Source organism: Undibacterium paludis, assembly GCF_022568815.1.
In the GTDB taxonomy this organism is placed as follows: domain Bacteria; phylum Pseudomonadota; class Gammaproteobacteria; order Burkholderiales; family Burkholderiaceae_D; genus Undibacterium.
Window position 1 is genome coordinate 57,672 of the sequence record NZ_JAKZHX010000020.1, and the last position, 57,671, is coordinate 115,342.

Genomic DNA, 57,671 nt, shown 5'->3' on the forward strand with positions numbered 1-57,671 from the left:
GTGACATCAAAGTCACTTCTGCCGCCTTTGGCAGGTTGAGCTGTTTCGCAAAAAACGGTATTTTAACAGATGAAAGCAGTACTTAACATCATTGAAAACAGCCGCCAGTAGCAGGCAGTCATCGCAGAATGCCTTGCCCGCGCATTCTGGCCAGACAAGCCAGAGCATGTATAAGCTTGTACGATATTAAATTGACATTACAAACAAAGACAATAACTGCCATCCTGATGCAGGCACCTCCACCAGCCCCGGATACAGAACTGCTCGACAGACAGTAAAATCAGCCTGCGACCCTATTCCCCATCCATGAGGCAGGCTGAGATACTCTCGTCTGTCTGGCGGCTTACTTTCCAGCAGGTGAGAATACATTGCATTTTGTTATAGTTGCTGCATCAAAGTTCATGGCCAAAGAATTCACTCCATGCCCATCTTTCATGCCGGAATTTGTCACTATCCTTGCCTCTGCATTGTTTTTACAAAATGCTCTTGACAGGCCAGGCAATCTTTTCCAATCTCTTTTTAATAGAGTCTCTTCATACATCTGAACTAAATTATCACTCCATCCCTCATCATGCAATGTCAGCAAAAGTATTGCGCCACCATATTTTGCATTTTCATAAACGTTTAAGACTTTTCCCCCGTGCGAAATCAATGCATCCATGTCGCTTTTCATCATCACCAACTGCCTCTGTGTTTCACCAGAACCTGGATTTCTTGACATCGCGGTAAAAAACAGCGCGCCCCACACGCAAATCAATAATGCAATCACATATACCTTATAACGCGCCCATATGCCCTGCTTTGTCAGCATCATCGATTCTACCTATTCTTGATATCTACCAATATTCGATAGTCTACCAGTTGGACGAGAAATGCCCACTCCCCCACTCACACCTGGTTTCGCTCTTTTGCTGAACCCTGGTGTTCCAAATCCCAACTCAATCGCAGTAGGTCCTCCAAACGCGTGATTAATTCCTCCGTAAATTCCAAATAGACTGCCTCCCATTTGAAAACTTGATCCATCAAGAAACTGGTTTGTCACATCCACTCTCTTTTTAAGATCATCTGCTGAGGTATTTCCCAGAATATATCCCCACACAAGAGATCCGCCTGGCGTCACGGGCACATTTCCTGCGGCACCAGTATAAGTGTGACCACTATCCAGATTGACCGTACCACTCCCTCCCAGACCAAATCCGCCTCCGCTAGCAGTGACATAATTTGGCCGTGGAATACCTGGCTGTTCAAATCCTGCGGAATAATCTCCCGTATTCCAGCCTGGATAAAATGGATTGGCAGGAACTTTACTATTTCTGTCTGCAAATAGAGCATCTGCCTTCTGGTTAAACAAACGCAATTTCTCTGCATTTCCGGCATACCAGATTGAGTTGGCTTCTTTCTGGTACGCGTCGCTTGCGGCTATATCTCCCCGAGAACGCGCCCATTCAGCAGCCTTGGCCAATTGATCGGCTCTGGAAAAAAATTGTTCTGGTGGCCAGGGCCCAATTGGCGCATCCGTACTACTTGATTGCTGAAAGTTCGACATCTTTTTTAACACCGCGCTACGCCCCGATTGCATCCCGCCGTTAAGGCCGAAAGAACTTTGCTGAGCTCGTAATCTTTTTTCGTCAATTTCATCCCTTGTCTCCTTAAGATTGTAAGAATTCAAATCATCATTGAGGTAATCTGATTTTTCTGCTCGCAAGAAATTGGATTTTGCCAAATCGTGATCGTCATCTATTGCGCCACGACCTGGTATGTCAATGAACGTCGCTGCATTATCGTTGTTAGTGACTGCAGATCCGTACCCAAAGTCCCGCTGTGCGACTGCATACCCTGGCAACATGCCGGATTCCAGCTTGAGCTTACGCATGTCATCCAGGTAATCATTATCGCCATAGAGCTTCAAATCGTCCTGGTATGGGTCATACAATCCCCGTCCATCATCATTAAAATTCCTGTATAGATTCATGTTTTCCTCTTGAGTTTGATTGCTGCAAATGCTTGTGCTTGCAACAAATCGTTAAAATGGTTTTTCTGTGCGCCAGCGAAGCGGGCGCGAGTCGTCCTGCCTGACGACATGTTTTTTTTAAGTTTGGAATTCAAATAGAGGCGACTACGCTGACTGTTGAAAATCGTCAGCCTGCAAACCAGACATCATATCGACATCCGGCACAGTCGCACTACTGCAAAACAGCGGGATCTGACTCGCTTGGAAATCATGACGATGGCAGTAATTCCAGCACTGACTGTTCTGGCGTCTTCCGCCGCGAGCATGCCGCATTACATTGACCAATTGCACTCCGACATTGGGCGCAGAGGGCAGCCAGCCATTCGCTCCCTGATCTGGGTGTTTGAAAAATAAAAGCCGACTCAGTTTCAAATCGGCTTTTTAAAGATGCGCTGGTGAACTGTGCCCATTATTTCAACACAAACGCCGCCCATTACTCTGACACGAGATTGCTTATCAGTTCCCACCCAATATCAGGCGAAATTTGATACCGGTTCCGGCGATCTGCCTATGGATTCCAGGTCGTTCTTCCAATGCTCGCTTGCTATGGTATAAATGTTCCGGAAAAATTGTCGTGGATTATGTATTTCCCATGTATCGGGCAGACTAATATATTCATTGTACTCATACACCACCAAGGCTGCAAAATCATAACTGTTATCATGCAAAGCTTCAGCCAGTACGCGAATCAACTCTGCTTTATGCTCTGGCTTGAAAAAATCATCTTTTACGGAAAAATAGAAATCCCTCATGAGGGTATTTAACTGGGCGAAGTCATTTGGATCATATTTAGCCAACTCAACACCAAGCGATTCCTCCCTGTCATAAATGTCAAAAACAGCGAGGAATGATGTTGGATCAGGCTGAAAATCAGCACTACACATTGGACCTTTAAGCGCCATAGTAAATCTCCCCTTAGTACGGATAGGCTGTATACGGCACTCCACGAGCGTCGTCAAAGCGAACTATCCAATTATCCAGTTGGGGATTATAAAACGGGAACTGCTTTGATATTTTATTAGGTGCAAAACCTCTCCCACCGCCGTTAAAGAATTCTCGTGTTACTTCTGCAGGCCCATTAATCGCGCTGTATTTTGAGAGGCCACGCGCTTCTCTTGTAACAGCCTCATTTAAAGCATCCCGCATTGATAACCAGTCTTGAAATTGTGAACTTTTCTCCCCCTTGGGTTTGGACTTGAGAACACCAGTCCTCGGATGAGCACCATCGATTGCCTTTTGTTCAAGGTTGGGGCGCAATGGAATATCCGGCGCGTGCTTGTCTACAAAATGGGCATTCAATCCAGGATATTTCGTGTTTAAAGCATCTTGATAATTTTGTACCCAGTTACCCGCGCTTGCGTCAGCCAGGCTATTAATCAGGCCGGGCCTGTTTTCAGGTTTGATACCTTGCCACTTATATTGAAGCTGTTGAAGACGGTTGTCAAATTGTGGGACAAAACCAAAGTCAGTTTCAACATTATTGGCTATCCGGGCTGCATTGACTGCTTTGGCTTCTTCTGCTGCGAGCATGCTGGCGCGCCGCATCGCATTCACCGACTGCACTCCAACATCAAGCGTCTTGCCTACTCCCCAACCCAGGGCACTGCCAGCAATCGCTGATCCCAGTTGTTTACCTTCTACTTCACCTGCAGGCCTGAAATCCCCCTGTCTTGCATTGAGAAAAGCACGCCGCTGTTCATCCTGCATGCGCTTGCCGCCCTCAACGAATACAGAATAAGGATCACTGAAAACGGCGCCTATCATCGATGGTATTTTCGGTATGCTTGCAAACGTATCTGAAATTCCCTCTTTGGCTGCTTTCAATTTTGCCGCATAGAAGTCAGAAAGATCGCCGAAATTGAGATGCGGACTATAAACCTGCCCGGGTTTTTGACTTGGAAAATTCGAATAATAGCGGGGGAGCATGCGTATATCAGCCTGATTGAGCAGACCTCGATTTCCGCCCTCTTTGCCAATCATGGCAATGCTGTTGTCAACTGGCGTGTCGTATCGAGGTGATGTCTCCGCATCGCGGGATGCCAATGAATTCGGCACATCTGCTGTGCCTGTTCTGCGCACCAATGACGCACTACTTTTAGAGGCGACAGGGCGCAGATAAACACGCGACACGCCCTGGACAAATTTATCGCCAGAAGCTGGTGTACTGGGATCGTCAAGGTCAGCGAGATCAGCTTGGTACGCTGCCTTTTCTGAACGCAGGAAATTGGACTTTACCAAATCGCGATCATCATCTATTGCACCACGATCTGGCATGTCAATGAATGTCGCTGCATTGCCATTGTCAACAACTGGTGATCCGTATCCAAAGTCCTGCTGTGCGACTGCGTACCCTGGCAACATACCGGATTCCAGCTTAAGCTTACGCATGTCATCCAGGAAGTCATTATCACCATAGAGATTCAAATCGTCCGGATATGGGTCGTACAAACCCATTCCATCGTCACTAAAATTTCTGTATAGATTCATGTTTTCCTCTTGAGTTTGAGTACTGCATGTGCCTGTACATGCAGTAATTGATTGAAATGGCTTTTCTGTGCACCGGCAAAGCGGGCACAAGTCGCCCTGCCTGGCGACATTCTTTTGTTGAAGCTCGGGGATTTAGATAGGTGCGACTACACAGACTGTTGAAAGTTTTCCGTCTGTATACCGGATGCAGTGTCTACATCCGGCACGGTCGCATTACTGCAAACTGCAATGAGTCACTTGCCTGAACCAATCGGGCCTTAAAACAAACCCTTGATTTCTGAGATGCAAGATGTCAGCAACAAGGCAAAGTTGCTGGTCCTCTAAAGTCCTGACGAAATTGGCGGGAAATATTGCGAAAAAACCAAAGAAGAGTTGGATATCCATTGCGTCAGCAATAGCAAATAGACAGTCATATATTTTCGATGAAACTGAGGTCCAGTTCGTCATCGAATACGTCAGGCGTATACTTGCGATACCTGCCGGGAAAATGGCAATCGATGGCTACTCCCACCCTTGCGGATCTTGATGGCAGTGTGCCTGACCATTCCCTGGAGAAAATGAGATTGAGTAATCTTTGGCGTTGAATTCTATCGTATGTTGGACTTTTTTTATTTACTGCCATCCTTTCCATCTTTTTCAGCACAATGGCCAGGTATACAGTACGGAAGGAGGGGTTGACTCGTTTCTACGCCGCTATAAAGAGAGAACGTGAAGTCGTTTTTGGCTGGCAAATCTACTCCCAGCACTTTTTCAGCAATCCTTGAATTCTCTATATCCGTCCTGGGTCTTAACAGGAATCTGAAACTCAAAGGGTCAATAATGCCATACTCACGTACACACCCCGACCCGCCACAATCGCGAGAAAAGAGCAGTTGTTCCTTACCATGGCGATTCTTGACGCAGGAGGTTGAAAAGTGATTGCGATCGACAGTATATAGTTCTTTCATCTTTCCATGCGCCTCGCCGTAAAGCACGAAAACATACAAAGCATCTTGCTTTTCAACTGTCATTTTCACTTCAAATTGTGTTCCACCACACTGAAAAAGCACAATCTCTGCAAATGAACTGTTCAATGCCAAAAAATAAGAGATAAAAAGAAAAAGTACCCTATAAGTATTCAACATCAAGATGTGTCTTTCCAAGTAAGTTAATTCAGACAGATTTCAGTTTGCTACGAGTGTGCTCTGTTACTTTTGCCCTGCACCTGGTGAAACCTAAGAAAGTCAGCTAGTAGGCAACTGTGGAATCGAGAGTGAAGGGCACCCGGCGCATCAGAGCAAAGCGCAGATACTCCCATTATCGCCGTGATTCTTACCACGATGCGCGGGTGTGCTTCACTTCTGCCTTCGCTGTTACAGTCCACCAGATGATGTTCATTGATTTCATCGAGCTCAGGATTTTTCCAGCAAAATACTTCATAAGAATTGACAATATAAAAATAGCAAAATCTCCAGCCAATGCTATCAGGGGTGCGTTTTTTTGCAACGCATCCTCCCATTTCTAAAGATCACTCGCCTCTTAAAATTTTCAGAAACATTTTCGCACGCGGCATAACCTCATTTCGAGAAATATTCAGTGCTTCAGATTCACTGCCATTGCGCTCCTTTCTATTTGGGCCATCATGATACTTATACACATAATCTAGTCCTCTCAGATTTTTCTTTGCCAGACGAATGTAATCTGCCGTAAGCCGAACCAATTTATTGGCCCGCTCATCCACATCCCACATTTCATTGCCGCCAAGCCCATTTTGTTTTCTGGTCGCGTTGGTAAATTGCCCCAGGACAGTCGCACTTGAGGTCCCCGCAGCAGCGTCTGGATTGAAACCTGACTCTTTATGAGCAATAGCCAAAACCAATGCGGTTTGTTCATCATTCAGGCCTGCCTGGACTTTTCAATCAATGCATTGATAGCAGCCCTTTGCACCGCAGGATCAGCATCACCGGAGATTCGGGAGCGCCCTGCCAGCCTGTTATTTGAGTAATCAATCGGTGTATTGATATGTGAGTCCCGGATGATTTTCCTGTTCCGGTAGGCAGCTCCTTTAGGAGCATACAATTTGTCGTAATCAATTGCGTATTCCGAATATTTTTTTATTGGTGCAATACCCTCATCATTATCCACGTCAGTCGCCGCGCCGGCGGTCTTCAACTGTTACCGTAAAAATTCCACGAATCTTGCTGTACTGTCGTTTGGATGGTCTTCCTCCATTTCAAGTATATTTCTTGTATGAAACGGCAATGGACGATAGGCCATGACACTTGGCAGGCTTGACGCACTATAGTCACCAACAGATTTCTTTGGAATTGATGTGCCCAAATCAAGTACTGATCTTGCGCATGCCTGATCACCTTCAAAATTATGTCCATCTGAAATACCTTGAATCATTTGACCATCCCGGTCTTCAGGGGCTACAAAAAATGCCGCATTTCTTTTATAACCAGCTCTTTGCAGTTCCGCCGAGTCATAGGGAGAACATGAACTTCTCGTACTAGATTCTTTGTTGACTCCTACGTCATATTGAGATGGAATATTTAAATCAGGCATTTCCCGGCCATCCACAAAATCAACGCCCAATACCGGATGACTAAACCCCAGGTATTGATTCAACAATCGGCCGGGCTGACCCGGTTTCTGAGACACATAGAAGTCATCAAAACTCAAGCCAGGTTTAAAAAAGCTGCTGAGGTTACGCACTTGCTTCTGTAATAATGGCGAGTCCTCCGTGCCATAAAAATTGGCGTCTTGCATCAACTCACCTACAAGGGGATTACTTTGTCAATATAAAGCACTGCCGTCGTCATCCAATTGTAGGGCTTTATACTGTTTAGCAAATTCAGAATCATCTTCGCCAAGGTTGTAAAGCATATTTTCCTCTTGATATTGGTTGTGGCATTCTTCTGCATACCACAGGTGGTTTAAGTGATAGCTACCAACAGAACAGACGCAAAACGCCCTGCCTGCTGGCATCTGTTTTTAAAAGGGATTAGGGGATTTGTGTTGTGAGGAACTGAGGCAGAAACAAGCTGAAGGTGTGCTTGCAAAACTCAATGACTGCCATCACATGGCAGGTTTGATCAGGCTGGCCGCTTTGCCGCTGCAACCAGGTCATTGAACAGGCCGCTGACATAGTGCCAGGCCTGTTCGATTTGGGCTTCTACGTCAGGTTAGTGACAATGAAGTAACGTATGATCAGGGCCTTGTTACGACTTGCTGTTACGCGAGCGAGATTTTCTATATCAAGCATCAGTTCCATCATTTGGTATTTGTGTTACTGTTTTTAAGATAATTTAAATGTTGTATGGTCCAGCGTTGTCTTTTATCCGAGAAACTGGCACGCCATCTTGAATGCGCTCGTCCCCAACGCATTTCATCAAGATCCTCTTCATATTCAAACCACAAGCTAGTCCCGTCATGTCCCATCGCGACAACAGTATGTGGATCTGGCGGCCATTGCGGATCAGCCGCAGTGAAAAGCAGAAATTGAGATCTCAAACTGAGCTTTGATGGCAAAGCCATCCAGGTGTCACTCTCAGGGATGTAGCGATCGGCAACGACTTTATCATACATCTCATCAATAGGCCCATCCCAGTCAATATGCAAATACCGTAAGCGATACCGCAGACCATTTTCTGATGTGCATGAGAAATTTCTCGAAAATCGTTGACTGAAACTCAGTTTTTCATCCATTTATACACTTTCCCCCCTAATTCCTTGCCACTCTCACTACCAAAATAGCCCCCAATAGCACCACCAAGAATCCCAGCGCCAATCACCCAGCCTGGTGGTGTTGCTGCCAATGCACCTATACCCAATACCCCCAGACCGGCACCCAGTGTTGAACCACCGGCCCCACCCAGAATGCCACCGGTTTCTTGAGCGGCAACCTGTCCTTTAAGCTGTTCTGGTGCATCATGCACATTTCTACCCGCCGTATATAAACCTAAGCCAGTCCCGGCAACTCCACCCACTTTGCCAAATATTTGCAGGTATTTGATTGACCCTCGACTAGAACCAGATTTATCAGCCACGGTTCTGGCAAGATCAAAAGGTTCAGGATGCTCAGGGCGATACTTGCTAAAATACTGCTCTGGAGTCAACGATTTATCAATCATATCAGACATCCTGGCCCCGCCCCAGGACAGCTTTTCCCTAGTTGCCAAACGGATTTTCGCACGATTCTCTGAAGCACTGTACGCAGCCGCGTTGGCAGCCTCTATGTCATTGGCAAGTGCCGCCGCGTTAACCAAACCGACTGCTTTTTTCGAATTATCGGTAATCGCCTTCTTGTATTGATCACGCTGCAATGCATCCCAAATCCCCAACATGCCCTGTCCCGCCGTTTGAGGAGAGCGAGAAACAGATACATCTTGCACATCAGGACTGGCACCACTACCCACCTTTACCAAATCACTTGGGAGATAAACTGGAAAATACGCTTCGTTTTCCGCTCCATTTATCGGCACACCATACTGCCGTGCGACATTGCAGGACTGTCCAGAGTTGCGCAAACGTTCTGCAAGCTTTGCTTTCACATAATTGGGGTCGCCATCTTTTTCCGTCTGCGTACTTTTCCATAAGTATCCATTAGTCAGTGGATCGCTATGTGCAGCCTCATCAATGCGTTTCTGAGTGAAGTAAGCATCCCTGGACAAGAATTCATTCAACTGTCGCCGACTCATATTTACCTGATGCAAACTGTCAATATCCGGACTGTTGATCACTTTGCTCACTGCCAAATCATGCGGACTACCCATGCCATTCAGATTGGCATACTGAATCAACTCACCAGCACTCGGCGTGTAGCCATAGTTTTTCTTGAACAGCGCTGTCATGGTGTCACCCGTACGACTCAGGTCTCGTTTGTCAAAGTCCCCAGTTTCATATCCTGCTTTTTCTGATCGCAAGAAATTGGACTTGGCCAGTTCAGCATCGCCATCTATTGCTCCCCGCCCTGACAGGGCGACAGGGGCCACTGCGTCGCCGTTGTCAGGACCAGGTAAGTGGTAGCCAAAATCACGCTGTGCCTCTGTATAACCAGGTAGGATTCCGAGAGCAGGCAGGGGATTACCTTGCCTAAATAAAGCATTGTCATAGTTACCCAATTGCAGGTCTCTATACTGTCTGGCAAATTCAGAATCATCTTCGTCACGGTTGTAAAGCATTTTGTCCTCTTGATACGGGTTGTGGCATGCTCTTGCATGCCACAGCTGGTTTAGGTGATATGCATCAACAGCGCAGGCGAACACCATCCTGCCTGTCGGCATTTTTTAAATAAATTAGGGATTTTTTGTTGTGAGAAACTGGGGTGTGCGAATCAACTGAAGAGCTGATCGTGAACCTCAGTCACTGCCATCACATGGCAGGTTTGACCAGGCTGGCCGCTTGGTCGCAGCAACAAGCTCATTGTGCAGCATGACGGTCCTTTAGATTTTGTATTGACGGGTGATCGTGATACCGTTGATGGAGTTGACGTAACCACGCACCGTGTCAGCCACGGAATGCGGTATCGAGTCCGGCGAGGGGGTTGTCGCTGCCTGTCATTGCGGGCTGAGACTGGTGCTGCACCTGGCTTGTTGCCACAGATGCTGGTATTGCTGGCAAGCTGTCGCTGAAGCTATGATCTTCGATTGGAGCGTGCTGACTGGTTTTTACTGGCAGTAAGCCCGCTCGTTTAGAAGTAATGGCGAGCCACATGAGCCCCACAATCGTATTTTTTTATTTACTCTGGAAAGAAAAAAAAGCCGATCCAGTTCTGAATCGGCTTTCAGGAAATCACTGATTTATAGTGCGAATGTAGACAAGTCCTTACTATTGCACCTACGCAGCATGATACAAATTTGACAGGTAACTCGTCCCTGCTACATACAAGTCAAATCTCGCCTTTGTGACGAGACCAAACCCCGTTTACAGTTTTGCGGGGCAATCCGGCTCGACTTCATATCCCAGAGAGAGATACAAATGCCCAAGCTTCTTTTTCCCTTCCTGCCTGATCAAGTGCATTCCTTCAGCACTATAGCAAGTCGAGACTGTTGAAATTGTTTGTTCATCAGTAACCTGATAGTTTTTCCCTTTCATCTGGACATTAATATTTTTCCCGATAACGGCAATACCGATAAATGGGTCAGGATAATTCACAGGGTTAATGAATTTCATGCGATAGACATGCACCTTTCGTTCAGACAGATTATCACTGGAAAAATCGTCGGGATCTGCTTGAACTTCCTTTTCAATGATGGCTTTGGCGCAACAGGACTGCTTCCCTCCTTTTCCGACAACTTCAACCTGGACTTCATCTGCTTTTGATAAAGAAGATGGGGTAAACAACAGCGGCGGTTTTCCAGGAAACACTTTTGCAATTCCGTCTGAAGTGGCGGCCACACACATAGAATAAGAAGACAGCATTCCCAATGCGAGTACAAACGTTTTTTTCATATCCATTATCTGACCAGTGTGGTTTATCTGAAATTAATTTATGAACCCCAAATCATCCCATGCAGATTAAGGATTACTTTCTTTTACTGTAAGGGAAGATTTACGCTAATTGCAAAGCGCGACATATGTGATCTAATCATTGATGACCAAATCGAACGGGGGCGCCCCCCCAGCAGATCGAAATCAAGCTCTATGATTTGCTCTCACTCGTGTTACCTGGCTTGCATATGAATTGAATATTTTTCTCTTGCGCGATACTCACAAGAAAATTCTGCAAATTATTGCCTGCCGTTTCGCATGTAGGTTTGTGCGTACTTTGCAACCAGCAATCAAGCTGTCCTTTTTTTGTCGAAAAACAGTGCAGTTGTTCTTGCGAAGAATCATCCGTCAAGAGTGTCACTACCGTATTCTTCTCATATTTCAAAGACTTGGAAGTTGATTTTTCCTTCAATGCAGCATCAAAATCAATGCTGGTCTTTTCATCCAGGGTCAGACTATATTGAAGTGCTGTCTTTTCTTCTTTGACGACCTGGTTACTGCTTACAAAAAACAAGAAAATAATCCCCGCCAGGACAACGGGTGTTCCTATGAACCAAAACAGTGGCCAAATCCATTTATTTTTTCTTGTACTCATATGCTTGCTTTGCCCTCTCAAAAGCTTTTTCGTCATTATCTTTAAAAATGTACCAGAGATTATTTGGCTTACCTACTCTGGTATTTAATTCGGCCATATCCTTGGATGACAAAGTTACTCCAGGCATAATTGGCATTTCAACATTTTGCCCAACACCCCACGTTAACATTTTGATTTTATTGCCTATTTGAACCGGTGCACGCGTTACAATTCCGTCTCGCATCGCATGTCCAGGTAAGGTGATATTGACAAGCGCATAGTTTTCGGGGTCAAGTGCCTGAACAATATTATTGCCGCCAGTCAATCTCTGTGCCTTCCCTGTTTCGGCCTTCCCTTGTTGTCCTGGCGCGCCGTTGTACAGAAGTCCTTCATTGTATATATTTGGAATATTGCACCATTTCTCACTGACATCACAACTAGCGGGAGAAAGTTCTGCATAGTTATGATAGGTGCTACGTGGTTTTGAGCGATCACCAAATGCCTGAGCATACTGAACAGGAAAGCTATCTCTTGGAAATGCATTGTACGGGATTGTTACTGGAGCGTTTTTTCCTTCACGGCTAAAATAAAGTAATTCTTTTTGGTCATCCTCAGCTCGATTTGCGAAAAAGCGATCCATATCCAATGATTTTACTGCAGCACTTGTAGATCTTCCTAGATTTACCAGGCGCAATTGCTCATCCTTCATTGCATATCTGACGTCCTGATTTTTTTTGAATTCAGTATTTCTTGACCAGAAATCATTTAACTGCGATTGGCTGACTTCAGATTGATGCAAGCGCTCCAGGCTTGGAGTGCCTATGACATGATTCACACTCAACTCGTGTGGGCTATCCATGCCATTCAGATTGGCATACTGAATCAACTCACCAGCACTCGGCGTGTAGCCATAGTTTTTCTTGAACAGCGCTGTCATGGTGTCACCCGTACGACTCAGGTCTCGTTTGTCAAAGTCCCCAGTTTCATATCCTGCTTTTTCTGATCGCAAGAAATTGGACTTGGCCAGTTCAGCATCGCCATCTATTGCTCCCCGCCCTGACAGGGCGACAGGGGCCACTGCGTCGCCGTTGTCAGGACCAGGTAAGTGGTAGCCAAAATCACGCTGTGCCTCTGTATAACCAGGTAGGATTCCGAGAGCAGGCAGGGGATTACCTTGCCTAAATAAAGCATTGTCATAGTTACCCAATTGCAGGTCTCTATACTGTCTGGCAAATTCAGAATCATCTTCGTCACGGTTGTAAAGCATTTTGTCCTCTTGATACGGGTTGTGGCATGCTCTTGCATGCCACAGCTGATTTAGGTGATATGCATCAACAGCGCAGGCGAACACCATCCTGCCTGTCGGCATTTTTTAAATAAATTAGGGATTTTTTGTTGTGAGAAACTGGGGTGTGCGAATCAACTGAAGAGCTGATCGTGAACCTCAGTCACTGCCACCACATGGCAGGTTTGATCAGGCTGGCCGCTTTGTCGCAGCAACCAAGTCATTGAACAGGCCGCTAACGTAGGGCCAGGCCTGTTCGATCTGGGCTTCCATGCCCAGACTGGTGGCGATGAAGTTGCGTACGATCATGGCCTTGTCATTACCTGATGTGGTGGGAATGAGGTTTTCTATATCGAGTATCAGTTTCTTGATCTGTTCTTTGTGCTCGGCCAGAAAGGCGATGATCTGTAACAGGGTGGTGGCAATTTGCAGCATGATGGTCCTTTAGATTTTGCATTGATGAGTGACGGTGATACCGTTGATGGAGTTGGCGTAGTTACGCACCGTGTCAACCACGGAATGTGGTATCGAGTCCGGCGAGGGGGTTGTCGCTGTCTGCCATTGCGGGCTGAGGCTGGTGCTGCACTTGGCTTGTTGCCACAGGTGCCGGTATTGCTGGCAGGCCGTCGCTGAAGCTATGATCTTCGATTGGAGCGCGCTGACTGCTTGCTGCCGGCAATAGACCGGCTCGTTTAGAAGTAATAACGGGGAGCACGACGCCAACCAGGGTAACAACACCAACAGCCAGACCATTGAGCTGCTCTGGCGTGATAGCGACATGGACGCCAAAGGCATCGCCGAACTGGGCCAGCGCGCCCATTGCTGCGGCCAGGGCGGCAACCGAGATGCCGCCGTTTTTCCAGGCTTCCACATTACTGACCTCGCTTCCTTTGCGAAACAGGTTGATGACTGCATTGACTTTTTCAAACATGATCGCTCTCCCATAAAATATTGTTTGCCAGGCGATTCATCCAACCGGCGCCAAATGTGGGCCAGTTGGATAACTTGGTATAGAACTTGATACGATGGACCAGCATGCGTCTGGCCAGTTTGTCCGCATTATTTTTGCCAACTGCGGCCAGGGTGACAGGGCCGATGATCCCGTCTTCGGCAACATCGAGAGCGCGTTGCAGCAGTCTTGCAGCCGTACCTGCACCACAATTGACAGCACAGTCAAAGAATTCAAAAGCGACGGCCAGCGGCAATTGGTCCAGTTGATTGGCGTCCCAAAAGTCGCGCCTGTAGAGTGCCTTGGCCTGCTCAACCGTGAGCGCTGCAATATCGAGTTTAGGGTAGCTGCGCTGGCTGATGCCAAACCTGGTCAGCTTGCCGGCATCAAGCGGATGATTGCTGGTGCCGCCTTCACTCTTTAGTACGGGGGCGATACAGATATCGAAGTTATTCATGTTTGCTTTCTTTCAGTCGTTGTTCAGCTTCCTGCTTTTGTATCTCGGCAGTTTGCAGACTCACCCAGCGCTGCCGCAGCAGGATCAGGGAAATGAGCAGACCGATGAGCATGGATGCAATTGACAGGTAGCCCTGGATTTCAGCGATGGCACTCAGGGGTGCAATGGCGGTGGTGACTGCCGGCACAACGAGTGCGGTTTTGGGGTTGTTGGTGATGGCCTCTGCCAGATGGCTGGCAGCGGCTTCGGTGTGATCGGGTATGTTCATGAAAAATCTCTTTGAAAAATTAACCCACAATTACGTTGATAGTTTCTTCATCTGGTGAATGTGGTGAGTAAAGTGAATCCGCCAGCAATGACTAAATCGCTTGGTCGAGGAAGGTGGGCTCTCGAAAGATTCAGGCAAGGCAGATGACAGGCGTTTTACCGTACCTGCGCTCGTACTACGAGTGGCATTAACCATGCAATGAAAAAACCCGCCTGAGCGGGTTGTTGTCGTACCTGACTTATATTTTATGCGTGCCTGAAATAGCGAAATTTAACTAACTTCTTTCTGGTACTAAGCTGCGCATAAGATATTGCGCATTTGATGCCGAAGAAAGAATCACAAAGACGACTTCACCTGCTGTACCCATCTGAGATTTCGCCGTCTGCCCCAGATCCTGCTACAAAATCATAGGGTCGAGTCCGCCAATCGAAGAAGTACTTTCTGCCGTCGAAACTGGGCTTTTCAGGATCAGCCTGCAAAGCGCGTCGCGAAGGATCTGTATTATTTTGTGCGGAGAGTAAGGCCACTTGCTGATTGCCCAATTGGAATGGGTAATCACGTGTTACCGCACCAGGCATCCTGCCATTATCGAATGCCAATCTGTTACGTAGTACGCTCTGTTGTAGTTGCCGATCTTTTGCTGCCTGCAAGGTATTTTGGTAGCTTTGCATCGCTCCACCCAATGCCTGACCAAGCGATACCGGTGTGCGGGACGGTCCTCCTGCCTGCAGCAGCGCCATCGCGGCAGCCATTTGCGCTTGTGATTGCGGGTCATCTTGATCTGAAAATATGTTTAGCAAACCCATTTTTTACTCTCTAAAAAGAAGCATACAAGTCATTAGGGGTTAATCCTTGACTATTCATGAAAGAAGTATTGTTAGATAGAAACTGACCGTTAGCGGCATTAAAATTATTATTGCTAAACTGCTTATACAACTGCATACCAGCCATCGCCCCACCAAGCAAATTCGATCCAGTATTCTGATACATGGGCGCACTTGACACTGTGCTGCCATTCAATCCCATATATGGCGCAAGCAGGCTATTGACTTTAGCAGCCCGGTTAATATCGTAATCATTCTGGTTATTGGCAAATGCGTATTGCTGATTTGCCAGATTCGCCAGCAATCCAACACCCGTTGCCTTGTTTTGGCTATTCAACTGCGCCATGTTGAACAGGGCGTTGGCGTTGTACTGATTGGCAGCCTGCTGGTTGTTCAGATTGGCCAGGTTCATTTGCTGGTTGCCCTGATACTGCATGCCATTGGCATTATTGATTGCGCTGGCATTGAACTGGTTGTTCTGCAGCATTTGTGCAAGGTAGTTATTACCCGCACCAGCATTGAACTGTCCCGCCTGATTCATCATCTGCGCATTGGAAAGTCCAACCTGGTTCTGGGCGGCGGCATTCGATCCCGCAACGCCATATTGCTGACCAGACAGGCCGGACATGGCGTTGAGCTGGTTTTGTCTGTCCTGGCCGTATGCCTGGGCCTGGGCCTGTACGGCAGCATCTGTCTGATTTTGAGCAACCTGCGACAATGCCCGGCTCATGTTGCGTGTCAGCGCATCTGCAGCTTTGCCTTCTGCAATGCCCTGGCGAGATCCGCCATACTGGCCATGCGCAATCGCATCACCACGCAAAGAAGGCAGGATGTCTTCCTTGAACTGACGCATGGTATCGCTTTGCAAATCCTGAAATTGTGCCGAGCTCTGGTTCAGGCCTTTTTGAATCGCGCCAGCCAGATAAGGGTTGTTGCCAAGCTGTCCGTAAATAACATCGTGATATGCCGGGTTCAAATTCAAGTCGTTCTGGCCTGGTGCATTGATCAGGTTGACATTGGCAGCCTGGGCATTATAAGTCTGCGGTCCTTGCACACCGCCAGGGAAAGCAGATTGCGCCACACCAAGAGGCGTCGTGTAATTACTGCGTGCTGCCTGCATTTGGGGAGCAATACCGTCACTCGTCGCTAATGCCCAGGCAGTGTTTCGCTGTTGCCCCATGTCATAGGGCAAGTCATTGTTCAGGTAATTGTTGTTATACTCGTTAAAGTGCTTCAGTCCTGATATCTGAGGCTGATCAAGCAGGCCTTGATACCGGGCAAGAAGCCCCTGCTTTGGCTGTTCATAATCAGAATCCGCATAAATGGGATTACCGCTTTCATCTGTGCCGCTTGGCTTCGCGCCTGGCTTCAGAGTCTTTTCGCCTGAGCCAAATAAAATGGCAGCGATACGTGGATCAAGTTGCTGCTGTTGAGTGCTGGTTTGCTGTTGTTCCCCGGAACTACCATTAAGTAAATGATTGCCGACGACGCTGACCACTGCGCCTGCTACTGCTGACCATGGCATAAAACCTCCTGACTTGCTTTGTGCGACCGTATGCATACAATGAGTGCAATTCGATCACGTTGTGAATGATTTTCAACCCAATGTGGACGACTGTTGTTGAACCAGTAGACATCGCCGGGTTGAGGTTCGATAATGCCATCCTCAAAACAGAATAAGGCTCCCTGGTCGTTCTGGACCGGGATGTAGTATTTCTCGTAATATTTTGCGTGCCAGCCCATATCAACGTGGGGGGCAATTTTTCCACCCGGAGGTATCTTGGTTATTAAGACCCCCCCCAATCTCTCGCCCTCAACATGGGACATCAACCAGGAAACAATGGGACGGACTTGTGGTAATGCGGTCGCTTCCGGGTACCAGACTGAATCATGTTCATCGTTGAATTTCTCCGGATCTCTCTTCAAGTTTTCATATGCATTGTAACGAACCCATATGTCTGTCATTTGCTGATGGGGCGAAGCATAGGCATCTGACCTGGAGGTTCTATTTCCAAATAATTCAGGTTGACGAATCAGCGCCATTTGCAATGGCTGCACATTGATGTCCTGCGCTATCTTCAAAAAATTTCGGCTCATGATGCAATTGCTACCTTATCTATTTTTTCAACATCCGTTTCTTCTGTTTCATGTACGCAAAACCAGGTCACATCGTCTACGGCAAGTATGGTGTGTTCTTCTCCGGCCCTGATCATGACAAACGCTGGCGCCGAATATTCTGTCTCGATACCACCTACCTTTACTTTTGCCGTACCACGGTACAACATGCTTACGTGGTCATAGGCATGTTTATGGGTAAGTGCATAGTGTTGTGCCGGCAAGTGCATTTCCTTGGCATACAAACCGGTGGAAAAATGATGTTTGATACCAAGATCAATATTGATACTCATGACATGGCCCTCATAAATTTTTCCATGACTGCGTTCTTGGCTTCGGGTGTTTTTCCAGGTGCATTCTGAATTGTTTGCACTATTTGTTGAACAAATGCCTGCTTTTTCTCTGGCGATGCTTTTTTCATTTTTTTGATGGCTTGCATTACTTGCGCCGGGATGCCATCATTCGTGTCAATTCCCTTCCTGTGAGTTAGCAATCCCATACCTGCTTTTGTTTCTAAAGTTCCAAATAAATTATTCATTTTTTATCCCAAAAAAACCCAGGCCGAAGTTGCGCCTTTGTAGTAATACACACCAACACCGGAACCCGGATTCCAGTTAATGCCATCGGCATAGCGTATGTCACCGTCCCTCGGCTTGACTGGCGCTACCGCCGTCTTATCCAGGTGCCCTAGTGAGATCGCCGCCATGCTGCTGGCAATTTTCTGTAGTTCAGAGGAAAAAAAACGCTGCATGTCTGCAGCGTCTGTCGGTACTAGCCCTGGTGCATAGGCAATCGTATTAAGATTGTTTGCTCTCACCATGCCCCCGTTGTTTCAATATCCAGATCAACCGAATCAAGTCGCCACTGGAAAGCGGAACCTGATGCATAGCGGTGCGCGATGTAGCGACCGCTGGCAAACAGGTCAACAGCCACGGTTGATCCTATGGTGTAGGTTCCTGACACCCAGGCAGGTTCATCGTAGGGAGTGTTGGCATAACCGACACTGACAGTCACGGTTTCCCCCTTGTTGCCAAAAATACGTGGTCGCACCCCCTTGACCAGCTTGATACTTTCCGGTGTATCAAACGACAGGCCACGCCGCTCCAGAAACGCATTGGGTACCGCGCCGTTAAATGAAGCAGAAGCGTCAAGCATGTAGAGTTTCTGGTCATTCGATGCCATGACGACACGCGCCGTGTCCGGCGTATAGTCAGGGCCGCTCCAGAATGTCAGGTCAGAATCCCATGAATCGGAATCCTGGGCCCAGGTGCCACCAAGGTCATTGGAGACCGCACCATAACTGGCGTGATTGACGTTGGGCAAGTCACGAAAAGAGACCGTCTTGTCCACGAAATTGTAGACCATGGCCTTGTCACAGACATTTGCCCCTATCGACGGGTAAGCCAGGTAAATCTCGTTGAGGAACGGGTTCTTGAATACGAACACATTGCCACGGCTGTTAACGTCTATATTCTGGAAAAAATGCCGGCGCGTCTGTTTGTCCAGCACGGATGTTGCCGTCTGTCCATCGTGCACGATTACATCTGAACCTGTGGCAACGAAGTGCCAACCGTCAAATTCAACGGCGCAATTACGGTTGAGCATGCCGGACATGCCAAGTATCTTGGAAAACCGGAACACGGATTGTCCGCCGACATAATCCATACGATGCGTGGAGTTTTCTGTATAGATGATGAAGGAATCACGCAGGGACAATCCATCGACGATGGGGCTATTGGCTTCGGCAAGATCCGTTTCGCCTGCATCCCTGGTCGCATCAGTCGCATCCCAGCTGGCCGGGAAGGCTCCAGGGTCGGCAGGATGTGACCATTTCACCAGGAAAGGTTTGTTGACTGCGCCTACAGTCAGATTCATGGCGACCAGAAAGTTCTTGTACGCCCGCAAGGACTTGCAATAGGTATTGGCCGGCCAGTTGGGCAAGTCAACAAATTTATTGGCAGGGTTAAGGTCCCAGCACATGGGCACCTTTACGTTATCACCAACATTTAACACTGGCAAACCCGACAGCAAGGCATGTGTCCATTGATTGACGATACCATTCCTGGGCGTAGCATGCGTCAGATCTGTGTGCGTGACAATTCCGCCTGCATAAGTCACCGCATGTGATTTGGCGGCGCTCATATATACCCAATAACGATTGCCTGATATGGTCACTGGCAGCACATACTGGGGCACCGTGGGTGGTGAGTTATACACTTCACCATGTCCATAAAACTGATAAGCATATCCGTCAAGAAAACGGATATTGCGAGCATCGGTCCAGGCATTGACTGGCAATTCATGCTGTGACAAATCCTTGTTGACACCGAATTGCCCGACATTTTGTATTTTAACGAGAGCCATATGCGCTTAATAATCCATAACGGTTTTGAGTATTATTGGCTGGTTGCTGCTGTCCAAATCCCTGCCCCTGATTCAGCAGTCCCCTGGGCTGTTGGAAACTGTTCTCAAAACCGCCGCCATACGGCGCGACTTGATTTGCCGCCCCCCATGACATGAATGGAGTCTGGTATTGTCGTCCCCATACCGGTGCAGCACTGCCATCAGCTTGCGCTGTTGGCTGAAATCGATTCCAGTTAGGCTGTCCATTCGGGAAATTCTGATTTCCATTCTGGTTGCTACTCGCCGTTGACTGAGCATTGTTAGTTCCCCAATACTGACCTGCCTTGGGCTGACTTGGGCTTGCCCAATTTGTATTGACAGCCTGGTTGTAAGCTGCTGTTTGCTGAAACGGCTGTAAATACGGATTTTGCGGTTGTGGTTGCTGGGGTTGAGGTGCTGCCTGTTGCCATGGAAAGAACTGCTGCATCTGCTGTCGCTGCCCAGTGGACAATCCCTGCAATTGTTGCTGCAAATATGCCTGCTGGGCAGAATTGAGGCTGCCATAGCTTTCTATCCGTTTTTGCATATCCTGATAGGGGTCGCCTGAATACATGCCCGAAGATTGCAGGGGCGTATAGCCCATTTCATTGGCAAATGTCTGCATTTGCGGTGACGCACCGTATTTGCTGGCCTGTGCCTCAAAAGTGCCAGAGCCTTTCTTCCAGGCGTCAGGCCCTTGCTGGAAGTAATTGAGTACATCCAGATCTGCCTGGTTACCCTTTCCGCCAAATACATTCCTGTTTGCCGTATCCAGTACACTGTCCTGGGTATAACCATAACCATTCTGTCCTGCCAGTTTCAGCCATTGTGCATCCTGGTCGTTGACTTTTCCCTGGATGCCGGCATCCTGACTGGCCTTGAGATAGTCATAACGAACCTCTGCCTTTTGCGCATCACTGAAATTGGCGCCGGCACCGGCGCCATTCATGAGGCCGCTGATGAAGGCTGCAGAACTGTTCAGGTTGAGAAAGGGATTGGCATCTCCCATGACATAGCGACCATACTTGTTTTTAAGCTGTGACAGGTAGTCACCATTGCCGCCAGACTCAAAATTCGATGACCTTGCCAGGGAGTTCGTATTATAAACGGGCTCATTTTTTGCACCAGACGCCCCGGATGCAGAATTTGGATTGGATCGGGCCTGTCCAGTACCGGCATCTACAGGTAATTGCCCGGCGATATCACCAGCGCCAACCGCTTTGCCATTAGCAAGATTCTGTGCTGCTGCGATCTGGAATGCATTGTGCGCAGTATCATAACCTTTATTTCTGATTTCATTGTTCCAATAGTCAATGCCAGCCTGATCACCTACGCGACCAAATGGTGTATACCAGTCCGCAGATTGATTGCCAGCGCCCTGACCGGAAATGCTGTCCGCGCCGACGCCCTTGCCACTCACCATATTCTGCACAGCCGCGGTGAGAAAAGCACGGTGCGCTACTTCCTCCCCCTTGCTCGCAATTTCCTTGTCCCAATAATCCATCCCGGCCTGGTCACCAACTCTGCCAAAGGGGGTGTACCAGTCGTATGAATTATTTTTCTTTAACTGATTGCCAGACTTGACCGGATCACCGGCAATCCCAACAGTATTCGTGCTTGTTGCCATGTCAAACCTCAATTTTTCGGTTTAGTAAATACCTGACCATCCCAGTGATCACCGATGGCGACGGTGTCGTCACAAGGTACGTACCCAGCGACCTGTCCCAAAACCACGTTCACCACGATGCCATTTTTAATTTCTGCGCTTTTCATGATTACCACCAATAAATTATTACAAGGCCGTCACCGCCTTTGCCTGTAATGGCACCGGCAGTGCCATCGACACCACCGCCGCCGCCGCCGGGGAAACCGCCGTCGGCAGCATTCGTACCGGGACTAGACGATCCTCTGCCTCCCCACCCCCCTCCACCTTGCAACGCATGCAGCATACCGTTCTGAGTTGGTATACTATTTGAACCGCCTTGGGCATATTGTCCAGAAATTCCACCACTCATCTGATAACTCCCACCGCCACCACACCCAAAAATGCTACCGCCACCGGAACTTGGAATGCCACCACCGCCACCACCCCACATAGCATTGCCAGCAGCGCCACTCCCTTGTGAATATCCATTTGCCCCACCAAAGTCACTAGAAGCATTGGACGACAGGGCGCCAGATAAACTGTGTGCACCATTATTAGGAAATCCACCCCAACCAGAAATGTAACCACTCCCACTGCCAGCAATTCCTCCTCCGCCAGCACCACTCCCTCCGGTACCACCACCGCCGCCACCATAAGCCTCGACAAGCAATCCCAACATGGCAGAACCGAAAGATGACTTCCCACCTGGATTACCAGGTGTAAGAGTGCCAGCAGATATAACAGCAACTCCACCAGCACCAACAACAATTGGTACACTCGTTCCTGTCTTAAGAGTAAGCGATGTGAAAAACTGGCGATGGCGTGCCCCACCACCTCCTCCGCAAGAGGCAGAATTAGAGCCAGCCGTGTATCCCCCTCCTCCACTCCCCCCCGCCCCAAACACATCCACAATAAAAAACTGCGCATCCTTAGGACAAACCCAATTACCAGAAGTCTTAAACACCTGAAATTGCACTTTCCCCGAAGGAGCGCCAGGAAATCCCGTAAACCCGGCCATAATCAATAGTCCCCCGAATGAACACGGACACGCCAGCCCGCAGCCACAGCTGTGCCTATCGCTGCATACAAAATATAACCAGAAGGTATCGCCCGATTAACCGGCACCACCACCTTCGTCTGCGCCGCATTCTCGGTCAATGTAATCGCCGGCAAACTGACTTCTTCCCACAGGATATTGTTTGATGCAGTCGTCGCGGTCGCTCCGTTATTCAAAAAGATGCGTAACACCGAGGCCACATTCGTTCCTACGGGTAGCGCCTCTACACTCTCGATAAAAGCGCCATTGACACCGGCAGGAGCCGATATCTGTGTCACTGTACCCGTGCCATCCTTGGCTGTATTGGCAGCGGTGATGACTGGCGGCATTGGTGAAGGGAATCTTGGTGTCAATGGAAAGATGGGTTTTTGATTTGCTGCCATGCAGCCTCCTTAAAAATTATTGTATAAATACAGGTCACTGCCTACCGAGCCAGCATCTCCCCAGAATGCAGTAGCGCCGTCACTCAAAATAGTCTGACCTGTCGTCGCAGGGCTCTGACCAGGCAGTACTGCAGCAAAGACCAGCCCGTCCGCATACAATTTGCTGACAGCATGACTGGCGGAAACTGGCGTGGCGACATTGAGCACGGCGCCAGTAAAATCATGCGCTCCGGCATAGTTGTCACCCGCCTTGTTTGCCTTGGCATTCATGCCTGGTCCGGTCAGTGCTCCACTCACATCAACAGAGCCTGACACGGTCTGGTTACCATTCAGATTCAGGTTACCCGTCATGGTCTGGTTGCCAGTGCGAAGCAACATCGCAGAGCCGGCAATGATGACAAAATTACTACCGTCATACATCAGCAACAAAGGCTGATTGGATGCGATGTCTCCCGCTGTCGGGTCCGCCCCCAGCAGGGTCTTGACCGGCTTTGCACCGAGGCCAGACACGTTCACAGTCAGTGCACCAGTATTGGTATTGACCGGCTTGTACAACAATAACAAGCCAGTTGTATAAGAAAGTAAGGTTGTGACAGGATTGAGGACATGTGCCGCCGCCGTGCCTGTTTCTGTCGCCGTGATAATGACCGCACCAGTAAAGCCGGAAAAACATTCCTTCAGCACTGTTTTCAACATACGGATATGATCATCTCCCTGCGATTTTGGATCTGACGCCGTCGGATTGCTCACCGTCAGGTCATTGATATAGTTTGCTGCTTCCAGTCCCATTATTTCGCCCTCACTTGCATGGTTGAACCTGAATACCAGTCGATGGAATTGATGGCATCCACGCTTTGCAGATACAGCTTTTCAAAAGTCGGAATGCGCGCATCGTTCATGATGAAAGGCTGTGCTGCACACAATGCCGCGTACAGATACACATTCGGAAAAGCCGCCAGCAGCCAGTTCGTTGTATTGATTGAAGACAAAGCCGGTATACGCTGCTGGTAAGTCAGTTCCAGCGCATAACTTGCGTCCGGCACCGGGGCCAGCTGTAATTGCGGGCCAATGACAGAAAATTTCACCGGCCTGCCACTAATGCTCCCCGTCCTGTCTGCCAGCAGTTGATCTGGTGATTCATAGCGCAGTGCAATAACAGGGTCCGCAGACAGGATCAGCCTGCGCATTTCCAGCATATCGACAGGCAGGCTGACATAAGCACTGCCCGCCGTCGTCACCAGACTGGTGCGTACATCCATGGGCCTGGCCGCAATATCAGACGACATCCTGGCTTCAGCCAAAGCAATAAAATCAGCAATGAATGGTGCCAGGTCCGTCCTGTGCAACCAGTTGGCGACAGCTGTCTGCAAGCTTGCATAATCGGTAATGGCGCTCATACCCTGCCTCCCCATACACGAAACGCCGACAGCGCCGGATCAACCAGCATGGCCTTCACATGCACTTCTTCGCTCATGAATTCCTGGAAACTGATGTTTTTATCATTGAGATATTTTTCAACAAGCACCATGGGAAAAGATGCGGCATGGCGCATCTCGCTTGTTCCATGCAAACCCTCCTTGTGCAAAGCCTGGGCATGCTCGGCAATCGCCGTGCAATCCTGCACGCGCTCAAACCTGATATCACCACCATCCACATGAACTCTGGTTGCGATACTCATTACATATTCTCCAGCGGGGACACCTGCACGACGCCCGCCGTTGCAACCTGTATCGCAGCAATCCTGTCATTCCCGTTCACGCTCAGGATCACTGCATCACCAGGCTGGACCTGCAAGTCAGTACCCACGGCAGTCGCCGATGATTTACCGAGGCGTACACAGGCAGGCGCAGTTGCCGCCACACGGATATAGCGCGGCAATTCGCCGCTGGACATACTGGGAATAGTTGCCGACGCCGACGTGCCCGACGTGGCAATGGCCACGCCCGTCGTCTGACTGGAGACGGTGATATAACCACCATTCATAAAACCTCCTGCGCTTCACAGCGTTGTAATCAAAAAAATGGCGGGGGCTTGCACCCGCCTGCTTTTTAACTCTGAACGAGTACGATGCTATGCAGACTTACAGCACATCATAAATCGCACCATGGGCCTTGGGCGCGCGGCATTCCAGCGTATACTCCACGACCAGCTCACGCTGCACGGCGTCACCCGTGGTTGCCAGCTCTATCGTCGTAAAGGGACGCAGATAGGCCAGTGCCAGCTTGTCAGCTTGCAGGACAAACACATCGCGTGAAGCCTGGAAGCGATTCGGCACCACTTTCAGCGAACCAAAATCGGACACATACACGTCAATTGCCGCATACAGTTTGGCATCTTCCGACTTGTCGAAACGTGTCGCATTGCCCGAGAAAGTTGAAAACGTCTGTTTCTGTGCCGGGCCTACCATGATGGTGTCAGGTTCGCCGCCAGCGCTATAGCATTTCTGCAAAACGTTCTTCAACTGCGCTTCCGTAAAAGCACGCGGTGTACCCAGAGTCCGGCCGGTATTGCCGGAATAAGATGCCAGCGTACCGGCATTATTGTCGACATTGTCCACCACCCAGCCAGGCAAACCACGGGATTGCCTTGGCGAAGTAGCCGTCACATCCAGCTGACACAATGCTGACTCCATATCGCGTTTCAGTTCCAGTGAAGCCATCGACAACTGATACGCCAGCTCATCCTTGCGGCCAGCCGGGTTCATCGCCTGCTGCGTGCCCGATACGATCACGGTTTTCGATGCAATCTGGGTGCGGTTACTCAGACGTGCTGTCGGTGTCACCGTTTTTGCAGATGCATTGTCACCCTCGGCCTGGGCATTGGTAGTCACTGCCGTCGCCAGATCCTGGGTCTGCCACTCATGCAGGGTATTGCTGGCTTTTGCCTTGGCCGCCATATTCATCAAAGGCGTCGTGGTTGGCGAAATACGGTAAATGATATCGCTTAGGTCTTCCTTATTACCAACCGCTGTCGCGGTCACATAGGTATTGCTTGGTGCTGCCATATTTGTTACTCCCTGGTCTTGCGACCTTAAATGAATTTTGCAAAAAGAGATGCAGCATCTTCGACCCTGCCGCTTCTGGCAAGGCGTTGCATGGCCGCGTTGCGACCGTCGCCTCCAGGTGATTCGCCCACACCTGGCCGCACAATTTTTTGCGGTATGCTGGCGACACGCTTGGCTGCTGCATTGGCTTTGGACATCATGGCGTCATACAGCATGGCTTTGCGGCCAAGCAAGACTGCCTTGTGGTCAGCAATGCTGTCCACCGTCTGATAATCAAAGCCCTGTTCCAATAAATATTGGCGAATGGCGCTGCTTTCGGCCTCAGCCTTTCTGTTGTCTTTCCAGTCCGGCAGCTTGGCAAGAAGTGCTTCTTGCTGCGTTTGGAGCACAGACTCCAGATAGTGCGCCTGTTCTGCCTGGGCAAGGTGCGCCAGGTACTGTTGTTGCTGAATGTTATCCTGATAGGCTGCTTGTCTTTTTTGATAAAGGTGCTGCTGTTTCAGGTATTCAGCAGGGTCATTTTCCAGAAGACGTTCCCAATCTATGTTTTTTTGCTGGACCAGTGCACCTTCGATTTGTACCGCCATCTTCTGCAGTTTCCCTGCATAATCCTGGCGCTCCTGCGATGCACGCTGGATTTCAGCTTCGGCAGCCTTGCGCTGCTCTGCCACCTCCATCGTCTTCCTGGTGTAGTCGGACTGTCGCAGTCCATTCTTGTAGGCATCAGCCAGTTCTGCTTTTGACAGATTGACTGTCTTGCCATCTACTTCTATGGTGACAGTCTCATCACCGCTTTCCTCCTGGCCATCCTCTAGTAATTTTTCAGGTTCAGCGTCACGCTTCCCCCTCATGTCCTCCAAAACTTCCCTCTCCAAATCCTGGGCGCTCTTTTCATGTGCTTGCGGCTCCAGAAAAGCGCCCAAGGCTTGTGCCGCGCCATCTACATTCAAGGTATTACCTGTGGGTTCAGTGACCTGATTATCCATTTAAAAACTCCAATCAATGAATGGGACTTTCACCCATTCCCAGCGCCTCACGGCGTTAAGATTCATCCAACAAAAAAACCACCTGAAAACAAGTGGTCACCAAGTGCGTTGGACCAGCACTAGATTTTTATAAACGTCCCGCTATTGAGCTGATATCCGACCTCGCCATTCACTACCCTGACCCAGCCCTTCGCTGTTTTTATCATGTCAACCGTTGCGGCAGGATGAAAAGCCATCGCCACAGAATCACGCCAGCCCTTGAAGGCTTGCACTGCCTTTACCAGCTCTTCAAACGATGCATCAGGCTTTGTCTGTGCTCCAGGTCCAGTTGCGCCAGCTTGCCAGTTTCCAGTGTCGTGTCCAGCTGGTTTTTGAACTTCTTCAACATGGCCAGATACATCCAGAGTTTTTCCCTGCCCTCGGCGTCGCGTGCCGGTGAGTTTTTCCATTTTTCCGTTATCTCGCTTTCTATGGCAGAAAATGCCTGTTGATATGCTTCATTTTCCAATACTTCCCTGGCCCTGCTGCCTTCAGAGATGCGCTGTTCAATGGTAGTCATCATGCGCTCCCTGTCGCGGCTTCGCCTGGATAAGCAGGCACCATCTCAGTGAGCAAAGCCCCTGATGGCACCGGTTGCTGGCGAGCAATCTTCGCCACCAGCAGTTTTGTTTCAGCTTCCAGTTGTGCTTTCCAGCGGTCAAACTCCATGCGTTGTTGCGCCAGTTGCGCATCAAGCTGCGCCTTGTGCTGACGTTCCTGCATATCATTCTGTGCCTGTGCCTGCTGCTTTTGTGTTTCCAGTTGCAGTTCACGCTCACGCAACATGGCTTCCTGCTGCAATTCGCGTTCACGCATCTGCATGTCCATCATATGTTTTTCCTTGCTTGCCTCTATCTGCATCTGCGTCTTCTGCTGTTCTGCCTGCATCTGCATTTGCATGGGGTCCGGCGCTTGTGGCGGTGGCGCAGCTTTCGACGGGTCACTGAAGAACTTGTCCGCACTCTTGAAGCCCAGCAAACGCGCCAGCTCCGAACTCGCCTGATAAATTCCCTGAGGATTGGTCAAACCCAGGGGATAGACTTTTTCCTGCTGCGCCAGCAAAGCCATCAGATGATTGACCTTCTGGTCCTTGTTACCCAGGCCTATGCCGACATTGATACTGACATCAAACTGGTTATGCCATTCACGCGGATCAATATCTGTCCAGCCATTTGACAGTTTCACCTGGGCTTTTTTGTCCTGATGCTGGCATATCAGCTTCAGCACCAGCTTGAACAAGGCAGTAAAACCCTCGGCAAAATTGCGTGAGATCAGGTCCAGGCGCATGTCCGCCTTGTTGGTGATGATATTCATGCCCTGTGCCGTCTGGTTCAGTCCGTCACCGTCATTACCCTGGCTATAGCGTGTCCAGCCCGTCCTGTTTTCCAGGTCCTGCTGTATATAATCCAGCAAACCCATGGCCTCACCGCTATTACCCTGCGCCTGGTCCAGCCGTCCCACGGCACCGGGTTGTTTGATGCGCACCACACCACCAGGGCGAGAAGTCAGCAGATCATCAAGATTGACCTGGCCTTCCACCGCAAAATAGCGACCATTCACATTCAGGTACAGGTTATCAAGCTGGCTGCGCAAAATGCTGGTCTTGGTCTTCTGGCTCTCCATCGCCAGATCAGCAATCGACAAACCAAAGAAAGTATGCGGCAAAGGCACAGGGGTGATATCAACAAAGGGGATAAAATCCACCTCTTCATTATCAAGCAATTCATTACCCGCCACCGTCACCTTGCGCAATTCGCTGATGCCGTCGCCGTCGAAGTCACAGCGTACATAGGCTTCCGTAATCCATATCTTGCGCTGGCTTTCATCTGCATTCGTGATCTCGTCTGACAGATAAGCGTTTTCATCATTCCAGCTCAGCCGTTGTATGCGCTCCAGATTCAGCGCCTGGCCCTGATCTTCTCCACTGATATTGTCGACATTCTTGTACCCCATGGATTTCAATTCAGACACCGTGCGCTGCACACGGTGGCCGACAAACCTGGCTGTCTGTATATCCCTGGCATTGCGGGCGATCAAAAACTCTTCCGGCGGTACATTATCGATCTGTATCTTGCCGCCAGTCTTTACCCGCTTGCAAGTAATGTCATACAGCATCTGCGGCGGCTGCGCCTGTATCTGCTGCAATTGTCCCTGCAACTGCTGCACCGCCTGTGTCGCCTGCTGATCCCCTTGTTGTGCTGCAGGGGATGCCTGCTGCAATTGCAGATTCAACTGTTCTACAGCTTGCTGACGCTGTTTGGCATCTTCTTCGTCAGGGTAAGCCTGCTGGGCAATCACCTCAATTTCAGGATCGTCCAGAATCTGCGCCAGTTCAACCTGGCTCAGCCCCTTGTATTCTTCCTTCATCTCTTCAAAACGCGTATCCCACCAGACCTTGACAATGCCATTTTTCTGCAGCAAGGCATCCTTCATCCAGACATAGGCAATCTTGTGACCATTGTTCTTTTTAAAGAACAGGTAATTGACATATTCCGTCGCCGCGCTGGCTTTGGTTTCATCATCGGGATTCTGCGCCTCAAATTCAACAATGGAATCACCGCCGCAAAATGTCAGCATCAACTGCGGCAGCATCGACTCTATCGTGTCGCGCACATCCGTAGAGACAACCGATGAACGCCCCTCCACCTCGGGTGGCGCCAGGTCACCGACAGCCATGCCCAGGTAATAGTATTCTGCTTTCTGACGCGCCTGCGACAAACGCGAAGATGAATAACCAAGGCTCTGCCGCATCTCGGTCAGCACCAGGGCTTTCAATTCTTCTTCTGATAATCCTTTAGCCATTCCATCCTCTATGCATAAGTAAATTTCGGGTAATTCAATTTCCCACCCCACTCTTCGTTCGACATCTGCTCTGCATTGATGCAGATATAACGCAAATTGTCTGCACCATGGCTGAACTCATCGTGCAAAGGTGCGCCCGCTTCATTGGTACTTTGATTGATGCTGCGGCGATAGCGCTTGGCGCATTCAATCAGCCTGGCAGTCCTGTCCTTATCAAACCACAGACGGTTAAACGTCATGCGTGTCAGACGTATGCCGTCTTCCACACTCATGCCCGGCGTAATCGCCACATCCCAGCCAAGTGCAGTCATGATTTCTTCGGCACTCTTGCCCGTTTTAAAATCCTTGTTGCGGCCATCATGCGGCAAGAACAACTTTCCCCAGTTCATATTCTTTTGCTTCAACAGGGCAGAATAATGGTCCAGCGTCTTGTGGCTGTCTTCCATATATTCAATGACGCGTAATTCCGAACTCTGTCTTTGCACCAGGCTGATCGCCATCGCATCATTCCAGCCCAAATCCACCACCACATGCACCTTCAGCAAAGGATCATAAGGAACATGGCAGATACGGCTGTCCGCCGTCGCCACTTCGTGATAATAGATAGCACCGCTGACTGCCGGTTTGCACTGACCATCCCAGATATTCTTGTAGGCTTCCGGCTCGCGTTGCAGGCAGGTTTGCCTCTCCCTTTCCAGCACTTCAGGGAACCAGGGGTTATCACGCCAGTTCATCAAAACAGATACACAGTCATGCGGCGGCCGCATCACAAAACGCTGATGGGTGGGGTCCGTTTCCAGCTCAGGGTTATACGTTACCCAGATTTCTGAACCCGCCGTGCGTATCGTCGGTATCAAGATACTCCATGACCTGTCCGACACACTCTGCCCCTCTTCCACCCACACCTTGGTGCAGCCTTCAAAAGACTTGATACTGTCGGCAGTCTGGTCCGACAAACCACTGAAGTAAAAACGCGTACCATTCCTGCCGCGTATCTCGGATTCATAAATTTGATAGAATTCACTCAAGCCCAGGGCAGCAATCTGGTCACGCAAAAGCTGATGCACGGATTGCTTGATCGATTTCTGCAACTCGCGAGCACACAAAATTCTTTCCACATTCTGCACACCAAGCAGCAACAATGCGCGGGCAAACCCCCATGACTTACCGCTGCCACGGCCACCACGCGCCACCTTGTAACGCGCTGGCTGGAATAAAAATTCCAGCTTCTCCGGAAACTCACACTCAATCTGCATTCGGTTTGACCAGTTTGATGGCGATATCACTGATCAAGTGTTCGCCGTTATCTCCCGCACCATTGACCTGTAAAGGGAGGATTTTCAGATACAACACCGTCCAGAATGCCTTTTCATTGGTCGGGTCCTCGCGCGCCCATTGCGCCAGACGTGATGCACCACCAAGCTCTTCGCCGGCTCTGGCAATCGCATCCCTGACTGTCAGCGCCGATTGACTGAGGGTTTGACCGGACACCTTCTTCGGGCGGCCCCGTGGTTTGGCGGCAGATTTGCTTGCGGGTTTGACCGCCGTGACTGTCGCCTGATTATCACGATCACTCATTTGACTTCAGGATGCCTTGCAGCTTGTCCTGCTCCATGAAATAAAACCATCATCCAAAACATACAGATGCGCCTGGTCTGGCGATGCATCATCGTTGATGCATGTCGTAGCTGAATGACCAGGATAAAAAGATTTACCTGTCTGCTGCATCGCGATCTTGGTCGCCAACTCGGACGTTATAGGTGAATCGCTTGCGACCACAAACAGGTAAAAACGGTAGCGTCAGCAAGTTGCCGGGCGCAGTATCTTGAATTCCTGCATCTTCACGATGCTCCATCCTTTGAAGCATGCAGAAAGCAAAAAGCCCCGCCATTTTGCAATGGCGGGGCAACATGTATTATCTGAAATTCGTACAGGCGTGGCAGCCCGTAAGTAAAAGTATACGCTGCCCACACAGACAGCACAAATTTTTATTACTCGTAACAACGCATGCCTGCTAGTGCAAAATAAAAAGGTTTACCTGTCTGCTGCATCGCGATCTTGGTCGTCAACTCGGACGTTATAGGTGAATCGCTTGCGACCACAAACAGGTAAAAGCAGTAGCGCCGGCAAGCTGCCAGACGTCATATCTTGAGTTCTTGCATCTTCATGATGTTCCATTCAATGAAGCATGCATAAAACAAAAAGCCCCGCCATTCTGTCATGGCGAGGCTTTATCTATTCTTTATCTATTCCTTGAAATTCGTCTTGGAATTCGTACAGACGTAGCAGTCCGTGAGTAGAACTATACGCTGATCGAATACGCCAGACAAATTTTTATTACGCTCAAAAATCACCCTGAAAAGCCGGGTTAAAAAAACCAAAAGCCCTGCTTTTTGCAAAGCAGGGCCCGTGGTTTATCTGATTTTTAACAGGGCGCAACTCTCCCTGAACAACACTATACACTGATTATTTAATCAGTACAATTTTTTATTGAAAATAATTTCCACAGTCGAAATGAGGAGCATATTTTTGCTGTTTGCATATCATTCCATTGCCACTCGCCTGCTGATCAGCCAAAACAGTAACTGCAATCCCTCATCAGTAGTACAGAGCTGGCTTGCAAAGCGATCTGCAACCTCCGCCCGGAACATTAGCCCCCTGGCCATACCGGCAAAATAAATATATTCATCCTTGCAAATGAAAATGATTCTCATTTATAATAAACTTCATTAATCAAGTAGTTCAATACATCACATGAATTGCGCTTGAGCAAACGGATTTACCATCCACACCAGCCAGTCGCCGCTAGCCCGTGTCCAATTTTTATTAGGAAACACTATGCTATGCAAGACGCAAATCGCGCTGGCGCTGGGTATGGCGTGGGGCATGGGCTCCAGTGCCGCGCAAGCACAACTGGCACAACAGCCACAACAAGCGCCGGTACCCGCCAACGCAGCGACGCAACTGAAAGAAATCACAGTCACATCCACCCGTACAGAACGTTCTGTCGACGCGGTCCCCAACACCGTCACCGTGATCCCTGCCGCAAGAATCGAGCAAGAAGGCGGGCGTGACATCAAGGACCTGTTCCGCAATGAACTCGATGTCAGCGTGCGTGCTGCCCCTGCCCGCTTCACGGCAGCAGGTGCTGCAACCGGGCGCGCCGGCAATGAAGGCGTCAATATCCGCGGCCTGGAAGGTAACCAGGTATTGATGATGGTGGATGGCACACGCCTGCCCGCCAGTTTCTCTTTCGGCGCATTTGCTACCGGCCGTGGTGATTTTTTAGAGCTTGACGGCATCACGGCCGTTGAAGTCTTGCGCGGCCCGACATCGACGCAATTTGGCAGTGATGGTCTGGCCGGTGCGGTCAGCTTCCGCACGCTTGATCCTTCCGACATACTGAAAAAAGGCCAGGCATTTGGCGGCTTTGCCCGCGCCGGTTATGGCAGCATAGACCGTTCCTGGCGCAATACCCTGGCAATTGCCGGTGACAGTGGCGACTGGCAAGGCCTGCTGCTGGCCAGTTATCGCCGTGGTCATGAAACAGAAAACAAAGCTGACAATAACGCCCTCAATGTCAGCCGCACCAAACCCAATCCGGTCGACTACAACAGCCAGTATGTGTTGGGCAAGGCCTTCTTCAAACTCAGCAGTACACAGCAACTGGGCGCCAGCCTTGAAGCACAGAAGCGCAGACAGGATACTGAAGTCTATTCGGCACGCGCCCTGCCGCCGCTGACATCGACCAGCACCATTGACCTCGACACCAGGGACAATATAGAACGCAATAAACTGACACTGGAACATCGCTATAAAAACCTGAATGCAGACTTACTGCAAAAGGCCGAAACCCGCCTGTACTGGCAAGACGCCAAGGTCAGCCAGTATTCTGCCGAAGACAGGAATACTGCCGCCGACCGCACCCGTGACAACCGCTACCAGACCAAGGTGCTGGGCCTGTCCAGCCTGATGGAAAGTAACTTCAGCGGCGCCGTTGAACAGCGTCTCAGCTATGGCTTTGACTGGAGCCGCTCAGACACATCAGGCGTACGCGATGGCACGGTTGCCCCGTTTGGCGAAAGCTTCCCGGCCAAACCCTTCCCTGATACCACCTATACCGTCACCGGCGCTTTCCTCCAGGATGAAATTGAAAACGGTACACTGACCATCATCCCGGGTTTGCGCTTTGATCACTACAAGCTCTCACCGTCATCAGCCGGGTACAGTGGTGGTGCAGTGACTGCCTTGTCCGACCAGGCAGTCACACCGCGCCTGGGCCTGGTATGGCAACTCAACCCGCTGTTCGCGCCATATGCGCAGATCGCCAAGGGCTTCCGCGCACCAACCCCCGACCAGGTCAACAACGGTTTCACCAACCTGGCATCAGGTTATACCAGCATAGGTAATGCCAATCTCAAGGCCGAACGCGCTGACAGTATCGAGCTGGGTTTCCGTGGCAAACTCAATGGTCTGCGCTATTCTTTCGCCACATTCAACAACAGCTACAAAGACTTCATCAGCCAGCAAGTCGTGCGTGGTTCAGGTTCGGCTGCAGACCCGCTGGTCTTCCAGTACATCAACCTGGCCAAAGCAGAAATACGCGGCGCGGAAGCCCGTGCAGAATGGCAGATCGACAGCAACTGGCAAGTCAATACCGGCATCGCCTACACCAAGGGGGACAGCGAAACCGCCGGTATCAAGACCCCGCTCGACACCATCAACCCAATCAAGTTTGTCGCTGGCCTGCGTTACGACACTGCTGCCTGGGGCGCACGCGCCCAGCTCCAGCACCAGCAGGCCAAGTCTGCTGACAGAATCGCCCCGGCGGCGGTGCCACAGTTTGCGCCGGGCTCCTACAACGTCGTTGATCTTGGCGTGTACTGGAAGCCACTGCCCAAGCTCAGCATCAACGTCAACCTCAACAACGTGTTTGACCGCAAATACTGGCAATGGACCGATGTACGCGGTCTGGCTGACAACAGCACCATCAAGGATGCCTATACCGCCCCTGGCCGCAATGCCCAGGTTTCAGTCCGTTACGACTTTTAAGGAGTAAATCATGTCCGATCACTACCAGCCAATACGTGAACAATTTTCCGCCCTGCGCCGCGAGAAAAAAGCCAGGCACCGTGATATTGCCCAGACTCTCGCCATCAGCGAAGGCGAACTGATCGCCGCCCACGCAGGTACACCAGCGGCTGCTGCGGCGACAGTAAGCCCGGCAGCAACGGAACAGCTGCTGCACGCCACCCGCCTGCGTGCCGAATGGCCAGACATCATCGCCGCCATCGAAGAGCTTGGTGAAGTCATGGCGCTGACCCGCAACGAGTCCTGCGTTCATGAAAAAACCGGTGTCTATCGCAAGGTCAGCCACAATAACCACGTAGGCCTGGTCCTCGGTGGCGAAATTGACCTGCGCATTTTCTACCAGCAATGGGCGCATGGTTTTGCCGTCAGTGAACAGGCCAGCAACGACCAGCAAAACAGCCTGCAGTTCTATGACGCCAGCGGCACCGCCATCCACAAGATATTCATGAAGCCGCAAAGTAATCTGGCAGCCTATCAGGCCCTGGTCGCCCGCTTTGCCGCAGCAGAGCAGGCCACAGGCATACAACCCCTGGCAGCGCCAGCAAAAGTGCCGGAACTGGCCGACAAAGACATCGACGTGACCGGCTTCCGTCAGGCCTGGGCATCGCTGCGCGACACCCATGAATTCTTTGGTCTGATGAGAAAATTCGCTGTCAGCCGTACCCAGGCACTGCGCCTGGCCGAAACCCAGTTCGTCCAGCAGGTTGATGTCAGCAGCTGCCAGGACCTGTTGCAGGCAGCCGCCAGCGAAAACGTCCCTATCATGGTATTTACCGGCAATACTGGCATGATACAAATCCATTCCGGCCCGGTCAGCAAAATTGCCAAGATGGGGCCATGGATCAACGTCCTTGACCCAGGCTTCAACCTGCACCTGCGTGAAGACCATATCGCCAGCGCCTGGGTCGTCAAGAAACCGACCATAGACGGCCTGGTCACTTCACTCGAACTGTTTGATGCTGAAGGTGAAACCATCGCCATGTTCTTTGGCGAACGCAAGCCGGGCAAGCCCGAACTATGCGAATGGCGCGCCCTGATCGACAACCTCCTGTCCGAAAGCCTGACATGCGCCGCCTGATCACGACCAAGCTCTCGCGCCGTCAGGCGCTATGGCAAATCGCCGGACTGACAGGCGCCGGCCTGCTGTCTGCGGGCACGACTGCGTTTGCCGCACAAGTCGCCGGCAAACCCGCCATCCGCCGCATCATCAGCGTGGGCGGGGCAATTACTGAAATCATCTATGCCCTGAATGCCGGTACTGACCTGGTGGCGGTCGACACCACCTCCAACTACCCGGAGAGCACACAAAAACTGCCTAACGTGGGCTATGCCCGCGCCCTGTCGGCAGAAGGCGTGCTGACGCTGGCACCCACCCAGATCATCGCCAGTGAAGACGCCGGGCCACCCGCCGTCATCAAACAGCTGACGGCGTCCGGCATACCTGTTGCCGTGCTGGCGGCGCATCACCGCTTTGAAGGTGTGCTCGACCGTGTCAAACAGATCGGTGAGCTGACCGGCCGCGAAACCCAGGCCACCGCCTTGATGCGCAAACTGCAGCAAGAATGGACACAGGTTCGCAGCAACATAGAGCAGCGTGAAGCGCAAAGCAAGACCAAAGCGCCCAAAATCGCTTTCATCCTCGCCCACGCCCCCAACCAGGTCATGGTCGCCGGACGCGAAACCGCCGCCCATGCCGTGCTTGAATACGCCGGTGCAAGCAATGCCATTACGGCTGCCAACGGTTTCAATGGCTACAAGCCACTGACGCCCGAAGCCATGATCGCCGCCCAGCCCGACATCATCCTGGTCACTGACCAGGGGCTGAAGGCCTCTGGCGGTATCGACGCCGTGCTGAAGTTGCCTGGTGTGGAACAGACACCGGCAGGCCGCAACCGTCGTGTCATTTCACTTGAAGCCATGCTCTTGCTCGGCTTTGGACCGCGCCTGCCCAACGCCATCGCCATGCTCGATGCGGCCATCACCAAGACTCTGCGCACATGAACAGAGCAGCCGTCATGCCATCCCCCGGCAGGGTCACCGTCCGCCCCGGCCTGGCAAGCGTATTAGGCCTGCTGCTGGCTCTGTCCCTGCTGCTGACCGTGCAATACGGTGCGGTACGTGTCAACCTGCAAGACTGGTTACAGGTATTCAATCTGGTCGAAGGGCAAAACCTCAGTGGCGGTGGCTACGTCCTGTGGCAGTTGCGCCTGCCGCGCGCCCTGTTTGCCGTCGCCATCGGTGCGGCCCTGGGCCTGTCCGGCGCACTGACGCAGGGTCTGTTCCGCAATCCCCTGGCCGACCCCAACCTGCTCGGCATCACCGCCGGCGCAGCTGCCGCCGCAGCACTGACTATTGTGGTGTTTTCCGGTCTGCACCTGCCCATACCGGCAAGCTGGCGCATGTGGCTCTTGCCAGTCGCAGCCTTTGCCGGTTCGCTGGCCGTGTGCTTTACACTGGACAGCATCGCCCGCTGGCTGTCACCTGGTTCCATCGTCGGCCTGCTGCTGACCGGCATCGCCCTCAATGCCCTTGCTGCCTCGATACTGGGCCTGTGCACCTACCTGGCCACAGACGATCAGTTGCGCAACCTCAGTTTCTGGACCCTGGGTTCAGTTTCTGCCGGCAGCTGGCTGTCGACGGGTTTGCTGATATTGCTACTACTGCCCGTGTGCTGGCTGGTCAGGAGCATGATGCGCGCCATGAATGCGCTGGCGCTCGGCGAATCAGCTGCCGCCCATGTCGGTATTGATGTACGCAGCCTGCGCAGCAAAGTCATCTTGCTGGTGGCCATACTGACCGGTTTTGCCGTCGCCTGGTGCGGCATCATCGCCTTTATCAGCCTGATCGCCCCGCACATGGTGCGCACCCTGGGCGGACCAGATCAAAGACAGGTGATACCCCGCTCCATGCTCATGGGCGGCCTGCTGTTGCTGCTGGCCGACACCGTGGCGCGCACCGTGGCAATACCGGCAGAAGTCCCAGTCGGTATCTTTACCACCCTGCTTGGTGCGCCTTTCTTCCTGATCCTGTTGCGCAACGCGCGCGGTCGCCTGGCCTGAAGATCATGCTAATGAAAACCTTAATCAAGCAAGACCTGCTGGAAACCAGGGAACTCGCCACCCGCCTGGGCAGGCAAAGCTTTGGGCCGTTCAACATCCATATCGCCCCCGCAGAAAAAGTGGCGATACTAGGCCCCAGCGGCGCTGGCAAGTCCACCCTGCTCAAGCTGATGTCGCGCGAACTTGCCGCCAGCGGCGGCAGTATCTCTTTTCTCTCTCGCCCCCTGGCCAGCTGGTCACTGGCCGAGTTAAGCCACTTGCGTGCGGTCCTGCCACAATCGACCGATGTCGCCTTTGGACTGGAAACCGATCTCGTCATCAGCCTGGGCCGCGTCAGTCGCCCTCATGACCGTGACCTCACGGCCATCGTACACGAAGCCGCCAGCATGGCCCATGCAGCCCACCTGCTCAACCGGCGCTTCGACAGCCTGTCCGGTGGTGAACAGGCCAGGGTACAACTGGCGCGCGTATTTGCCCAGTTATGGGACAAGCAAAATGGCCTGATCCTGGTCGACGAACCCCTGGCCGCACTCGACCCCGGCCTGCAATTTGACCTGCTCGACAGCCTTGACGCCTATGCATCGCAACGCCAGCATGCCATCGTCGCCATCCTGCACGACATCAACCAGGCCATGCAGGCATTTGACCGACTGCTGCTGGTCAAAAATGGTCAGCTGGTGGGTGATCTGCCCAGCAACAGCGCCGCCGTCCCGGCGCTCGAAAGCCTGTACGACATCGCACTGAGCTGTGTCCACAACACCGAAGGTGAATTGCTGATCACCCCCTTGCGTGCGTCATCACGCAACAGAAAACGCGCCTGACAAATCAGGATCAAACAAAGCAACATCACCGATATCGAGTCAACCAAAGAAAAGGAAACATCATGCAAAGACCTAGCCTGGTAGAAATCAAAGCCTTTGTCCCCAGCAAAGATTTTGCGACATCCCTGTCCTTTTACCAGGACCTGGGCTTTGAAGTCTGCTCCAACGAAGGCGGCATCGCCTACCTGGCCTATGGCAATTACAGCTTCCTGCTGCAGGATTTCTATGTGGCAGACCTTGCCAACAACTTCATGATGCATATACTGGTCGAAGACGCCGATGCCTGGTACGCACAGATCGAACGCAGTGGCATACCCGAAAAATATAACGCACGCCTGACCGCCATCAAGCAACAGGCCTACCGCATGCGCGACTTCACCCTGACTGACCCCAGTGGCGTCCTGTGGGTGATAGGCCAGAACACGCAATAAATCACCCATGCCTTCACAAATGCCCCCATCATCACGACTGCTTGCTGCGGCCAGCCTGGTTTTCATCTTGTCCTTCATTCTGTCTGGCTGCGCCACTGCACCTTCTCTGCAAAACAGCAATACAGTGGCAGACGGCACCATCCTGCTCCTTGGTGAAGTGCACGACAACCCCGACGGCCATCAGCAGCGCTTTGACGCCTTGCAAAAACGCGTCGTCGCCGGCTGGCGACCTGCCATTGCCATGGAGCAGTTTGATCGCGAAAACCAGTCCCAATTAAGCCAGCAATTAAGTCAGGCCCAGGCAGAATGCAAAGATGCCGACTGCATCATCAGCAAGGTCGGCGGCAAACGCTGGGAATGGCCGCTCTACCGCCCCGTCATCCAGCTCGCCCTCGATTACAAACTGCCCCTGCTGGCCGCCAACCTGTCGCGCAGCGATGCTGGCAAGCTGATGCGTGAAGGCTATGCCGCCGTACTCGATACTGCCACCATACAGGCTTACCGGCTTGACCAGCCTCTGCCCGCCGCCATCATCGACGGCCAGCGCCACGCCATGGAGGCAGGCCATTGCGGCAAGATGCCCGATGACATCGTACCCGGCATGGTCAGGGCACAGGTGGCGCGCGACGTCTGGATGGCCAAAGTCATCACCGACCATGCCGCGACAGGCAAAGGTGTCGTCCTGCTGGCAGGCAACGGCCATGTGCGCAACGACCTGGGCGTACCGCAATGGCTGCCTGCCAATCTCAGAGGCCGCATGCAAAGCCACGGTTACCTGGAAGCGGACGACAACGCAAGTCCTTCTGTATCGGCCAGCAAGCAATATGACATCACCCATGTCATCCAACCCCATGTGCGCCCTGATCCTTGCAAGACCATCACCGCGCCGATGCAAAAACCAGTGGAGAAAACATGAAGCACCAGCCCCAATCCAATTCCTGCCAGCATCTTGGTCTGGCATCCAGCAAAGTCGGTGAAGTCATGATCTGCCCCGAATGCGGGGTCGTCCACCTGTCTCTCAACCATGTATCGCTGCGCTTTGATGTCGACGCCTTCCGTACCCTGGCCTATATGCTGGCAGAGGCGCAACTAAACATAGAAAGTTTTGACGCCCACCTGAAAAAAAGGCAGGACAGCAGCACCACCGCAGTCTTTGACAGCCCGCCTGGCAAAAAAATGCATTAGTGGACCGTCACAGTGCAAGCCAGGCCCCAACCGGAGAATACTCATGTGTGATCAGGATTCATCTTCAAAGCATCTTCACCTCGCAAAGAGCCAGCTCGAACCCGTCCCCGCCGCAGGCTCACGCCGTCGCCGTATCTGGGACCTGTCGCATGAATGCCATTGCCCTGTCGTCGGTGTTTGCATACCGCTGGCGGTGTTAAGACGTATCGTCAACAAGGCTGTCAATGGTCAGGCTGTAGCTGACGACTATGAAATCCACGTCGGCGCGATTGCCGAATGCGGTCGCCGCAATCGCCTGTCAGAAGCCCTGCAGCAAGAGCTGGAACAGCGCTACGCCCGTACCATACAGGTCTTTCGCACCGCCAAGACCACCGAAGCCGTCACCCATCTGTGGCTGGCCGCCATTGATGAAAGCGACGTCGCTGGTGCCTTCTGGGCTGCATTGACGCATCCGCGCTGCACCAGCGAAATGCAGGACGGCCTGTGCCGCGACATGCACATGCTGCAACACCAGGCCGGCGCCAGCGTGCGCATCGACATCGCCCGCTTCAACGCCCTGCTCGAACAAAACAAATTGCTGACCCGCGAACTGAGCCGCGTACAGGAAAGACATGCGCGCGCCATCGCCGAAAAATCTGCCGAGATAGAAAAACAGAACGCCCGCCTGATACAGCTGCGCGCAGAAAACATCGGCAAGGACAGCAGCATCCTCTTCCTCAGCAATGACCTCAACAGCCTGAAAACAGAAATCCCCGAACTCGACACCCGCCAGCGCCTGCAAAAGAAAATCGAGCACATGTCAGAACGCCAGGGTGATCTCGAAAACCAGGTGCGCGAACTCAGACAAAAACTGGCCGAAGCCACCAAAGCCGTCAGCGACGTACAGGAACAGGCAGCAGAACAGAGCAAACAGTCACCGGAAGAAAAAGTCTACCCCATCACCTTGCACCTGCAACAAAAAACCGTACTCTGCGTCGGCGGCCGCAGCGGCAATGTCCCCACCTATCGCGACCTGGTAGAACGCATAGGCGGCCGATTCGCCCACCATGACGGCGGCCTCGAAGACAACCAGAGCCTGCTCGACGCCAGCCTGGCCGCCGCCGACCTCGTCATCTGCCAGACCGGCTGCATCAGCCACACCGCCTACTGGCGCGTCAAGGACTTTTGCAAACGCACAGGCAAGCGCTGTGTGTTCGTTGAAAACCCCAGCGTCTCATCCCTGGCGCGCGGGCTGGAACAGTTTTCGTCTGAAGAGGCAGTGAATACTGAAACAGCCAGCTGGTGAAACCAGCATAGCCGTCTGTAGGAGCGGCTTCAGCCGCGAACAGCAATGACAGCGTTGCCCAAATCACGCATAAATCAGGCAGCAAAGCGTTCGCGGCTAAAGCCGCTCCTACAAGTGAATCAGAATACGATCAAGCGCGTGGCTCAGTTCCATCCGGCGATGAAAATGAAACGACAGGCGCATTCTCGACAGAGTAACTGATGCTCAACTCAGCATCCATGCGATAGTCGTGCGGGATGTCGCCCGACGTATCGAGCATCAGGCGGTCGTGGATAACCATATTTCCAGATGCCCTATCCAACTGAACAATATAATCTTCAGTAATCTTTGTAATGCACCCAGAGTACTTTCCACTTAATACATCGGCATAAAGTGAAGTTACCGCGAATCCGATCTCAAACTGTTGCTCTCCCCTTGAATCAAGCCTGGCAACCAATTTTTGACTTACCCATGTTTTGGCATGATCATCGACCGATAATGTCTCCAAATCGGTCAAGGCTTGCAAACTGGGAGGGATATCATTGATAGAATTATCGTAAATAAATGCAGCATCGGCAATTTCAACAGCTTTTGGTAGTAATGCCAGAGTTCTGCCATAACGTTCGCGTACTTTCTCAGGTGCGACATAATGACCTGTTATGGTTTTAGAATTAAATCGATCTGTTACCCGTTCCACATTTTTTTCTGGATCATCAGTAGTGATGAAAACCAGTAAAACCTGATAGCCCTGCTTTTTCAGTTTGACTAATTCGTTGATTCGGGATGGGTGGGACATGACCGTTTCAAATGCAAATGTCTCGCGGTTTTCTATCGCTTTTATTCGCATAGCGACGGCTGCATCAAATGCAGCGCGGTCACGTTCATCCTGAGTGGCAAAATTACCCTCCAAGTCTTTGGCAAACTGGTCCGGGTTGAAAAAGTAAGTCGAAACCGGAAAAATCCCGCCAAGTGCAGTTAATCCTGTTTTTTTTAACCTCATCTATGAGCGAAGTTTTTCCACTTCCATTCGGCCCAGCATACACCATGACATAGGGTGAATCTTGGGGTGGGCGATCATGCGTAGTCATCATTAAAAAACGCGGCAAGCCGCGTTTGTCTACGTGTTTATTTAAGTTTGCTTATTCAACCGGTTGTCGACATTTTACGATGTTTGATTGCGCTGGCCAGATCACCAGAGGGAATTTTCCGTACATCGACCTGTGTCGCAGTACCAGCTCTCCTTGCAGCTTGCACTTTTTCTTTGACGATTTTGAGTGAATTTGCCATATCGCCAGTTAAAGCCTCATCCCATTGTTTTGCAGTAGCACCCATTACCATGGTCGTGCTGGTCAAGCGTGTCCGCAATGTAAAACGGCCAGACGGTTTGGTAGTCATCATAAGACTCCTGAAAGGATAGATTTTATTATAGTCGATTTACGCATATTCGAATCCAAACACAAATTTTGCAAATTAACAATACAACTTCACATCAACTCTATACTCTGCAAATTCAAATAACTGCTCTCCCGTATCGTATTCACAAAATCACTGAGGTAAGCCTTGGTGGACAAGTCGGGCAGGCAGGCGGCATACAGGCTGCCTGTCAGGCCTTCGGCTGTGATGCGCTTGGGTAGCACATAGTCACGGTTCACATAATTTTGTGCAGCCCACACCGGCAAGGTGGCGATGCCGCGCTTGCTGGCAACCAGTTGCAGCATGGCGACCGTCAGCTCGGTCGTACGGCGTGCAGTGTCGACACCGGCAGGCTTCAGGACCTGACGCACTACGTCCAGCATCTCGTCTGGTACGGGATAGGTAATCAGGGTATCGGTCGCAAAGTCTTGCGCCACCAGATAATCTCGCGTTGCCAGTGCATGGTCTTTGGCGATCAAGGCAATGATCTCGAAACGGAACAGGGGGTGGTAAGCCACGCTTTCATCTGCATCCATTTCAGACACGATCGCCACATCAGCCTTATGGCTGTATAGCAGCCCCACAGGGTCGGCCTGAAAACCGGAAACGATGTCCAACTCCACCTCGGGCCAGCGCTGGCGAAACACATCCATGGCCGGCATCAGCCAGTCAAAGCAGGTATGGCATTCCACCGCAATGCGCAACTGCCCGGCCACACCCTGCGCCAGGCGCGCCAGGTCACGCTCGCAGTTTGCCACCTGCGGCAAGACACTGTCGGCCAGTTGCAGCAGGCGTTCACCCGCCGGGGTAAAGCGTATGGGCGTGGTCTTGCGCTCAAATAGCGGCATGCCGTGATGTTCTTCCAGCAACTTGATCTGGTGTGACAGGGCCGATTGCGTGACATTCAGCAGCACCGCCGCCCGCAACAGGTTGCCCGCTTCACGCAGGGCATGCAGGGTCTTCAGGTGACGTAATTCCAGTATGGATTGCATGATTTGCAAGCTTTGCAGGGTTTAATATGAATGAAATTCAAGATGATTCTTAAAATATGTCGTTTGAATCATAGTTCATTCTAACCCATCATACGCATACTTGATAGGAGAATGACATGACGACAGCACATACATTGGGCTTCCCCCGCATAGGCGCCCAGAGAGAATTGAAATTCGCGCAAGAATCCTTCTGGCGCGGCGACATCACCGAAGCCACCCTGCGCGACACCGGCAGCGACCTGCGCGCCCGTCATTGGGCCCTGCAAAAACAGGCTGGTCTCGATGTTGTCAGCGTCGGCGACTTTGCCTGGTATGACCAGGTACTGAACACACTGGCCCTGCTCGGCGCCCTGCCCGGCCGTTTCGGCTTTGATGCCAAACAGCTGACACTGGCTGACTACTACGTTGCCGCCCGGGGCAACCCACAGCATTTCGCCATGGAAATGACCAAGTGGTTTGACACCAACTACCACTACCTCGTCCCGGAATGGACCGCCGACACCAGCTTTGACGGCGGCGTTGACTGGCTGTTTGATGAACTGGCCGAAGCTGCCGCCCTGGGCCATACCGCCAAAGTCACCCTGGTCGGCCCCCTGAGCTTGCTCTACCTGGGCAAGATCAAAAGCGGCCTCAGGCACAAGCTCGACCTGCTGCCCAAGATCATCCCCGCTTATCAAAAACTGCTGGCCCGCCTGCGGGAACAAGACGTGCCATGGGTACAAATTGACGAACCCATCCTGGCCCTGGACCTGGACAGCGCATGGCTAAACGCCTTCGTACTGGCCTATAACGGACTGAACCATAAGGCGCCCAAGGTCCTGCTGGCGACGTATTTTGAATCCGTGCAAGACCGCGCCGCCCTGCTGCATTCGCTGCCAGTCGCCGGCGTCCACCTTGACCTGGTGCGCGCACCACAACAACTACCCGCCCTGCTCAAGGACTGGCCACAAGACCGCGTACTGTCTGCCGGCGTCATCGATGGCCGCAACATCTGGCGCGCCGACCTCACCGCATTGACTGCCAGCCTGCAGGCTGCCCATGCCCAGCTCGGCAACAAGCTGTGGCTGGCGCCCAGCTGCTCGCTGCTGCATGTGCCGGTTGACCTGGCGGCAGAAACAGCACTCGATGCAGAAACCCTGAGCTGGCTGGCTTTTGCCACCCAAAAACTCGACGAAGTCGTCGCCATCAAACAAGCCCTGAATGGCAATGGTGCAAGTGTCGCCACCCTGTTCACTGCTGCCGACCAGGCCATCGCCAGCCGCCGCACCTCAGTACGCATCCACAACCCCATCGTACAAAAACGCCTGGCCGCCATCACCCCCAAAGACGAAACCCGCCACAGCGCCTTTGACAGCCGCATCAGCCAGCAGCAAAAACGTTTTGCCCTGCCGCTGTTCCCGACCACCAGCATAGGCTCCTTCCCGCAGACCAAGAACATACGCCAGGCCCGCGCTGCCTATAAGCGCGGTGATCTTTCCCATCTGGAATACCTCGAATCCATGCGCGCAGAAATCCGCCACGTCGTTGAGCAGCAGGAGAAGCTCGACATCGACGTGCTGGTCCACGGCGAACCGGAACGCAATGACATGGTCGAATATTTCGGTGAACAACTCTGGGGCTATGGCTTCACCCTGAACGGCTGGGTACAAAGCTATGGCTCGCGCTGCGTCAAGCCCCCCTTCATCTATGGCGACGTCTACCGGCCAGAAGCCATGACCGTCAGCTGGAGCGAATACGCCCAGAGCCTGACCAGCAGACCGATGAAAGGCATGCTCACCGGCCCCGTCACCATGCTGCAATGGTCCTTCGTGCGCGACGACCAGCCACGTTCCACCACCGCCCTGCAAATCGCCCTGGCCCTGCGCGACGAAGTGGCCGACCTCGAAAAAGCCGGCATAGGCATGATACAGATAGACGAACCCGCCTTCCGCGAAGGTCTGCCCCTGAAACAGCAGGACTGGTCCGCCTATCTTGACTGGGCCGTGCGCGCCTTCAAACTCAGCTCTGCGGGCATCAAGGACGATACCCAGATCCATACCCACATGTGCTATTCAGAGTTCAACGACATCCTGCCCTGGATCGCCGCCATGGATGCCGACGTCATCACCATAGAAACCTCACGCTCCGACATGGAATTGCTCGACGGCTTCGGCGAATTCGCCTACCCCAACGACATCGGCCCCGGCGTGTACGACATCCACTCGCCACGCGTGCCCAAGGTCAGCGAAATGCAAAGGCTGCTGCAAAAAGCCCGCAGCGTCATCCCCGACGCCCGCCTCTGGGTCAACCCTGACTGCGGCCTCAAAACCCGCGACTGGCCAGAAACCATCGCCGCCCTGGAACACATGGTACAAGCCGCCAAACTGCTGCGGGCAACCGTCTCAGCAGATGATGAAGCTCATCTGGATTGCTGCTGATCCTTATCGCTCATTCATTTGATATTTGATCTGATGATCTGATGTAGAGGAGCATCTTCACTTCACGCTGAAGATGCTCCTTGTGCGCTTCGGCTTGCAAGCTGCGCAGTGGAAAGCTTGAGTTCAGAATGCCGTTTGGCATGTCGTGAACGCAAGACAGCCCGCATTACCCAATCCCCCTCTGACATACTAAAGTAGCATTTACCCAATTTTCTATGATTAACAGAAGATTTTGGATAAACTTGGCATTTCCGCGCCATTTTTCCCTGAAAGTGAATCCCATTAGCGCTGCCAACAAATTTATTGTCTGTCACGAGTGCGACCTGATCTGCGTGGATGTGCCGCTCGCCAGGGGTGAGGCGGCAAGCTGTCCGCGTTGCCGGGCCACGCTCTACAGGAATGGCAGCGCCAGCCTGGATATGGCGCTGGCTCTGGCTCTGACCTCGGTGATCCTGTTGCTTCTGCTCAACAGCTTCCCCCTGCTGGCGCTCAAGGTCCAGCAGGTGACGCGCGACACCACCCTGCTGCATGCCGCCCTGGCCATGTGGAATGACGGCATGCACCTGCTCTCCCTGCTGGTGATCATTACTACCGTACTGGCGCCGGCGGTACAGGTATCGCTGGCCACTTACCTCTTGTGCGTACTCCGGTTTGGCGACGCCAGCCAGGCGCTGGGAGCACCCTTGCGCGCCCTGCAAAGCCTGCGACCCTGGAGCATGGTTGAAATCTTCATGCTGGGTTTGCTGGTGTCCCTGGTCAAGCTACAGCACATGGCCGATATTGTCATCGGCCCAGCCCTGTGGTCCTGCGCCAGCCTGATCTTCATCACCGCGGCACTGACATCGGTGCTCACACCCCGCAATGTGTGGCTGTGGGCGCGTGCGGCAAGACGCATGAGATTAAAAGCGGCAGCAAAAGCAGGCACGAGGATGGAACATGGCTGAACATGAATACCGCCACATCCCCGCTGCCGGGCTGGCAGGCCAGACCGGTGCAGCCACCGGCCTCATCAGCTGCGACATCTGCGAGACCCTGTGCTGCATCCGTGATGAAGCAGCCACCCACTGCCCCAGTTGCGGCGCTTCCCTGCATTTGCGTCACAAGGACAGCCTGGCCAGATCGCTGGCCTACCTGGTTGCCGCGGCGATACTGTACATACCCGCCAACCTCTTGCCCGTCATGCACACCAACACCATCTTTGGCGCGCAGGACGACACCATCATGAGCGGCGTACTGGTCCTGCTGCGCACCGGTTCATGGCCGCTGGCGCTGCTGGTTTTCTTTGCCAGCATCGTCGTCCCCCTGCTCAAGCTGTTTTCCATCAGCCTGCTGCTTTACACCTGCTGGAAAAAATCTGCCTGGAACCCCTTGCAGCGCACCCAGCTGTTCCGCATGGTGGAAGCCGTTGGGCGCTGGTCCATGCTGGACGTCTACGTGGTGACAGTGCTGGTAGCGCTGGTCCAGTTTCAGTCGCTCGCAGCTATCCACCCCGGTGGCGGTGCGCTGGCGTTTGGTGCAGTGGTGGTGCTGACGATGCTGTCGGCACAGAGTTTTGATTCACGTTTAATCTGGGTAACAACAAAGCATGAGTGATCCAACATCCGACAAGCCCGGCACACCCGTTGCTGACACGGCAGAAACCGCAGAAACCGTTACTGCTGTCGATGCCGTCGTCCCCGTGGTCAAGGTCAAACCACGGCGGCGCCTGCCCTCGTTCGTCTGGGCCGTGCCCATCATTGCCGCACTGATCGGCATCTGGCTGGTGGTGCAAAGCGTCACCAGCCAGGGGCCGGTGATCACCATCACCTTCAAATCGGCAGAAGGGCTGGAAGCTGGCAAGACCAAGCTGCGTTATAAAGACGTCGATGTCGGCCATGTCAAGGCCATCGCCCTCTCGCCCGACCGCAAGCGCGTGCTGGTGACGGCACAGTTGATCAAGAGCGCGTCCGACATCCTGGCCACCGACACCCGCTTCTTCATTGTCAAGCCGCGCATCTCCGGCGGCTCGGTCTCTGGCCTCTCCACCCTCTTGTCCGGTAACTACATCGGTGTTGATGTTGGCAAGGCCGCTGACACTACCGATGAATTCACCGGTCTCGAAGAGCCGCCCCTGGTCAACCGCGATACACCAGGCCGCGAATTTGTCCTGCATGGCACGCAGACAGGTTCAGTCAATTATGGCTCGCCGATTTTCTTCCGCCACATCAATGCCGGCCACGTCACCAAGTTCCAGCTTGACCGTGACGGCAAGGGTGTCACCGTCCGCGTTTTCATCGATGCGCCGTATGACCAGTACGTGACCGCTGACACCCGCTTCTGGCATGCCAGCGGTGTCGACATGCAACTCGACGCCAACGGCCTGCGCGTCACCACAGAATCACTGACATCCCTGATCGAAGGCGGCCTCGCCTTCCAGGAACATGACGACGCCCTGCCCGGCGGCAAACCCGCCTTTGAAGGCAGCGTCTTCCCCCTGTTTGAAGACCGCGAACACGCCATGCGCGCGCCCGACACCAAGGTACGCAACTTCCTCATGTACTTCCCTGAAAGCCTGCGCGGCCTCTCCAAGGGTGCGCCGGTCGATTTGCGCGGCATCGTCATCGGCGAAGTCAAATCCCTGAGCGTAGACTTTGCAGAAAATGGCCGCCTGCCCCGCTTCCCGGTCGAAGTCAGCCTCTACCCTGACCGACTGAAGGCCAGGGTCAGGACCGGCGCCCGCCTGCCAGATGACGACACCGAAGCGAAAGAAAGATCATTGCTGGAACACCTGGTCTCACGCGGTCTGCGCGGCCAGCTGCGCAGCGGCAACCTGCTGACCGGGCAACTGTATATCGCCCTCGACTTCTTCCCCGATGCCCCGCAGGCAAAAATGGACTGGCGCACCGACTACCCCGTACTGCCCACCGTCGGCGGCGGCCTGGCCGAAATCCAGGAAACCGTCGGCCGCATCGCCAAGAAGATAGACAAACTGCCTTTCGACAAAATATCTGGTGAACTGGTGCAGGCCCTGGGCAAGCTCAACAGCACCCTGGCCAGCACAGAAAAACTGGTACACCGCCTCGACGTGGAAGTCACGCCGGAAGTAACCTCCACCCTCAAAGAAGCGCGCACCACGCTGAGCAGCGCCAACGCCCTGCTGGCAGAAGACGCGCCCCTGCAGCAAGACATGCGCGAATCCTTGAAGCAGGTCGCCAAGTCCGCCCGCGCCGTCGCCAACCTGGCCGACATGCTCGAACGCCATCCCGACGCCCTGGTGTTTGGCAAACAAAAGGTAAAACCATGAAGCGAACTACTACCGTCATCGCGCTGTCACTCGCCACCCTGCTGCTGGCCGCCTGTTCCTCGCCGCCGGTAGAACACCTCTACCGCCTCGACTATCCGCTGGCCAGCGCCAGCCAGGCCGAGGCACAGTATGAGCTCGTCATCGCCACCGTCAAACTGCCAGAGGCCGTCAACCGGCCGCAACTGGTCATCCAGAAATCCGCCACAGAATCCATCATCTCTGACGAACAGCGCTGGATCGCCCCGCTCGATGAACAGTTGACACTCTCCCTTATCGCCCACCTGCGCCAGCAGCTGCCAGACGCCTGGCTGTCCTCCGACACCGGCATCAGTGCAGGCATCGCCGCCAGCCCGGACAACAAACTGCCCCGCTACCAGGTCAGGGTACAGATAGACCAGCTGCTCATCCACAGCGGCGAACAACTCACGCTCGAAGCGAGCTGGGTCATACTCGACCACAACCGCAAACTGCTCAGGCGCGAACACAAGGCATTCACCAGCCGCCTCAACGGGCCAGCCTACGACGCCATCGCTCCCGCCATGTCAGAGGCAGCACGGCAACTGGCGGAACAAGTGGGGGTCAGTGTGTCAGCGGCACAAACTACACGTAAGACGATGTGAACACACAGATAAACACTGAATAACTGAGTAGGAACGGCTTGGGCCGCGAACAGCTTATAACATGACCACAAACCGCCCCTCGGGCATTGCCGCGATCTATCCGATATCGCATTCACCAATACGGCCTGGTATTCGCGGCTAAAGCCGCTCCTACCAACCCCATCTGGCTAAGCGAACCTGAGCCCACACTCACCATTGATTGACGTCATTCCCGCGTGATTCTCGCGGGAATCCAGCGGCGTTCGCAACACACAAAGAATGCATCGCTACCCCGACATCGCACACCACTCAAGACGCTCTTCCGGCAAGCAAAGCAATTCCTGAATATCGGTATCAATATTCCAGGAAGAGATTCTCAACACATTAGCCCAGCCAGCCGGAATCCAGTAAAGACCGTAATCTCAATCAAAACGGACGATAGTTGGCATCCAGCCAGGCCTTATCGTGCTTACTGTTATAGTCGGTGATCAGATTCCGGCAAGTCACACCTGGCTCCATGACGCTGGTGTTCGTATATACATCTGGCGCTATGCAATAATTGTCGTAACCAATGTATGGATCGTTGGGCCCAGACGGATTCATTTCATGCCCCATGCCCAGCAAATGACCAAACTCATGGAAAACCGTGTTACGCAACACCGCGTCACGGGAGAGTGGCTGTCCATCCACATTCTTCATTTGCATTACTTTATTGAGGCCACTCAAGTTGAAAAAAATCGTAGCAAAACGCGCCTTTCTATCCGTACTATTGCAGTTTTCAGGGTTATACCTTAGCGTGCCTTGTGCATCGGGAGACAAACACTGCACGTATTTGCCGTTCACCTTATTGTAAGTAATCGTATAAGCCAGCTGGCTGCGAGGGTCCATAGGATTACTGATATTGCCAAAGTCAGCCGCGATAAACGCAACGTCGCCAGTTGCCCTTTGATCACTGAAGTAAGGCTCATCCAGGTTTGCGCCGCTTGCAGACACGACGGTAAAACGTCCAGCTATTGCTTGCTGCAATGCAGCCAGATGGGGCTTTAACTCATCCAGAAACCTGTTGATGTCCGCCTGAGTTACCGTCGGCTTGCTGTTTGCATCCGGCGGCAATGCGTACAAGCGCGCACCGATATTCCGGTAATTGAAGCGGTAGCCCAAATCGCTGGGACCAGGCAGCTCCATCGTCTGGGCCGATGCTGTGCCGGATAAAGCCGCCAGGGGGAAAAGAGAGAGCAACAATAATTTAGATATTTTCTTCATAAAATAAGCATTCGATACAGTTAATAAAATCGAGGCGTTCATCAATGAAACACACATTAAGCAATATCATTCTTGAATGACAAACACACAAGAAGTTGCATTTTGACACTAAAATTTCCAAGAAGCAAATACAATTTCATAACATATTGCTTTTTTGAAAATCCCTTGAAGCTGTTAACTGCTGAAAAATAAAGGTGACCAGGCGTTGCCAGCCAGGTTGGCGTTATGGAAGCCCCCCCTTGCAAGAGGGAGCTGATCGACAGAAAGTACGTTAGTACCAGGTTTGACGTTCGGGAGGCGCAACAACGCCAGGCTGATTTTGCAGCAGCTTCTTGGAACAATTCAGATCAGGATGACCCAGATGGTCGTTGAATTTGCTTTTGATTAAATCAGTCCGCTACAGATTATTTCTGACATGCCCACCTGGTGCAGCAAACCTTAATCACGCCCATACGTCATTAACGTCATTCCCGCATGCTTCTGGCAGGAGTCCAGCGTCGTTCGCAACAAGTAAAGACAGTATCAATACTGCAACATCGAACACCACGAACGACAGGACATATAGGCGATCTCTACAACATCAGACGTTCTTCACCCACATTGGCGTCAACGCCGTGATCTGCGGCGGGCCAGACAGCAATGCTTCCACCTCGTCCAGATAAGCCGCATAGATGGCCGTCTTTAAAAACTCCTGCGAAGCTTCGGCACTACTGTATTGCTGAAAAGCGCAGATGACATCCGGATCAGCATTGTCAAAGCAATAGAAACAGGCCAGGTGACCAGGGTTGGCCGCAATGGCCGGGACCATGTGTTTTTCCCGGACCTGGCGCACCTCATCACGCTTGTCTGCCTGGGTCTTGTGTTTGATAATGACTGCAAAAGAACTCATGGGGATTCCTGTCAGGTGTTCGCAAAATAAAAAAGCCGGATGCGGCGGACCTGCACAGATAGTCCCGGTTACAGGCTCCGTCATGCACACCGCCAGCCTGATCGATTTTTCAACATGAACAGGAAACTTTTTCTCTCAGGCAAATTCAACATGTCCCCATTGCATGTTGCGGACCACGCACCGGGAAACAGGATGCCAGCGGGTACTCCTTGACACAGATCAATTGACATTACCGACAGCTATGCGATATTGAACACAGGCATAGACGCTATGCCCCGTACAGCGCCCTTCATATGGAACATATGGACCACATCCTTGCACGGCTTGCCAGCGACAGTTTTTACCACTTGTCCCATGCTTCCCTGGCGGGCAGCCGCTGTCAGGGCCTGGCCTGCTTTGCTGCACAGCAGCATGATCCAGCAGGCTGGAAGCAGGCATGCCATGGTCAGCCTGTCGTATTTTGCCTGGGGCAATGCTATCGCGGCCCGGCACGGCAGGGTGAGGATGCACTTCCCCATATCGCCAGCCATGCCCGCGCATCAGTCTTGCTGGACAATGTCGCGCGGGCTGCAGTGCTTGATCTGGCCGAGTATTGCAGGACAGGCGGCGGACAGGCATTGCATCAGGTCTTGCGCATGGACAGCGCCGCAGTCATACAGCAGATCAGCGCTTCAGGCTTGCGTGGCCGTGGCGGCGCCGCCTTCCCTACGGGTCTCAAATGGCAATTGCTGGCCGCGCAAGAAGCTGACTGCAAATACCTTGTCGCCAATGCCGATGAAGGTGACCCCGGCAGCTTTAGCGACCGCCTGCTGATGGAGAGAGACCCTTACCGTCTGATAGAAGCCATGCTCATCGCTGGCATTACCGTCGGTGCAAAACAAGCTTACCTCTACCTGCGTCGAGAATATGAGCAAACAGCCAGTATCTTGCAGGCGGCAATTGCACAGGCGCGGGCAGCAGGCTGGCTGGGCCAGCATGTACTCGGCAGCGTACACGCCTTTGAAATGCATCTCATCATCGGCAAAGGCAGCTACCTGTGCGGTGAAGAAACCGCCATGCTCAATGCCATCGAAGGCAGGCGACCAGAAGCCAGACTGCGCCCGCCGCAAATCACCGAACTGGGTTTATACAGCAAACCCACGCTGGTCAATAATGTTGAAACCCTGTGCGCCGTCCCCTGGATTATCACCCACGGCGCTGCCGCCTACGCGGCCCTGGGCACACCAGAAAGCCCAGGCACCAAGCTCTTGTCACTCAATTCCGTCTTCAAACGGCCTGGCCTGTATGAAGTCGAATTTGGCATCAGCCTGCGTGACATCGTCGACAAGCTCGGCCTGGGCCTGAAACAAGGCCAGCTCAAGGGCTTGATGATAGGCGGCCCCTTGGCGGGCTTGATACCGCCGCAATTGCTCGATACCCCACTGGCCTATCAAAGCCTGCAGCAGATTGGCGGCGCGGTCGGCCATGGCGGTGTCATCGCCTTTGATGACAGTTGCAGCATTGCCGAGCTGGTGGCGCAGGTATTTCGCTTTGGCGCATTTGAATCCTGCGGCAAATGCACGCCCTGCCATCGCGGCGCAGCAGAAATAGCCCTCCACTTTGACGACATACTGCATGGTGGACGCTGGAATGCAAGTCGCTGGCAGGCCCTGGTAACAGCATTGGCTGATGCCAGCCTGTGCGGCCACGGGCGCGGCCTGGCAGAGTTCGCCCAGTCAATTCAACGCCACTATCATGCGGAGTTGCAGACATGCTTCACATCCGTATAAATGGCCAGGCATGCACCGTCGCAGAAGGCAGCAGCCTCTTGCAGGCCTTGCGCGACCAGGGCTGCCAGCCACCCCACCCCTGCCATGACGGCAGACTCAAACCCATAGGCGCATGCAGGCTGTGCCTGGTGGAAGTTGAAGGGCAAGCCCGCCCCGTCCCCAGTTGCGCCACCGCCGTCACTGAGGGCATGGTTGTGCACACAGCGACAGCCCGCCTGCAATCGCTGCTGCATACCAACCTCTCGCTAATGGCGGATTGCTATCCTGTCACGGCAGTGAGTGAACAGGCTGAACACCCCCTCCATCAATTGCTGATTCAACATGGCGCGAACGCTGGCAGCAATCTCCATGTCCCCATTTTCAAGGACGACAGCCACCCCTATCTGGGCATAGCCATGGACAGGTGCATACACTGCCAGCGCTGCGTACGCATCTGTGATGAAGTACAGGGGCAATTTGTCTGGAGAGTCTGGGGCAAGGGTGAGCAAACCCATATCGCCCCGGCCGATGGCAAGAGCCTGCTCAGCAGCGGCTGCGTCTCATGCGGGGCCTGCGCCGACACCTGCCCGACCGGCGCCATTTTTGACAAGCGCAGCACCGGTCCGGTTGATCACTGGACCAAAACCACCTGCGTGTATTGCGGCGTCGGTTGCCAGATGGAAGTCGCCAGCCACGACAACAAAGTCGTCGCCATCAAACCAGCAAGCAGCCCTGTCAATCATGCTCACCTGTGCGTCAAGGGCCGTTACGCCTACGACTTTAGCCATTCACCAGAACGCGTCACCCAGCCCCTGCTGCGCAAGAACGGTGACTGGCATGTCGTTTCATGGGAAGAAGCCCTGGCCTTCACCGCCAGCCGCCTGCAAGAACTGCGCAGCAAATACGGCGCAGACAGCCTGGGCGTATTGGGCTCAGCCCGCGCCACCAACGAAGAAAACTATCTTGCGCAGAAATTCGCCCGCGTAGTGCTGGGCACCAACAATGTCGATTGCTGCGCCAGGGTTTGCCATCAGCCATCCGCCAAGGCTCTCAAGACCATGCTGGGTACGGGCGCGGCGACCAATTCATTCGATGACATAGAACACACCAGCCTGTTCATGCTATGCGGTTGCAACCCGACAGAAAACCACCCCATCATCGGCACCCGCATCAAACAGGCAGTGCGCGCCGGGGCTGGCCTCATCGTCATCGATCCGCGCCGTACCGAGCTGGCAGCCTGCGCCGACATCCACCTGGCCTTGCGCCCCGGCACCAACGTGCTGCTGTTCAATGCCATGGCCGCGACCCTGCTGGAAGAGGGTTTGCAGGATGACGACTACATCGCCATGCGCGTTGACGGCCTGGCAGATTTTCGCAGTTTCATCACAGCCTATGCGCCTGAAAAGATTGCCAGCCAGTGCGGTGTCAATGCCAACGACATACGCCGTGCTGCGCGCATGTATGCACAAGCCAGGCCCGCCATGTGTTTTCATGGCCTTGGTATGACAGAACACCTGCAAGGCACGCAAGGCGTCATGAGCCTGATCAACCTCGCCCTGCTGACCGGTAACCTGGGCAAGCGCGGCAGCGGCATCAACCCCTTGCGCGGCCAAAACAATGTCCAGGGTTCAGCCCAGATGGGTTGTGAACCCGCTTCGCTGACAGGCGCACAAAACCTGGCCGATGCCAAAGTCCGCGCCAGCTTCGAGCAAGCCTGGGGCAGCAGCCTGCCAGCAAGCGCAGGGCTGGATTTGCCTGCCATGCTGGCAGCTGCCAGTTCGGGTAAATTCAAAGCCATGTGGGTCATGGGCTATGACATCGCCATGTCCATGCCCAATGCCAATCAAACCCTGGCTGCCCTGGCGCAGCTGGAACTCGTCATCGTGCAAGACCTCTTCCTCAACGAAACGGCCAGGGCCGCGGGCCATGTCTTCTTCCCAGCCGCCAGCAATTTTGAAAAAGACGGCAGCTTCATGAATGCCGACCGTCGCGTACAAAGAGTCAGGCAGGTCGTCAACAGCCCTGGTGAGGCAAAGCCGGACTGGCAGATCATCACCGAACTGGCCAGGCACATGGGCCATGAGCAGGGCTTCACATTCAAGGACCCGCAAGCCATCTGGGATGAAATACGCAGCGTCTGGCCTGCCAGTACCGGTCTCAGTTACCAGCGCCTGCAAAACGAAAGCCTGCAATGGCCCTGCCCCGCGACTGCCGACGACAATCATCCCGGCACCGCCATCCTGCACCAGCAAGGTTTTGGAGTTGGCCCCAAAGCAAGCCTGGCCTGCATCGCCTATCAACCCACGGCAGAAGTCTGCGATGATGACTACCCCCTGCTACTGACAACAGGCCGCGAGCTGTATCACTTCAATGCAGGCACCATGACTTACCGTACCCCCAATGCGCAACTCAAACCCACCGACACCCTCGACATCTCACCCGCCGACGCCCGGCAACTGAACCTTGCAGAAGGCCAGCAAGCCGAGGTCAGCAGCCGTTATGGCGCAGCCATCCTGCCAGTCCACATCACAGACAAAATGCAGGTCGGCCAGTTGTTTTGCAGCTTCCACCGGGCAGACCTCAACGTCAATGCGCTGACCTCAGCTTATTGCGACAACCTGGTGCATGCGCCAGAGTACAAGGTCACGGCAGTGAGAGTGAAGCGGGTGAGCGCGAGATAGTTGCGTGATTTTCCCGACGCCCCTCAGCTAAACATGATGGCCGTCTTGTGTTCCAGACTCAGGCGGGCGCACTCAAACATGAGCAGCCAGGTTTCAAGCTCACGGTAACAGCCTTCCTCCTCTTCTCCCGATTCAGCGATGCGCGCCGCTTCGGCATCACTCAGTTTCCCCTGCTCCAGTTGTATGCCGAGCGCCGGGGCAACCAGTATCAACTCCTCCATCAGACGGTAAGACGACCCCAGCATGCCGCCAGGCAGGGCAACATCCTCATCGCTGGCGAACAAGACCTCAGCAAAATCGACCGGCACATAAAACCCTTCGGCATCGGAATGGCAGACCAGATGGCTGCTCAGGTCATCATATTCAGCCTGCAATGCCTCATCTTCACCAGGGTCAACACCATCGGCCAGCGGCATCGCCACCCAGCCCGGGTCCGCCTTGCGGCGTGCATAGGCACGACGCAGATAATGCAGGAAGGAATAAGGGAAACCGTCAATCTGCGCACGACTCACCAGTGGCGGCAAACTCTGCGGTTCTTCATGTGCAGGCAAACCCTCTTCGGCCAGCACCGCGTTGATCGCTGCAAAACCGTCAGCCAGCCACGCCGCCCCTTCTTCATCGTCCTGTTTCGCCAGAACACCTACACAAATTGCCAGACCCATGGTTTCCTTTCATCCATACGCACGCGGAATGACATGCGTTTTTATGCTGCACATGTTAGCCCACGCACAACAGTGATGGCAATCCATCTCAAAAAACAGCTTCCTGTCCGGCTCAGACAAAGACACGGCAT

General features: G+C 52.7%; 60 protein-coding genes. 16 read left to right on the forward strand and 44 right to left on the reverse strand.

Annotation, left to right across the window (positions count from 1 at the left end):
- Positions 1–343: 343 nt before the first annotated feature.
- The 38 genes from LZ463_RS26240 to LZ463_RS26425 form a co-directional block, all read right to left on the reverse strand.
- Entirely contained in the window at positions 344–814 is a 471-nt protein-coding gene (locus LZ463_RS26240) for a hypothetical protein (protein ID WP_241459277.1), read from the reverse strand.
- A 9-nt stretch (positions 815–823) separates the two neighbouring features.
- Complete coding sequence (locus LZ463_RS26245; RefSeq protein ID WP_241459278.1) at positions 824–1,972, reverse strand: polymorphic toxin type 22 domain-containing protein; 1,149 nt, start codon at positions 1,970–1,972, stop codon at positions 824–826.
- 512 nt (positions 1,973–2,484) lie between these two features.
- A complete protein-coding gene (locus tag LZ463_RS26250) occupies positions 2,485–2,913 on the reverse strand; it encodes a hypothetical protein (protein ID WP_241459279.1) in 429 nt (142 codons plus the stop codon).
- Between the two features lie 13 nt (positions 2,914–2,926).
- Positions 2,927–4,498, reverse strand: coding sequence for a hypothetical protein (locus LZ463_RS26255; protein WP_241459280.1), 1,572 nt, complete (start codon positions 4,496–4,498; stop codon positions 2,927–2,929).
- 608 nt (positions 4,499–5,106) lie between these two features.
- Positions 5,107–5,622, reverse strand: coding sequence for a hypothetical protein (locus LZ463_RS26260; RefSeq protein WP_241459281.1), 516 nt, complete (start codon positions 5,620–5,622; stop codon positions 5,107–5,109).
- Between the two features lie 383 nt (positions 5,623–6,005).
- Positions 6,006–6,350 carry a transglycosylase SLT domain-containing protein gene (locus LZ463_RS26265; protein ID WP_241459282.1) on the reverse strand — a complete coding sequence of 115 codons (345 nt, stop codon included), beginning with the start codon at positions 6,348–6,350 and terminating at the stop codon, positions 6,006–6,008.
- Positions 6,351–6,373: 23 nt separating this feature from the next.
- Positions 6,374–6,622: a hypothetical protein gene (locus LZ463_RS26270; RefSeq protein ID WP_241459283.1), complete on the reverse strand. Its 249-nt coding sequence runs from the start codon at positions 6,620–6,622 to the stop codon at positions 6,374–6,376.
- A gap of 30 nt (positions 6,623–6,652) precedes the next feature.
- On the reverse strand, positions 6,653–7,249 hold the full coding sequence (locus LZ463_RS26275) for a hypothetical protein (protein WP_241459284.1): 597 nt from the start codon (positions 7,247–7,249) through the stop codon (positions 6,653–6,655).
- Positions 7,250–7,753: 504 nt separating this feature from the next.
- The gene (locus LZ463_RS26280; RefSeq protein WP_241459285.1) at positions 7,754–8,188 is read right to left on the reverse strand and encodes a hypothetical protein; all 435 of its coding nucleotides are present in this window, start codon (positions 8,186–8,188) and stop codon (positions 7,754–7,756) included.
- Positions 8,173–9,663: a hypothetical protein gene (locus LZ463_RS26285; protein ID WP_241459286.1), complete on the reverse strand. Its 1,491-nt coding sequence runs from the start codon at positions 9,661–9,663 to the stop codon at positions 8,173–8,175. The genes LZ463_RS26280 and LZ463_RS26285 overlap by 16 nt, the downstream gene beginning before the upstream one ends.
- Positions 9,664–10,405: 742 nt before the next feature.
- On the reverse strand, positions 10,406–10,939 hold the full coding sequence (locus LZ463_RS26290) for a hypothetical protein (RefSeq protein ID WP_241459287.1): 534 nt from the start codon (positions 10,937–10,939) through the stop codon (positions 10,406–10,408).
- A 184-nt stretch (positions 10,940–11,123) separates the two neighbouring features.
- Positions 11,124–11,567: a hypothetical protein gene (locus LZ463_RS26295; RefSeq protein ID WP_241459288.1), complete on the reverse strand. Its 444-nt coding sequence runs from the start codon at positions 11,565–11,567 to the stop codon at positions 11,124–11,126.
- Entirely contained in the window at positions 11,548–12,813 is a 1,266-nt protein-coding gene (locus tag LZ463_RS26300) for a hypothetical protein (protein WP_241459289.1), read from the reverse strand. The genes LZ463_RS26295 and LZ463_RS26300 overlap by 20 nt, the downstream gene beginning before the upstream one ends.
- Positions 12,814–13,020: 207 nt before the next feature.
- Positions 13,021–13,266 carry a hypothetical protein gene (locus LZ463_RS26305; RefSeq protein WP_241459290.1) on the reverse strand — a complete coding sequence of 82 codons (246 nt, stop codon included), beginning with the start codon at positions 13,264–13,266 and terminating at the stop codon, positions 13,021–13,023.
- A gap of 73 nt (positions 13,267–13,339) precedes the next feature.
- A complete protein-coding gene (locus LZ463_RS26310) occupies positions 13,340–13,762 on the reverse strand; it encodes a hypothetical protein (RefSeq protein WP_241459291.1) in 423 nt (140 codons plus the stop codon).
- Positions 13,755–14,237: a glycoside hydrolase family 108 protein gene (locus LZ463_RS26315; protein WP_241459292.1), complete on the reverse strand. Its 483-nt coding sequence runs from the start codon at positions 14,235–14,237 to the stop codon at positions 13,755–13,757. Before LZ463_RS26315 ends, LZ463_RS26310 begins: the two co-directional genes overlap by 8 nt.
- Positions 14,230–14,505, reverse strand: coding sequence for a hypothetical protein (locus LZ463_RS26320; protein ID WP_241459293.1), 276 nt, complete (start codon positions 14,503–14,505; stop codon positions 14,230–14,232). Before LZ463_RS26320 ends, LZ463_RS26315 begins: the two co-directional genes overlap by 8 nt.
- Before the next feature lie 350 nt (positions 14,506–14,855).
- Positions 14,856–15,311: a hypothetical protein gene (locus tag LZ463_RS26325; RefSeq protein WP_241459294.1), complete on the reverse strand. Its 456-nt coding sequence runs from the start codon at positions 15,309–15,311 to the stop codon at positions 14,856–14,858.
- A 10-nt stretch (positions 15,312–15,321) separates the two neighbouring features.
- Complete coding sequence (locus LZ463_RS26330) at positions 15,322–16,854, reverse strand: hypothetical protein (protein ID WP_241459295.1); 1,533 nt, start codon at positions 16,852–16,854, stop codon at positions 15,322–15,324.
- Complete coding sequence (locus tag LZ463_RS26335; RefSeq protein WP_241459296.1) at positions 16,836–17,426, reverse strand: aspartyl/asparaginyl beta-hydroxylase domain-containing protein; 591 nt, start codon at positions 17,424–17,426, stop codon at positions 16,836–16,838. The genes LZ463_RS26330 and LZ463_RS26335 overlap by 19 nt, the downstream gene beginning before the upstream one ends.
- Positions 17,423–17,737 carry a hypothetical protein gene (locus LZ463_RS26340; RefSeq protein ID WP_241459297.1) on the reverse strand — a complete coding sequence of 105 codons (315 nt, stop codon included), beginning with the start codon at positions 17,735–17,737 and terminating at the stop codon, positions 17,423–17,425. Before LZ463_RS26340 ends, LZ463_RS26335 begins: the two co-directional genes overlap by 4 nt.
- Positions 17,734–17,982 (reverse strand): hypothetical protein, encoded by a 249-nt coding sequence (locus tag LZ463_RS26345; protein WP_241459298.1) that lies wholly within the window; start codon positions 17,980–17,982, stop codon positions 17,734–17,736. The genes LZ463_RS26340 and LZ463_RS26345 overlap by 4 nt, the downstream gene beginning before the upstream one ends.
- A 3-nt stretch (positions 17,983–17,985) precedes the next feature.
- On the reverse strand, positions 17,986–18,264 hold the full coding sequence (locus tag LZ463_RS26350) for a hypothetical protein (RefSeq protein WP_241459299.1): 279 nt from the start codon (positions 18,262–18,264) through the stop codon (positions 17,986–17,988).
- Positions 18,258–19,808 carry a hypothetical protein gene (locus tag LZ463_RS26355; RefSeq protein WP_241459300.1) on the reverse strand — a complete coding sequence of 517 codons (1,551 nt, stop codon included), beginning with the start codon at positions 19,806–19,808 and terminating at the stop codon, positions 18,258–18,260. Before LZ463_RS26355 ends, LZ463_RS26350 begins: the two co-directional genes overlap by 7 nt.
- Positions 19,795–21,453 carry a hypothetical protein gene (locus LZ463_RS26360; protein ID WP_241459301.1) on the reverse strand — a complete coding sequence of 553 codons (1,659 nt, stop codon included), beginning with the start codon at positions 21,451–21,453 and terminating at the stop codon, positions 19,795–19,797. The genes LZ463_RS26355 and LZ463_RS26360 overlap by 14 nt, the downstream gene beginning before the upstream one ends.
- Positions 21,454–21,461: 8 nt before the next feature.
- On the reverse strand, positions 21,462–21,599 hold the full coding sequence (locus tag LZ463_RS26365) for a hypothetical protein (RefSeq protein ID WP_241459302.1): 138 nt from the start codon (positions 21,597–21,599) through the stop codon (positions 21,462–21,464).
- A 2-nt stretch (positions 21,600–21,601) separates the two neighbouring features.
- Positions 21,602–22,489: a glycine-rich domain-containing protein gene (locus tag LZ463_RS29245; RefSeq protein ID WP_347176298.1), complete on the reverse strand. Its 888-nt coding sequence runs from the start codon at positions 22,487–22,489 to the stop codon at positions 21,602–21,604.
- A gap of 2 nt (positions 22,490–22,491) precedes the next feature.
- The gene (locus LZ463_RS26375) at positions 22,492–22,911 is read right to left on the reverse strand and encodes a hypothetical protein (RefSeq protein ID WP_241459304.1); all 420 of its coding nucleotides are present in this window, start codon (positions 22,909–22,911) and stop codon (positions 22,492–22,494) included.
- A 9-nt stretch (positions 22,912–22,920) separates the two neighbouring features.
- Entirely contained in the window at positions 22,921–23,700 is a 780-nt protein-coding gene (locus LZ463_RS26380; protein ID WP_241459305.1) for a hypothetical protein, read from the reverse strand.
- Positions 23,700–24,308: a phage adaptor protein gene (locus LZ463_RS26385; protein WP_241459306.1), complete on the reverse strand. Its 609-nt coding sequence runs from the start codon at positions 24,306–24,308 to the stop codon at positions 23,700–23,702. Before LZ463_RS26385 ends, LZ463_RS26380 begins: the two co-directional genes overlap by 1 nt.
- A complete protein-coding gene (locus tag LZ463_RS26390; protein ID WP_241459307.1) occupies positions 24,305–24,589 on the reverse strand; it encodes a hypothetical protein in 285 nt (94 codons plus the stop codon). Before LZ463_RS26390 ends, LZ463_RS26385 begins: the two co-directional genes overlap by 4 nt.
- Positions 24,589–24,894, reverse strand: coding sequence for a hypothetical protein (locus LZ463_RS26395; RefSeq protein WP_241459308.1), 306 nt, complete (start codon positions 24,892–24,894; stop codon positions 24,589–24,591). The genes LZ463_RS26390 and LZ463_RS26395 overlap by 1 nt, the downstream gene beginning before the upstream one ends.
- 97 nt (positions 24,895–24,991) lie before the next feature.
- Entirely contained in the window at positions 24,992–25,915 is a 924-nt protein-coding gene (locus LZ463_RS26400; RefSeq protein WP_241459309.1) for a DUF5309 domain-containing protein, read from the reverse strand.
- A gap of 26 nt (positions 25,916–25,941) precedes the next feature.
- Positions 25,942–26,901, reverse strand: coding sequence for a hypothetical protein (locus LZ463_RS26405; protein ID WP_241459310.1), 960 nt, complete (start codon positions 26,899–26,901; stop codon positions 25,942–25,944).
- A 277-nt stretch (positions 26,902–27,178) separates the two neighbouring features.
- Positions 27,179–27,463, reverse strand: a complete 285-nt coding sequence (locus tag LZ463_RS26410; RefSeq protein WP_241459311.1) for a hypothetical protein — start codon at positions 27,461–27,463, stop codon at positions 27,179–27,181.
- The gene (locus LZ463_RS26415) at positions 27,460–29,742 is read right to left on the reverse strand and encodes a DUF4670 domain-containing protein (RefSeq protein ID WP_241459312.1); all 2,283 of its coding nucleotides are present in this window, start codon (positions 29,740–29,742) and stop codon (positions 27,460–27,462) included. Before LZ463_RS26415 ends, LZ463_RS26410 begins: the two co-directional genes overlap by 4 nt.
- Positions 29,743–29,750: 8 nt before the next feature.
- The gene (locus LZ463_RS26420) at positions 29,751–30,998 is read right to left on the reverse strand and encodes a PBSX family phage terminase large subunit (protein ID WP_241459313.1); all 1,248 of its coding nucleotides are present in this window, start codon (positions 30,996–30,998) and stop codon (positions 29,751–29,753) included.
- Positions 30,988–31,320 carry a hypothetical protein gene (locus LZ463_RS26425; protein ID WP_241459314.1) on the reverse strand — a complete coding sequence of 111 codons (333 nt, stop codon included), beginning with the start codon at positions 31,318–31,320 and terminating at the stop codon, positions 30,988–30,990. Before LZ463_RS26425 ends, LZ463_RS26420 begins: the two co-directional genes overlap by 11 nt.
- Before the next feature lie 1,260 nt (positions 31,321–32,580).
- Between LZ463_RS26425 and LZ463_RS26430 the strand changes: the two genes are divergently transcribed.
- From LZ463_RS26430 to LZ463_RS26470, 9 genes are all read left to right on the forward strand, one after another.
- Entirely contained in the window at positions 32,581–34,794 is a 2,214-nt protein-coding gene (locus tag LZ463_RS26430; protein WP_241459315.1) for a TonB-dependent hemoglobin/transferrin/lactoferrin family receptor, read from the forward strand.
- Positions 34,795–34,804: 10 nt separating this feature from the next.
- The gene (locus tag LZ463_RS26435; RefSeq protein WP_241459316.1) at positions 34,805–35,911 is read left to right on the forward strand and encodes a hemin-degrading factor; all 1,107 of its coding nucleotides are present in this window, start codon (positions 34,805–34,807) and stop codon (positions 35,909–35,911) included.
- A complete protein-coding gene (locus LZ463_RS26440) occupies positions 35,899–36,834 on the forward strand; it encodes a heme/hemin ABC transporter substrate-binding protein (RefSeq protein WP_241459317.1) in 936 nt (311 codons plus the stop codon). Before LZ463_RS26435 ends, LZ463_RS26440 begins: the two co-directional genes overlap by 13 nt.
- A complete protein-coding gene (locus LZ463_RS26445; RefSeq protein ID WP_241459318.1) occupies positions 36,831–37,892 on the forward strand; it encodes a FecCD family ABC transporter permease in 1,062 nt (353 codons plus the stop codon). Before LZ463_RS26440 ends, LZ463_RS26445 begins: the two co-directional genes overlap by 4 nt.
- Before the next feature lie 11 nt (positions 37,893–37,903).
- Entirely contained in the window at positions 37,904–38,713 is an 810-nt protein-coding gene (locus tag LZ463_RS26450; RefSeq protein WP_241459319.1) for an ATP-binding cassette domain-containing protein, read from the forward strand.
- A 62-nt stretch (positions 38,714–38,775) separates the two neighbouring features.
- The gene (locus LZ463_RS26455) at positions 38,776–39,144 is read left to right on the forward strand and encodes a VOC family protein (protein ID WP_241459320.1); all 369 of its coding nucleotides are present in this window, start codon (positions 38,776–38,778) and stop codon (positions 39,142–39,144) included.
- 7 nt (positions 39,145–39,151) lie between these two features.
- Entirely contained in the window at positions 39,152–40,060 is a 909-nt protein-coding gene (locus LZ463_RS26460; protein ID WP_241459321.1) for a ChaN family lipoprotein, read from the forward strand.
- The gene (locus LZ463_RS26465; RefSeq protein ID WP_241459322.1) at positions 40,057–40,329 is read left to right on the forward strand and encodes a hypothetical protein; all 273 of its coding nucleotides are present in this window, start codon (positions 40,057–40,059) and stop codon (positions 40,327–40,329) included. The genes LZ463_RS26460 and LZ463_RS26465 overlap by 4 nt, the downstream gene beginning before the upstream one ends.
- Before the next feature lie 43 nt (positions 40,330–40,372).
- A complete protein-coding gene (locus LZ463_RS26470) occupies positions 40,373–41,614 on the forward strand; it encodes a DUF2325 domain-containing protein (RefSeq protein ID WP_241459323.1) in 1,242 nt (413 codons plus the stop codon).
- Between the two features lie 130 nt (positions 41,615–41,744).
- Here the strand turns inward: LZ463_RS26470 and LZ463_RS26475 are convergent, their stop codons facing one another.
- The 3 genes from LZ463_RS26475 to LZ463_RS26485 form a co-directional block, all read right to left on the reverse strand.
- Positions 41,745–42,593 carry an ATPase gene (locus tag LZ463_RS26475; protein WP_241459324.1) on the reverse strand — a complete coding sequence of 283 codons (849 nt, stop codon included), beginning with the start codon at positions 42,591–42,593 and terminating at the stop codon, positions 41,745–41,747.
- Positions 42,594–42,736: 143 nt separating this feature from the next.
- Positions 42,737–42,991 (reverse strand): hypothetical protein, encoded by a 255-nt coding sequence (locus LZ463_RS26480; protein WP_241459325.1) that lies wholly within the window; start codon positions 42,989–42,991, stop codon positions 42,737–42,739.
- 86 nt (positions 42,992–43,077) lie between these two features.
- Positions 43,078–44,001 (reverse strand): LysR family transcriptional regulator, encoded by a 924-nt coding sequence (locus LZ463_RS26485; RefSeq protein WP_241459339.1) that lies wholly within the window; start codon positions 43,999–44,001, stop codon positions 43,078–43,080.
- A 113-nt stretch (positions 44,002–44,114) separates the two neighbouring features.
- On the opposite strand from LZ463_RS26485, the gene metE reads away from it, so the two are divergent.
- The 5 genes from metE to LZ463_RS26510 all read left to right on the forward strand — a co-directional run bounded on the left by metE (position 44,115) and on the right by LZ463_RS26510 (position 50,318).
- On the forward strand, positions 44,115–46,415 hold the full coding sequence (gene metE / locus LZ463_RS26490) for a 5-methyltetrahydropteroyltriglutamate--homocysteine S-methyltransferase (protein ID WP_241459326.1): 2,301 nt from the start codon (positions 44,115–44,117) through the stop codon (positions 46,413–46,415).
- A 242-nt stretch (positions 46,416–46,657) separates the two neighbouring features.
- A complete protein-coding gene (locus LZ463_RS26495; protein ID WP_241459327.1) occupies positions 46,658–47,359 on the forward strand; it encodes a paraquat-inducible protein A in 702 nt (233 codons plus the stop codon).
- Entirely contained in the window at positions 47,352–48,008 is a 657-nt protein-coding gene (locus tag LZ463_RS26500) for a paraquat-inducible protein A (RefSeq protein WP_241459328.1), read from the forward strand. Before LZ463_RS26495 ends, LZ463_RS26500 begins: the two co-directional genes overlap by 8 nt.
- Entirely contained in the window at positions 48,001–49,698 is a 1,698-nt protein-coding gene (locus LZ463_RS26505; protein WP_241459329.1) for a PqiB family protein, read from the forward strand. Before LZ463_RS26500 ends, LZ463_RS26505 begins: the two co-directional genes overlap by 8 nt.
- A complete protein-coding gene (locus tag LZ463_RS26510) occupies positions 49,695–50,318 on the forward strand; it encodes a PqiC family protein (RefSeq protein ID WP_241459330.1) in 624 nt (207 codons plus the stop codon). Before LZ463_RS26505 ends, LZ463_RS26510 begins: the two co-directional genes overlap by 4 nt.
- Before the next feature lie 405 nt (positions 50,319–50,723).
- On the opposite strand, the gene LZ463_RS26515 is transcribed toward LZ463_RS26510, so the two are convergent.
- Both LZ463_RS26515 and LZ463_RS26520 read right to left on the reverse strand, forming a co-directional pair.
- The gene (locus LZ463_RS26515; protein WP_241459331.1) at positions 50,724–51,602 is read right to left on the reverse strand and encodes a zinc metalloprotease; all 879 of its coding nucleotides are present in this window, start codon (positions 51,600–51,602) and stop codon (positions 50,724–50,726) included.
- Between the two features lie 538 nt (positions 51,603–52,140).
- Positions 52,141–52,449, reverse strand: coding sequence for a putative quinol monooxygenase (locus LZ463_RS26520; RefSeq protein ID WP_241459332.1), 309 nt, complete (start codon positions 52,447–52,449; stop codon positions 52,141–52,143).
- A 302-nt stretch (positions 52,450–52,751) separates the two neighbouring features.
- Here LZ463_RS26520 and LZ463_RS26525 point away from each other — a divergent pair, with 302 nt between their 5' ends.
- Entirely contained in the window at positions 52,752–54,218 is a 1,467-nt protein-coding gene (locus LZ463_RS26525) for a complex I 51 kDa subunit family protein (RefSeq protein WP_241459333.1), read from the forward strand.
- Entirely contained in the window at positions 54,200–56,878 is a 2,679-nt protein-coding gene (gene fdhF / locus LZ463_RS26530; protein WP_241459334.1) for a formate dehydrogenase subunit alpha, read from the forward strand. The genes LZ463_RS26525 and fdhF overlap by 19 nt, the downstream gene beginning before the upstream one ends.
- Before the next feature lie 23 nt (positions 56,879–56,901).
- Here fdhF and LZ463_RS26535 read toward each other — a convergent pair whose 3' ends face one another.
- Entirely contained in the window at positions 56,902–57,540 is a 639-nt protein-coding gene (locus LZ463_RS26535) for a hypothetical protein (protein ID WP_241459335.1), read from the reverse strand.
- Positions 57,541–57,671: the final 131 nt, after the last annotated feature.

Coding starts and splice junctions, on each gene's coding strand:
- LZ463_RS26240 (WP_241459277.1), bottom strand. CDS start 814: ATGATGCTGACAAAGCAGGGCATATGGGCGCGTTATAAGGTATATGTG.
- LZ463_RS26245 (WP_241459278.1), bottom strand. CDS start 1,972: ATGAATCTATACAGGAATTTTAATGATGATGGACGGGGATTGTATGAC.
- LZ463_RS26250 (WP_241459279.1), bottom strand. CDS start 2,913: ATGGCGCTTAAAGGTCCAATGTGTAGTGCTGATTTTCAGCCTGATCCA.
- LZ463_RS26255 (WP_241459280.1), bottom strand. CDS start 4,498: ATGAATCTATACAGAAATTTTAGTGACGATGGAATGGGTTTGTACGAC.
- LZ463_RS26260 (WP_241459281.1), bottom strand. CDS start 5,622: ATGTTGAATACTTATAGGGTACTTTTTCTTTTTATCTCTTATTTTTTG.
- LZ463_RS26275 (WP_241459284.1), bottom strand. CDS start 7,249: ATGCAAGACGCCAATTTTTATGGCACGGAGGACTCGCCATTATTACAG.
- LZ463_RS26280 (WP_241459285.1), bottom strand. CDS start 8,188: ATGGATGAAAAACTGAGTTTCAGTCAACGATTTTCGAGAAATTTCTCA.
- LZ463_RS26285 (WP_241459286.1), bottom strand. CDS start 9,663: ATGCTTTACAACCGTGACGAAGATGATTCTGAATTTGCCAGACAGTAT.
- LZ463_RS26290 (WP_241459287.1), bottom strand. CDS start 10,939: ATGGATATGAAAAAAACGTTTGTACTCGCATTGGGAATGCTGTCTTCT.
- LZ463_RS26295 (WP_241459288.1), bottom strand. CDS start 11,567: ATGAGTACAAGAAAAAATAAATGGATTTGGCCACTGTTTTGGTTCATA.
- LZ463_RS26300 (WP_241459289.1), bottom strand. CDS start 12,813: ATGCTTTACAACCGTGACGAAGATGATTCTGAATTTGCCAGACAGTAT.
- LZ463_RS26305 (WP_241459290.1), bottom strand. CDS start 13,266: ATGCTGCAAATTGCCACCACCCTGTTACAGATCATCGCCTTTCTGGCC.
- LZ463_RS26310 (WP_241459291.1), bottom strand. CDS start 13,762: ATGTTTGAAAAAGTCAATGCAGTCATCAACCTGTTTCGCAAAGGAAGC.
- LZ463_RS26315 (WP_241459292.1), bottom strand. CDS start 14,237: ATGAATAACTTCGATATCTGTATCGCCCCCGTACTAAAGAGTGAAGGC.
- LZ463_RS26320 (WP_241459293.1), bottom strand. CDS start 14,505: ATGAACATACCCGATCACACCGAAGCCGCTGCCAGCCATCTGGCAGAG.
- LZ463_RS26325 (WP_241459294.1), bottom strand. CDS start 15,311: ATGGGTTTGCTAAACATATTTTCAGATCAAGATGACCCGCAATCACAA.
- LZ463_RS26330 (WP_241459295.1), bottom strand. CDS start 16,854: ATGCCATGGTCAGCAGTAGCAGGCGCAGTGGTCAGCGTCGTCGGCAAT.
- LZ463_RS26335 (WP_241459296.1), bottom strand. CDS start 17,426: ATGAGCCGAAATTTTTTGAAGATAGCGCAGGACATCAATGTGCAGCCA.
- LZ463_RS26340 (WP_241459297.1), bottom strand. CDS start 17,737: ATGAGTATCAATATTGATCTTGGTATCAAACATCATTTTTCCACCGGT.
- LZ463_RS26345 (WP_241459298.1), bottom strand. CDS start 17,982: ATGAATAATTTATTTGGAACTTTAGAAACAAAAGCAGGTATGGGATTG.
- LZ463_RS26350 (WP_241459299.1), bottom strand. CDS start 18,264: ATGGTGAGAGCAAACAATCTTAATACGATTGCCTATGCACCAGGGCTA.
- LZ463_RS26355 (WP_241459300.1), bottom strand. CDS start 19,808: ATGGCTCTCGTTAAAATACAAAATGTCGGGCAATTCGGTGTCAACAAG.
- LZ463_RS26360 (WP_241459301.1), bottom strand. CDS start 21,453: ATGGCAACAAGCACGAATACTGTTGGGATTGCCGGTGATCCGGTCAAG.
- LZ463_RS26365 (WP_241459302.1), bottom strand. CDS start 21,599: ATGAAAAGCGCAGAAATTAAAAATGGCATCGTGGTGAACGTGGTTTTG.
- LZ463_RS29245 (WP_347176298.1), bottom strand. CDS start 22,489: ATGGCCGGGTTTACGGGATTTCCTGGCGCTCCTTCGGGGAAAGTGCAA.
- LZ463_RS26375 (WP_241459304.1), bottom strand. CDS start 22,911: ATGGCAGCAAATCAAAAACCCATCTTTCCATTGACACCAAGATTCCCT.
- LZ463_RS26380 (WP_241459305.1), bottom strand. CDS start 23,700: ATGGGACTGGAAGCAGCAAACTATATCAATGACCTGACGGTGAGCAAT.
- LZ463_RS26385 (WP_241459306.1), bottom strand. CDS start 24,308: ATGAGCGCCATTACCGATTATGCAAGCTTGCAGACAGCTGTCGCCAAC.
- LZ463_RS26390 (WP_241459307.1), bottom strand. CDS start 24,589: ATGAGTATCGCAACCAGAGTTCATGTGGATGGTGGTGATATCAGGTTT.
- LZ463_RS26395 (WP_241459308.1), bottom strand. CDS start 24,894: ATGAATGGTGGTTATATCACCGTCTCCAGTCAGACGACGGGCGTGGCC.
- LZ463_RS26400 (WP_241459309.1), bottom strand. CDS start 25,915: ATGGCAGCACCAAGCAATACCTATGTGACCGCGACAGCGGTTGGTAAT.
- LZ463_RS26405 (WP_241459310.1), bottom strand. CDS start 26,901: ATGGATAATCAGGTCACTGAACCCACAGGTAATACCTTGAATGTAGAT.
- LZ463_RS26410 (WP_241459311.1), bottom strand. CDS start 27,463: ATGATGACTACCATTGAACAGCGCATCTCTGAAGGCAGCAGGGCCAGG.
- LZ463_RS26415 (WP_241459312.1), bottom strand. CDS start 29,742: ATGGCTAAAGGATTATCAGAAGAAGAATTGAAAGCCCTGGTGCTGACC.
- LZ463_RS26420 (WP_241459313.1), bottom strand. CDS start 30,998: ATGCAGATTGAGTGTGAGTTTCCGGAGAAGCTGGAATTTTTATTCCAG.
- LZ463_RS26425 (WP_241459314.1), bottom strand. CDS start 31,320: ATGAGTGATCGTGATAATCAGGCGACAGTCACGGCGGTCAAACCCGCA.
- LZ463_RS26430 (WP_241459315.1), top strand. CDS start 32,581: ATGCTATGCAAGACGCAAATCGCGCTGGCGCTGGGTATGGCGTGGGGC.
- LZ463_RS26435 (WP_241459316.1), top strand. CDS start 34,805: ATGTCCGATCACTACCAGCCAATACGTGAACAATTTTCCGCCCTGCGC.
- LZ463_RS26440 (WP_241459317.1), top strand. CDS start 35,899: ATGCGCCGCCTGATCACGACCAAGCTCTCGCGCCGTCAGGCGCTATGG.
- LZ463_RS26445 (WP_241459318.1), top strand. CDS start 36,831: ATGAACAGAGCAGCCGTCATGCCATCCCCCGGCAGGGTCACCGTCCGC.
- LZ463_RS26450 (WP_241459319.1), top strand. CDS start 37,904: ATGAAAACCTTAATCAAGCAAGACCTGCTGGAAACCAGGGAACTCGCC.
- LZ463_RS26455 (WP_241459320.1), top strand. CDS start 38,776: ATGCAAAGACCTAGCCTGGTAGAAATCAAAGCCTTTGTCCCCAGCAAA.
- LZ463_RS26460 (WP_241459321.1), top strand. CDS start 39,152: ATGCCTTCACAAATGCCCCCATCATCACGACTGCTTGCTGCGGCCAGC.
- LZ463_RS26465 (WP_241459322.1), top strand. CDS start 40,057: ATGAAGCACCAGCCCCAATCCAATTCCTGCCAGCATCTTGGTCTGGCA.
- LZ463_RS26470 (WP_241459323.1), top strand. CDS start 40,373: ATGTGTGATCAGGATTCATCTTCAAAGCATCTTCACCTCGCAAAGAGC.
- LZ463_RS26475 (WP_241459324.1), bottom strand. CDS start 42,593: ATGAGGTTAAAAAAAACAGGATTAACTGCACTTGGCGGGATTTTTCCG.
- LZ463_RS26480 (WP_241459325.1), bottom strand. CDS start 42,991: ATGATGACTACCAAACCGTCTGGCCGTTTTACATTGCGGACACGCTTG.
- metE (WP_241459326.1), top strand. CDS start 44,115: ATGACGACAGCACATACATTGGGCTTCCCCCGCATAGGCGCCCAGAGA.
- LZ463_RS26500 (WP_241459328.1), top strand. CDS start 47,352: ATGGCTGAACATGAATACCGCCACATCCCCGCTGCCGGGCTGGCAGGC.
- LZ463_RS26505 (WP_241459329.1), top strand. CDS start 48,001: ATGAGTGATCCAACATCCGACAAGCCCGGCACACCCGTTGCTGACACG.
- LZ463_RS26510 (WP_241459330.1), top strand. CDS start 49,695: ATGAAGCGAACTACTACCGTCATCGCGCTGTCACTCGCCACCCTGCTG.
- LZ463_RS26515 (WP_241459331.1), bottom strand. CDS start 51,602: ATGAACGCCTCGATTTTATTAACTGTATCGAATGCTTATTTTATGAAG.
- LZ463_RS26520 (WP_241459332.1), bottom strand. CDS start 52,449: ATGAGTTCTTTTGCAGTCATTATCAAACACAAGACCCAGGCAGACAAG.
- LZ463_RS26525 (WP_241459333.1), top strand. CDS start 52,752: ATGGACCACATCCTTGCACGGCTTGCCAGCGACAGTTTTTACCACTTG.
- fdhF (WP_241459334.1), top strand. CDS start 54,200: ATGCTTCACATCCGTATAAATGGCCAGGCATGCACCGTCGCAGAAGGC.
- LZ463_RS26535 (WP_241459335.1), bottom strand. CDS start 57,540: ATGGGTCTGGCAATTTGTGTAGGTGTTCTGGCGAAACAGGACGATGAA.